Origin of the sequence: Streptomyces sp. NPDC048483 (assembly GCF_040651455.1) — a bacterium.
In the GTDB taxonomy this organism is placed as follows: domain Bacteria; phylum Actinomycetota; class Actinomycetes; order Streptomycetales; family Streptomycetaceae; genus Streptomyces.
This window is the reverse complement of the sequence record NZ_JBEZJZ010000031.1, coordinates 1-57,671: the sequence shown is the minus strand read 5'-3', so window position 1 is coordinate 57,671 and position 57,671 is coordinate 1. Positions and strand designations below refer to the sequence as shown.

General features: G+C 71.3%; 50 protein-coding genes (1 of these 50 running past the window's edge). 30 read left to right on the top strand and 20 right to left on the bottom strand.

Annotated features, from left to right (window positions below; all coding sequences use genetic code 11):
* Positions 1-3,309, top strand: the 3' portion of a protein-coding gene (locus AB0D04_RS18500) for an SAV_2336 N-terminal domain-related protein (protein WP_362704149.1). 1,230 nt of this gene lie to the left of the window's left edge; 3,309 of the gene's 4,539 nt are visible here — the last part of the coding sequence; the start codon falls outside the window, past its left edge; its stop codon occupies positions 3,307-3,309.
* Between the two features lie 4 nt (positions 3,310-3,313).
* Here AB0D04_RS18500 and AB0D04_RS18495 read toward each other — a convergent pair whose 3' ends face one another.
* Positions 3,314-4,162 (bottom strand): alpha/beta fold hydrolase, encoded by an 849-nt coding sequence (locus AB0D04_RS18495; RefSeq protein ID WP_362704147.1) that lies wholly within the window; start codon positions 4,160-4,162, stop codon positions 3,314-3,316.
* A 120-nt stretch (positions 4,163-4,282) separates the two neighbouring features.
* Here AB0D04_RS18495 and AB0D04_RS18490 point away from each other — a divergent pair, with 120 nt between their 5' ends.
* The gene (locus AB0D04_RS18490) at positions 4,283-5,452 is read left to right on the top strand and encodes a cysteine desulfurase family protein (protein WP_362704189.1); all 1,170 of its coding nucleotides are present in this window, start codon (positions 4,283-4,285) and stop codon (positions 5,450-5,452) included.
* A 134-nt stretch (positions 5,453-5,586) separates the two neighbouring features.
* Here the strand turns inward: AB0D04_RS18490 and AB0D04_RS18485 are convergent, their stop codons facing one another.
* Complete coding sequence (locus AB0D04_RS18485; protein ID WP_362704145.1) at positions 5,587-6,360, bottom strand: N-acetylmuramoyl-L-alanine amidase; 774 nt, start codon at positions 6,358-6,360, stop codon at positions 5,587-5,589.
* A 59-nt stretch (positions 6,361-6,419) separates the two neighbouring features.
* On the opposite strand from AB0D04_RS18485, the gene mnmA reads away from it, so the two are divergent.
* Positions 6,420-7,550 (top strand): tRNA 2-thiouridine(34) synthase MnmA, encoded by a 1,131-nt coding sequence (mnmA, locus tag AB0D04_RS18480; protein WP_362704143.1) that lies wholly within the window; start codon positions 6,420-6,422, stop codon positions 7,548-7,550.
* Positions 7,551-7,563: 13 nt separating this feature from the next.
* Here the strand turns inward: mnmA and AB0D04_RS18475 are convergent, their stop codons facing one another.
* The 7 genes from AB0D04_RS18475 to AB0D04_RS18445 form a co-directional block, all read right to left on the bottom strand.
* A complete protein-coding gene (locus AB0D04_RS18475) occupies positions 7,564-7,986 on the bottom strand; it encodes a hypothetical protein (RefSeq protein WP_362704141.1) in 423 nt (140 codons plus the stop codon).
* A gap of 73 nt (positions 7,987-8,059) precedes the next feature.
* The gene (locus tag AB0D04_RS18470) at positions 8,060-8,509 is read right to left on the bottom strand and encodes a hypothetical protein (RefSeq protein ID WP_362704138.1); all 450 of its coding nucleotides are present in this window, start codon (positions 8,507-8,509) and stop codon (positions 8,060-8,062) included.
* Between the two features lie 21 nt (positions 8,510-8,530).
* Positions 8,531-8,941, bottom strand: coding sequence for a hypothetical protein (locus AB0D04_RS18465; RefSeq protein ID WP_362704136.1), 411 nt, complete (start codon positions 8,939-8,941; stop codon positions 8,531-8,533).
* Between the two features lie 59 nt (positions 8,942-9,000).
* On the bottom strand, positions 9,001-9,537 hold the full coding sequence (locus AB0D04_RS18460) for a hypothetical protein (RefSeq protein WP_362704134.1): 537 nt from the start codon (positions 9,535-9,537) through the stop codon (positions 9,001-9,003).
* A gap of 77 nt (positions 9,538-9,614) precedes the next feature.
* Positions 9,615-10,097: a hypothetical protein gene (locus tag AB0D04_RS18455; RefSeq protein ID WP_362704132.1), complete on the bottom strand. Its 483-nt coding sequence runs from the start codon at positions 10,095-10,097 to the stop codon at positions 9,615-9,617.
* Positions 10,094-10,426: a hypothetical protein gene (locus AB0D04_RS18450; RefSeq protein ID WP_362704130.1), complete on the bottom strand. Its 333-nt coding sequence runs from the start codon at positions 10,424-10,426 to the stop codon at positions 10,094-10,096. Before AB0D04_RS18450 ends, AB0D04_RS18455 begins: the two co-directional genes overlap by 4 nt.
* A 118-nt stretch (positions 10,427-10,544) precedes the next feature.
* Positions 10,545-11,360 (bottom strand): hypothetical protein, encoded by an 816-nt coding sequence (locus AB0D04_RS18445; protein ID WP_362704128.1) that lies wholly within the window; start codon positions 11,358-11,360, stop codon positions 10,545-10,547.
* 527 nt (positions 11,361-11,887) lie between these two features.
* Here AB0D04_RS18445 and AB0D04_RS18440 point away from each other — a divergent pair.
* Complete coding sequence (locus AB0D04_RS18440) at positions 11,888-12,580, top strand: VC0807 family protein (protein ID WP_362704186.1); 693 nt, start codon at positions 11,888-11,890, stop codon at positions 12,578-12,580.
* A gap of 66 nt (positions 12,581-12,646) precedes the next feature.
* Here AB0D04_RS18440 and AB0D04_RS18435 read toward each other — a convergent pair whose 3' ends face one another.
* The 5 genes from AB0D04_RS18435 to AB0D04_RS18415 form a co-directional block, all read right to left on the bottom strand.
* The gene (locus AB0D04_RS18435) at positions 12,647-13,105 is read right to left on the bottom strand and encodes a lasso peptide biosynthesis B2 protein (RefSeq protein WP_362704127.1); all 459 of its coding nucleotides are present in this window, start codon (positions 13,103-13,105) and stop codon (positions 12,647-12,649) included.
* Positions 13,102-13,353, bottom strand: a complete 252-nt coding sequence (locus AB0D04_RS18430) for a lasso peptide biosynthesis PqqD family chaperone (protein WP_362704125.1) — start codon at positions 13,351-13,353, stop codon at positions 13,102-13,104. The genes AB0D04_RS18435 and AB0D04_RS18430 overlap by 4 nt, the downstream gene beginning before the upstream one ends.
* Entirely contained in the window at positions 13,337-15,172 is a 1,836-nt protein-coding gene (locus tag AB0D04_RS18425) for a lasso peptide isopeptide bond-forming cyclase (protein WP_362704124.1), read from the bottom strand. Before AB0D04_RS18425 ends, AB0D04_RS18430 begins: the two co-directional genes overlap by 17 nt.
* A gap of 33 nt (positions 15,173-15,205) precedes the next feature.
* Positions 15,206-15,340, bottom strand: coding sequence for a lasso RiPP family leader peptide-containing protein (locus tag AB0D04_RS18420; protein WP_362704122.1), 135 nt, complete (start codon positions 15,338-15,340; stop codon positions 15,206-15,208).
* Between the two features lie 420 nt (positions 15,341-15,760).
* On the bottom strand, positions 15,761-16,981 hold the full coding sequence (locus AB0D04_RS18415) for a Cmx/CmrA family chloramphenicol efflux MFS transporter (protein ID WP_362704184.1): 1,221 nt from the start codon (positions 16,979-16,981) through the stop codon (positions 15,761-15,763).
* 605 nt (positions 16,982-17,586) lie between these two features.
* Here AB0D04_RS18415 and gdhA point away from each other — a divergent pair.
* The 12 genes from gdhA (at position 17,587) to gatB (ending at position 32,193) form a co-directional block, all read left to right on the top strand.
* Positions 17,587-18,963 carry an NADP-specific glutamate dehydrogenase gene (gdhA, locus tag AB0D04_RS18410; RefSeq protein ID WP_362704119.1) on the top strand — a complete coding sequence of 459 codons (1,377 nt, stop codon included), beginning with the start codon at positions 17,587-17,589 and terminating at the stop codon, positions 18,961-18,963.
* 119 nt (positions 18,964-19,082) lie between these two features.
* Positions 19,083-19,625, top strand: a complete 543-nt coding sequence (locus tag AB0D04_RS18405) for a TIGR00730 family Rossman fold protein (protein WP_362704116.1) — start codon at positions 19,083-19,085, stop codon at positions 19,623-19,625.
* A gap of 48 nt (positions 19,626-19,673) precedes the next feature.
* Entirely contained in the window at positions 19,674-20,363 is a 690-nt protein-coding gene (locus AB0D04_RS18400) for an SDR family oxidoreductase (RefSeq protein WP_362704114.1), read from the top strand.
* Positions 20,364-20,452: 89 nt separating this feature from the next.
* A complete protein-coding gene (locus tag AB0D04_RS18395) occupies positions 20,453-20,893 on the top strand; it encodes a MarR family transcriptional regulator (RefSeq protein ID WP_362704112.1) in 441 nt (146 codons plus the stop codon).
* 120 nt (positions 20,894-21,013) lie between these two features.
* Positions 21,014-22,426, top strand: coding sequence for an MFS transporter (locus AB0D04_RS18390; RefSeq protein WP_362704110.1), 1,413 nt, complete (start codon positions 21,014-21,016; stop codon positions 22,424-22,426).
* Positions 22,427-22,615: 189 nt separating this feature from the next.
* Positions 22,616-23,629: a methionine synthase gene (locus AB0D04_RS18385; protein ID WP_362704108.1), complete on the top strand. Its 1,014-nt coding sequence runs from the start codon at positions 22,616-22,618 to the stop codon at positions 23,627-23,629.
* Between the two features lie 31 nt (positions 23,630-23,660).
* A complete protein-coding gene (gene ligA, locus AB0D04_RS18380) occupies positions 23,661-25,877 on the top strand; it encodes an NAD-dependent DNA ligase LigA (RefSeq protein ID WP_362704106.1) in 2,217 nt (738 codons plus the stop codon).
* A gap of 156 nt (positions 25,878-26,033) precedes the next feature.
* On the top strand, positions 26,034-28,142 hold the full coding sequence (locus AB0D04_RS18375; protein WP_362704104.1) for a bifunctional diguanylate cyclase/phosphodiesterase: 2,109 nt from the start codon (positions 26,034-26,036) through the stop codon (positions 28,140-28,142).
* A 476-nt stretch (positions 28,143-28,618) separates the two neighbouring features.
* Positions 28,619-28,915, top strand: a complete 297-nt coding sequence (gene gatC, locus AB0D04_RS18370) for an Asp-tRNA(Asn)/Glu-tRNA(Gln) amidotransferase subunit GatC (protein ID WP_006602950.1) — start codon at positions 28,619-28,621, stop codon at positions 28,913-28,915.
* A complete protein-coding gene (gatA, locus tag AB0D04_RS18365) occupies positions 28,912-30,414 on the top strand; it encodes an Asp-tRNA(Asn)/Glu-tRNA(Gln) amidotransferase subunit GatA (protein ID WP_362704102.1) in 1,503 nt (500 codons plus the stop codon). Before gatC ends, gatA begins: the two co-directional genes overlap by 4 nt.
* Positions 30,411-30,653, top strand: a complete 243-nt coding sequence (locus tag AB0D04_RS18360; protein WP_362704099.1) for a hypothetical protein — start codon at positions 30,411-30,413, stop codon at positions 30,651-30,653. The genes gatA and AB0D04_RS18360 overlap by 4 nt, the downstream gene beginning before the upstream one ends.
* Positions 30,654-30,684: 31 nt before the next feature.
* Complete coding sequence (gatB, locus tag AB0D04_RS18355) at positions 30,685-32,193, top strand: Asp-tRNA(Asn)/Glu-tRNA(Gln) amidotransferase subunit GatB (RefSeq protein ID WP_362704097.1); 1,509 nt, start codon at positions 30,685-30,687, stop codon at positions 32,191-32,193.
* 99 nt (positions 32,194-32,292) lie between these two features.
* On the opposite strand, the gene AB0D04_RS18350 is transcribed toward gatB, so the two are convergent.
* Positions 32,293-32,550: a hypothetical protein gene (locus AB0D04_RS18350; RefSeq protein ID WP_362704094.1), complete on the bottom strand. Its 258-nt coding sequence runs from the start codon at positions 32,548-32,550 to the stop codon at positions 32,293-32,295.
* Positions 32,551-32,856: 306 nt separating this feature from the next.
* Between AB0D04_RS18350 and AB0D04_RS18345 the strand changes: the two genes are divergently transcribed.
* Positions 32,857-33,780, top strand: coding sequence for an LLM class F420-dependent oxidoreductase (locus tag AB0D04_RS18345; protein ID WP_362704093.1), 924 nt, complete (start codon positions 32,857-32,859; stop codon positions 33,778-33,780).
* A gap of 9 nt (positions 33,781-33,789) precedes the next feature.
* Here the strand turns inward: AB0D04_RS18345 and AB0D04_RS18340 are convergent, their stop codons facing one another.
* A complete protein-coding gene (locus tag AB0D04_RS18340; protein ID WP_362704090.1) occupies positions 33,790-34,116 on the bottom strand; it encodes a DUF397 domain-containing protein in 327 nt (108 codons plus the stop codon).
* A complete protein-coding gene (locus tag AB0D04_RS18335; RefSeq protein WP_362704088.1) occupies positions 34,113-34,934 on the bottom strand; it encodes a helix-turn-helix transcriptional regulator in 822 nt (273 codons plus the stop codon). Before AB0D04_RS18335 ends, AB0D04_RS18340 begins: the two co-directional genes overlap by 4 nt.
* 112 nt (positions 34,935-35,046) lie before the next feature.
* On the opposite strand from AB0D04_RS18335, the gene AB0D04_RS18330 reads away from it, so the two are divergent.
* From AB0D04_RS18330 to AB0D04_RS18300, 7 genes are all read left to right on the top strand, one after another.
* A complete protein-coding gene (locus AB0D04_RS18330; protein WP_362704085.1) occupies positions 35,047-35,451 on the top strand; it encodes an ATP-binding protein in 405 nt (134 codons plus the stop codon).
* A 241-nt stretch (positions 35,452-35,692) separates the two neighbouring features.
* Positions 35,693-38,005 carry an MMPL family transporter gene (locus AB0D04_RS18325; protein WP_362704084.1) on the top strand — a complete coding sequence of 771 codons (2,313 nt, stop codon included), beginning with the start codon at positions 35,693-35,695 and terminating at the stop codon, positions 38,003-38,005.
* A gap of 95 nt (positions 38,006-38,100) precedes the next feature.
* Entirely contained in the window at positions 38,101-38,667 is a 567-nt protein-coding gene (locus AB0D04_RS18320) for a hypothetical protein (RefSeq protein ID WP_362704082.1), read from the top strand.
* Between the two features lie 204 nt (positions 38,668-38,871).
* The gene (locus AB0D04_RS18315) at positions 38,872-39,060 is read left to right on the top strand and encodes a hypothetical protein (RefSeq protein ID WP_362704080.1); all 189 of its coding nucleotides are present in this window, start codon (positions 38,872-38,874) and stop codon (positions 39,058-39,060) included.
* Positions 39,061-39,146: 86 nt separating this feature from the next.
* Positions 39,147-42,305: an AAA family ATPase gene (locus tag AB0D04_RS18310; protein WP_362704079.1), complete on the top strand. Its 3,159-nt coding sequence runs from the start codon at positions 39,147-39,149 to the stop codon at positions 42,303-42,305.
* A gap of 34 nt (positions 42,306-42,339) precedes the next feature.
* Entirely contained in the window at positions 42,340-42,807 is a 468-nt protein-coding gene (locus AB0D04_RS18305) for a GNAT family N-acetyltransferase (protein WP_362704076.1), read from the top strand.
* A 53-nt stretch (positions 42,808-42,860) separates the two neighbouring features.
* Positions 42,861-44,807, top strand: coding sequence for a hypothetical protein (locus AB0D04_RS18300; protein WP_362704074.1), 1,947 nt, complete (start codon positions 42,861-42,863; stop codon positions 44,805-44,807).
* Between the two features lie 27 nt (positions 44,808-44,834).
* On the opposite strand, the gene AB0D04_RS18295 is transcribed toward AB0D04_RS18300, so the two are convergent.
* The 3 genes from AB0D04_RS18295 to AB0D04_RS18285 all read right to left on the bottom strand — a co-directional run bounded on the left by AB0D04_RS18295 (position 44,835) and on the right by AB0D04_RS18285 (position 47,428).
* Positions 44,835-45,026 (bottom strand): DUF6191 domain-containing protein, encoded by a 192-nt coding sequence (locus AB0D04_RS18295; protein ID WP_362704072.1) that lies wholly within the window; start codon positions 45,024-45,026, stop codon positions 44,835-44,837.
* Positions 45,027-45,135: 109 nt separating this feature from the next.
* Positions 45,136-46,317: a PQQ-dependent sugar dehydrogenase gene (locus AB0D04_RS18290; protein WP_362704070.1), complete on the bottom strand. Its 1,182-nt coding sequence runs from the start codon at positions 46,315-46,317 to the stop codon at positions 45,136-45,138.
* A gap of 73 nt (positions 46,318-46,390) precedes the next feature.
* The gene (locus tag AB0D04_RS18285) at positions 46,391-47,428 is read right to left on the bottom strand and encodes an aldo/keto reductase (protein WP_362704067.1); all 1,038 of its coding nucleotides are present in this window, start codon (positions 47,426-47,428) and stop codon (positions 46,391-46,393) included.
* 89 nt (positions 47,429-47,517) lie between these two features.
* Between AB0D04_RS18285 and AB0D04_RS18280 the strand changes: the two genes are divergently transcribed.
* The 6 genes from AB0D04_RS18280 to serA all read left to right on the top strand — a co-directional run bounded on the left by AB0D04_RS18280 (position 47,518) and on the right by serA (position 57,363).
* Positions 47,518-48,480 carry a 2-hydroxyacid dehydrogenase gene (locus AB0D04_RS18280; RefSeq protein WP_362704064.1) on the top strand — a complete coding sequence of 321 codons (963 nt, stop codon included), beginning with the start codon at positions 47,518-47,520 and terminating at the stop codon, positions 48,478-48,480.
* 307 nt (positions 48,481-48,787) lie between these two features.
* Positions 48,788-51,733, top strand: a complete 2,946-nt coding sequence (locus AB0D04_RS18275; RefSeq protein ID WP_362704062.1) for an EAL domain-containing protein — start codon at positions 48,788-48,790, stop codon at positions 51,731-51,733.
* A gap of 208 nt (positions 51,734-51,941) precedes the next feature.
* Entirely contained in the window at positions 51,942-53,813 is a 1,872-nt protein-coding gene (locus tag AB0D04_RS18270) for an acetolactate synthase large subunit (RefSeq protein WP_362704059.1), read from the top strand.
* Between the two features lie 41 nt (positions 53,814-53,854).
* On the top strand, positions 53,855-54,379 hold the full coding sequence (ilvN, locus tag AB0D04_RS18265) for an acetolactate synthase small subunit (RefSeq protein WP_030064020.1): 525 nt from the start codon (positions 53,855-53,857) through the stop codon (positions 54,377-54,379).
* A gap of 111 nt (positions 54,380-54,490) precedes the next feature.
* Entirely contained in the window at positions 54,491-55,492 is a 1,002-nt protein-coding gene (gene ilvC / locus AB0D04_RS18260; protein WP_362704056.1) for a ketol-acid reductoisomerase, read from the top strand.
* A gap of 281 nt (positions 55,493-55,773) precedes the next feature.
* Positions 55,774-57,363 carry a phosphoglycerate dehydrogenase gene (gene serA / locus AB0D04_RS18255; RefSeq protein ID WP_362704053.1) on the top strand — a complete coding sequence of 530 codons (1,590 nt, stop codon included), beginning with the start codon at positions 55,774-55,776 and terminating at the stop codon, positions 57,361-57,363.
* Positions 57,364-57,671 lie beyond the last annotated feature (308 nt).

The window sequence follows — 57,671 nt, the reverse complement described above, 5'->3', positions numbered from 1 at the left end:
GCCCACTTCCGGGGAGCGTTCTCGCCCGAGGCCTACCGCCTCGCCGTCCGCCTCTCCGCGATCCGCCCCCTGACCACCCCTCTGATGCAGCTGGTCCGCGCCGCCACCATGCGCGACGCCGGGCCCACCCATGTCGCGGAGATCCTGCTCGGCGGCCTCCTGGAGCGCACCGACCAGGCCCGCGACGCGGCCGCCGTACAGACTCTGGACCGCGCCCTGGGCCCGCCGCCACCGGGCCAACCGGTCCAGCCCGTGTACGACTTCCGGCCCGGCGTGCGCGAGCTGCTGTTCAGCGGCCTCGGCGCCGAACAGGCCGTGGAGGTCGTCGAGGCGGTCGGCCGGTCCCTGGAGCCGTACATGGGGCGGCTGCCGGACTTCCCCGTCCTGATGGGGGACGAGGAGGGGGAGCTGCGGCTGCATGCGTCGGCGCGGGCCTTTGCCGTCCTGGCCAGTCCGGTGCTGGAGCGGATGGGGGGCGCGGTGCCGGAGTGGCCGCCGGCTGCGCCGGCCTCCCCCGTGCCGCGGCCACGCCGCCCGGCGGCCGGGCCGCCGCTGCGCTTCGGGGTGCTCGGGCCGGTGCGGGCCTGGCGGGGGGAGACCGAGATCTTTCTGGGCGGACCGGAGGTGCGGGTGCTGCTGGCGTGCCTGCTGCTCCGGCCGGGCCACTCGGCCACCGCGGGCGACCTGGTTGCCGACATCTGGGGCGATGTGCCGCCGCGGGACGCCCACGCGCTGCTGGACAGCTACGCCACCCGGCTGGGCCGGGCGCTCGACTGGGACCTCGTGGCCGGCGGGGGGGACGACGGATACGCGCTGCGCCGCCCCGACGGCCGTGCGCCCGTCCTCGGCCTCGATCTCGAACTGGCCGAGCGGCTGGTGGACCACGCCCGCAATGCCGAGGATCCGGCCGAGGCGCGCCAACTGCGCGATGCCGCATTCGCGTTGTGGGACGGCGAGCCGCTCGCCTGTCTCCCGGAGCCGCTCGCCCGGGCGCCCCGCGAGCGCCTGGCACGCTGGCGCGCCGACCTCCTGGCCGGGCGGTACCGCCCCCTGGCCGAGGACGGCTCCGCGGCCCTGCCGCCCGCCCCCGACCACTTCTTCGGCCGTACGGCGGAGATCGCCGAGCTGGCGGCGGCGCTGCGGCGTACGGACGCCGAGAAGTCCTGCTGGGCCGTCCACGGGCCGCCCAGGGCGGGCAAGACGGCGCTGGCGCTGCGGGTCGCGCACGAAGTGGCGGGCGACTTCCCCGACGGGCTGCTGTTCATCGACATGCGGGAGGCCGGTCCCGAGCGGTGGGCGCACTGCCGCGCGCTGCTGGCCCAGCGGCGGTCTCTGCTCGTCCTGGACGACGTCTCCGACGACGAGGAGGCGCTCGCCGCCCTGCTCCGGGAACCGGGTGCCTGGGCCGGCACCGTACTGCTCACCGGCCGCCGCCGCCCGCAACTCGACGGGCTCACCGGCGCTGTCGCGCTGACCAGGCTCCCGGCGGCCGAGGCCTGCGCGGCCCTGCCCGAGCACCTGCTGCTCCAGTGGCTGGACACGCAGCTCACCGTGGACGCCAAGCGCGCCTTCTGCCTCCTGGCCGTCCCGGAGGGCGCCGGGCTGTCGCTCCCGGCCGTCTCCGCGCTGCTGGCCACGACGCCGGAACGGGCCCGTACGCACCTGTACGAGCTGCAGGCGATCGGTGCGCTGGAGAAGACGGCCCGCGGCCACTACCGCTACGTCGGCGAACTCCGGTCCTTCGCCCGGGGGATCGCCGATCGCGAGCTGCCCCGGGAACGGCGCGACAACGCGCTCTCCCGGCTGCTGGACCTCTATCTGGCCATGGGCCGCCGCCTCCACGAGACCCGGTATCCGGGGGAGCGGTGGCGGAGCCGCCTCCCCCAGGTTTCCTCCCCCGCGCTCGCCAAGGTGAAGGACACCACCCAAGCCCTGGCCGCCTGGGCCGACGAGACGCCCCATCTCCTTGCGCTCGTCCGCCAGGTGGCGGTGACCACCCCGCGGCTCGTGAGGCCCGCCGCCGTTCTCCTGCTGCTCGCCCAGGTGACGGCGGACTCCGGGGCGCTCTCCGCCGCGTTCGAAACGGCCGCACTGACCCTGGCCGCGCGGGCAGCCAGGGAGGGCGACGGCCAGGCGGAGGGCCGGGCCCGCGCCGCCCTCGCCGAGGCGTATGCCGCCCTGGGCAAGTTCACCGAGGCCGAGGCCCAGGTGCGGCGGGCGGATCACCTGTCCGACGCTTCCGGCGATCCCGTGACGTACTTCCGCGCCCCGTACGTACAGGGAATCATCGCCCTCCACCAGGGGCGGCACGAGGAAGCGGGGCGGAAGCTCACCGCGGCCTGGGAGCGGTGCCGCGACCGCAAGGACGAGCTGGGCGAGGCCGCCGCGCTCGCGGCGCTGGCGCGGTTGTGGGCGGCGGTCGGCAACAGCGGCGACGCCGTCCTGTTCGCCGAGCGGAGCGTGGGCATCTACCGCCGGGCCGGCAACGGCTCCCCGCGCCTGGCGCACGGCCTGTTCGCCCTGGCCGAGGCGCTGTCGGCGGCCGGCCGGCACACCGAGGCGCTCCGCGCGCTCTTCCAGGCGCTGCCGCTCTTCGAGGAGGACGGCCAGCACCTCTGGGCGGGCCGCACGCGCTGCCGTACGGCCGAGGCGACGGCCGCCCTGATCCGGCCCAGCGAGGCGACGTCCGCCGCCGAGGACGCGGCGAAGCGGCTGCTGGTGCCGGGCGGCGAGCGGTGGCGGGCCGATGCGCTGGCCGTGCTGGGGCACGCCGAGACCGCCCTGGGCCGCAAGCAGGGCGCCCGGGGGCACTGGCGCGAGGCGCTCGCCGTCTACGAGGCGTTCGGCGCCCCGGAGGCGGCGGGGGTGCGGGCGCTGCTACGGGACAAGGCGGCGGCGCCGGCCACCGGTTCGCGCCGGTCGAGCGTGTCGCGTACGGCGGACACCGCGGCCACCGGCACGGTCCTGCGCGATCTGGCGGCGGCCGTCGGCGCCCTCCGTGACCGGCTCCGGCTCGACGCCGTCGCCCCGGACCGCGGCACCGCCCCGCCCGGAGCCCTGGCATCCCTGGAGACCCGGGAGTCCTTCCGGACCCTGACCGCCCTCGAGGCCGAACTAGCCGCCCTGCTGGCCGACTTCGCGCGGACGGGCCGCCCCCCGCGCGCCGACCTGAAACGCCTGCGCACCTCCCTGGAGACGGCGACCTCGCCCGAGGCGGTGACGTCGGCTCAGGCCCCGCCGTTGACGACGCCCGCCACGCTCGAGGCGGCCGACGCGGTCCACGGCCTCGCCCGCCGGCTCGCCCCGTGATCCCCTAACCGCCCGCGCGCAGAAAGTCCCCCAGCGCCGCGGCGAGTTCCGCGGGCGCATCCTCCTGCACGAGATGCCCCGCGCCCTCGATGACGTGGAGCCGCGCGCCCGGAACGCGGGAGGCCAGCTCATGCCCCCGCGCGACCGGAATCCAGTCGTCCTGCGCGCCCCAGCACACCAGCACCGGCACCTCGATCTCCCCGTACCGCCCCTCCACCTCGTCCGTGAACCGCTGATCGTTCTGCGCGATCTGGCGGTAGAAGGCAGGCCGGCCCTCCTGCGTGCACCAGGGCTCGACCAGCCGCTCCAGCACGGCCGGGTGGAGCCCCTGATGGCTCGCCGACGAGACGTACTCCGTGACCATCGCCCGGTGGAGGGCCGGCGGCAGCTGCCCGAACACCTCCGGGTGGGCACCCAGCAGCCGGTACGTGGGCGAGCCCCACGGCCCCAGCGCCACCGGGTCGACCAGCGCCAGCCGCTCGTACCGCGCCCCGTGCAGCAGATGCGCCCGCAGTGCGACGCACCCCCCGAAGTCATGGGCCACAACGGCCGGCCGGGCTCCTTCCCCGTCGAGCCCCCAGTGCGCGAGCAGCTCCCCGAACACCCGGCCCTGCGCGGCGAGCGACACATCCTGCCCGGCCCGCTTCTCCGAGGCGCCGTAGCCCGGCATGTCCCAGACGAACACCCGGTGCCGCGTGGCCAGGGCACGCGCAACTCCCCGCCACACAGAGGACGAGAACGGTGTCCCGTGCAGCAGAACCACTGCCGGCGCCCGCTCCTCCCCGAGGGCGGCCCATCGCACCTCGTCGCCCGAGGAGGTACGGAACGTACGGTCCAGAAGCCACTGTGTCATGAGTGTCAGGCTAGACACTACTTACAGATGCGTCCAGGATTTCCACGGAGCACGGCGCTCCCGCGCGCCGGACATGCGCCCCCGACCTTCCATGCGCCTCCTCGTAGAATCGTGCGCACCATGGTTTACCTCGACCACGCCGCCACCACTCCGATGCTCCCGGAGGCGGTGCAGGCGATGACCGCCCAGCTGACCGTCACCGGCAACGCGTCCTCCCTGCATGCCGCCGGCCGGCGGGCCCGGCGTACCGTCGAGGAGGCGCGCGAATCCCTCGCCGCTTCACTCGGCGCACGCCCGAGCGAAGTCGTCTTCACGGCGGGCGGCACGGAGGCCGACAACCTTGCGGTCAAGGGCCTGTACTGGTCCCGCCGGGCCGCCGACCCTGCCCGTACCCGCGTCCTGGCCAGCCCGGTCGAGCACCACGCCGTCCTGGACGCGGTGGAATGGCTTGCCGAGCACGAGGGCGCCACCGTCGAATGGCTGCCGGTCGACACCTACGGCCGGGTGCACGCCGACGCCCTGCGCGAGGCCCTCGCCCGCAACCCCGCCGATGTCGCGCTCGCCACCGTCATGTGGGCCAACAACGAGATCGGCACCGTCCAGCCCGTCCAGGAACTGGCCGCGGTGGCAGGCGAGTTCGAGGTCCCCCTGCACGCCGACGCGGTCCAGGCGTTCGGCCAGCTGGACGTCGACTTCGCCGCCTCCGGGCTCGCCGCGATGACCGTCTCCGGCCACAAGATCGGCGGCCCGTACGGCATCGGCGCGCTGCTCCTCGGCCGCCAGTACGCCCCCGTGCCGGTGCTGCACGGCGGCGGCCAGGAGCGCCACGTACGCTCCGGCACCCTCGACACCCCCGCCATCGCCGCCTTCGCCGCGGCCGGCCGGTATGCCGTCGCCCACCGCGAGGAATTCGCCCGCGACATCGGTGCCCTGCGGGACGACCTGATCAAGGCCGTACGCGCCGCCGCCCCCGACGCCGTCCTCGGTGGTGACCCCGACCCGGCGGGCCGCCTCCCCGCCAATGCCCACTTCTCCTTCCCGGGCTGTGAGGGCGACTCCCTCCTCCTGCTCCTGGACGCCCAGGGCATCGCCTGCTCCACGGGCTCCGCCTGCACCGCCGGCGTCGCCCAGCCCAGCCATGTCCTCCTGGCCACCGGCATGTCCCCGGACCTCGCCCGCGGCACCCTGCGCTTCTCGCTCGGCCACACCTCCACCGCGGAGGACGTGGCAGCGGTGGCCGAGGCCATCGGCCCGGTGGTGGAACGGGCCCGGATTGCGGGTCTGAGCTAGGGCCTGTCGGCCCAGGGGCAGGCCCGGGGCGGGCGGCCCGCGCGCCGGCGGGGACCAGGCGGCCCGGGAGGGCCGGGTGGCCGCTGAGGGCCGTCCGCCCGCACCGCCTACCGCGTGCCGGCCGACCGCACCGCCTACCGCGTGCCGGCCGACCGCCCGCCGCCCCGCCGGGCCTGCTCGTCCGCCACAAGCCTCGCCAGCGCAGCGCGCACCAGCCCGATGTACCGGTCCCAGTCCCAGTGCGGCCCCGGATCGGTGTGATCCGTACCCGGCACCTCCACATGCCCGACGATGTGCTCCCGGTCGGCCGGGAACCCGTAGCGATGGCATATCCGGGCCGTCAGCCGCGCCGATGAGGCGTACATGGCATCCGTGAACGACTCCGGCCGGTCCACGAACCCTTCGTGCTCGATCCCGACGCTCCGCTCGTTGTAGCCCCGGTTTCCCGCGTGGAACGCCACATCCAGCTCGCGCACCAGCTGCGCGACCTGCCCGTCCTTCCGTATGACGTAGTGGGCCGCCGCCTCGTGTCCCGGATCCTGGAAGACCCGCAGCGCGGTCGCGAAACTTCCCTGGACGACATGAACGACCACCCGGTCGATCTCGTAATCCGCCGGCCGGTCCGCCCGCCGGTAGTTCTCCGGCGACGCCGCGACCCACTGCGCGCCCCGGTAATCGACGGCCCCCGGCTTGCGCGGCCGGTCGTTCCCCGGCAGCCGCCACCACCAGTGAGACAGCTCACCCGTGGCCCCCAGCGCCGCCACCCCGGCCGTCACCGCTCCCACACCCCCCACCCACAACACCCGCCGCCGCGAAACCCTGGCCGACCCGCCGCTGTCCTTGCCGTCGCCGCTGCTCCCGGCATCGCCGCTGCCCCCGATATCCCCGTTGTTCCCCACACCCCGCACAACGCTTTCCCTCCCGCCGACAGTTCCCCCCGACCCGCACCCCTTACCCTGGACTGGCTATGACTGATGACGCCCCCCGCCGCCTCCGCGTACTCGCCGCCATGTCCGGCGGCGTCGACTCCGCCGTCGCCGCCGCCCGCGCCGCCGAGGCCGGCCACGACGTGACCGGCGTGCATCTCGCGCTCTCCGAGAACCCGAAGTCGTTCCGTACGGGCGCCCGCGGCTGCTGCACCATCGAGGACTCCCACGACGCCCGCCGCGCCGCCGACGTCATCGGCATCCCCTTCTACGTCTGGGACCTCGCCGAGCGCTTCCGCGAGGACGTCGTCGACGACTTCATCGCCGAGTACGAGGCCGGGCGCACCCCCAACCCCTGCCTGCGCTGCAACGAGAAGATCAAGTTCGCCGCCCTCCTGGACAAGGCCCTGGCCCTCGGCTTCGACGCGGTGTGCACGGGCCACTACGCCACCGTCGTCCTCCGCGAGGACGGCACCCGCGAACTCCACCGCGCCTCCGACATGGCCAAGGACCAGTCCTACGTCCTCGGCGTCCTGGACGACCGCCAGCTGGCACACGCCATGTTCCCGCTCGGCGACACCCTCACCACCAAGGCCGAGATCCGCGAAGAGGCCGCCCGCCGCGGCCTGTTCGTCGCCAAGAAGCCGGACAGTCACGACATCTGCTTCATCGCCGACGGCGACACCCAGGGCTTCCTCGCCAAGCGCCTGGGCACCGCCGAGGGCGACATCGTCGACGAGTCCGGCACGGTCCTGGGCACCCACGAAGGCGCCTACGGCTTCACCATCGGCCAGCGCAAGGGCCTGCGCATCGGCCACCCCGCCCCCGACGGCAAGCCGCGCTACGTCCTCGACATCTCCCCGGTCGACAACACCGTCACCGTCGGCCCCGCCGCATCCCTCGACGTCACCGCCCTCACCGCCATCCGCCCCCGCTGGTGCGGCCGCCCGCCCACCGCCGGCCCCGCCACCTACACCGCCCAGCTCCGCGCCCACGGCGGCGAGACCGAGGTCACGGCGGACCTGGTGGACGGCACCGAGCTCCGCGTCACCTTCACGGAGCCGGTCCGGGGCGTGGCCCCCGGCCAGGCGATCGTCCTCTACGACGGGAGCAGGGTGGTCGGGTCGGCGACGATCGCCACTACGGAGCGGCGGGTGGGGGCGGAAGCATAGTCCGCGCGATCAGTCACTCCACGAGATGCAGAACATTGTGGTGCGGCCCCCCGGACACCTTCACTCCCTTGCGCCAACTCGTCCTGCCTTCCGGCGCATTGGTGTCCAACTGCACGGCGCGCACCGCCTCGCCGTCCTTGCTGAACACCCACAGTGAAGGCCCCGAGTACGACGTTGTGGCGGGCTCCCAATCGACCCGGTCGCCCACTACATAGGAGATTTCCCAGTCGCGGGTGAGGGAGTCATAGTCGTACTCGTCGAACACCTGCACCCGGTCCCACGCGAAATCGGTCATCGCCGCCAGGGGCACCGGATCACCGTCGATCGCCGCGTCCATTTTCTTCTGGAGCGCTCCGTCCGTGGTGCTCACCAGTGTCGGCTCCAACACAAACCAGGCGGCACCCAACGTCATGGCCGCGACCAGCACGGCAGTCACTTTTCTCTTCCGCGTGTGCAACATCGGCAGCTTCCCCTCCTGGCTTCCCCGTCCTGGCTCACCGCGGGGGCGGTCACTCCACGAAGTGCATGACATTGTGATTCGGCCCCCCGGAGACCTTCACCTTCGTTGACCAACTCGCTTGGCCCTCAGGCACGCTGGTGTCCATCTGTATGGCCCGCACTGCCTCGCCGTCCTTGCTGAACACCCATAGCGAAGGTCCCGAGAACGACGTCGTGGCGTGCTTCCATTCGACTCGGTCGTCCACCGCATCGGAGATTTCGCAATCACCGGTGAAGTAGTCATGGTCGTACTGCGCGAACAGCTGCAGCCGGTCCCACGCGAAATCGGTCATCTTGGCCAGGGGCACCGGTTTGCCCTCGATGGCAGCGTCGACTTTCTTCTGGAGGGTTTCGTCTGTGGTGCTCAGGAGTGCCGGCTCTCGGAACACGAGCCAGCCGGCGACCAGCGTGACGGCCGCGACCAGCACGGCGGTCACTTTTCTCTTCCGCGTGCCCAGCATCGGCAGCTTTCCCTCCCTGGGTCACTCCACGAAATGCAAGATGTTGCGGTTCGGCCCCCCGGACACCTTCACCTTCCTCGACCAACTCGGCTTGTCATCAGGCGCGCCGGTCTCCATCTGCACGGCCCGCACGGCCTCGCCGTCCTTGCTGAACACCCACAGCGAAGGCCCCGAGTACGACGACACGGCGGGATCCCACTCGACCCGGTCGCCCACCACATCGGAGATGTCGCCGTCGCTGGTGTCATGCGCGAACACCTGAAGCCGGTCCCATTCGAAGCCGGTCATCTTGTTCAGTGGCACCGGATCGCCCTCGATCGCCGCATGCACTTTCTTCTGGAGGGCTTTGTCTGTGGTGCTTACCAGTGCCGGTTCCCGGAGCATGTACCAGGCGGCGCCCAGCGTGACGGCCGCGACCAGCACGGCAGTCACTTTTCTCTTCCGCGTGCCCAACATTGGCAGCTTCCCTGCCCTGGCCCCTCTGCCCCGGATCACCTGGGGTCCCCACCTTGGTCAGGCGCGCCCGCAACCCCATTGCTGTGGCCGTTCTTGTCGACTCGCACCTTGTCACTGGGAACCAGGCTTCCCTCCCGGTCCATCACTACGGTCCTCCCCTGTTGCACTGCGGCCTGCACCTTTTCGGCCAGCTGGGCTGGAGTGGCCGTCGGGTTCTCCATGGCGATGCGGCGCCCCAGATCGTTGTTGTGAAGATCCATCGCTTCACGGTCCGCCGGGTTACCTGGCACTCGCTCGTGTGCATTTCCGTAACGCTCCGCCCAGTCCACGCCGTACTTCTGAGCCATCAGCGCATTCCAGTACGTGTGCCGAAAGGCGTCCATGTGGCCGTCTTGCTCGTCGTCGGGGTATCGCGCCTCGCACTCGGCCCATGCCTGGTCCCTGATGTCCATGAAGTCGGCCTTCTCGCCGGGGCTCAGTTCGGAGAGTATGTCCGCCTCGCCCTGAGTGACGTCCTCAAAGAAGTACGTGGTCATGCCGTCCGGGTCGTCAGTGACCTGATACTTGCGCAATATTTCCTGGGGGCTGAGCCTCCGCCCCCTGTGCACCCGCTCGTTGAAGGCGTTCTTGTGCGTACCGCCATCGTCCTTCAGGTCCCAGGCGATCCGCTCGTCGGCCTTTCCCCCATCCGGAGCGCATCGTGAATCTGCGCCTGCGCTGCTCTCAGCTCGTCCCCCAGAGGGCCGCTGATCAGAGCCGGATCGTCAAGCATGGACGGTGGCAGCTCCAGAGATCCGTCCGGAGCGACCGGCACCCCGTTCTCACGGGCAGGCTTCAGGCCGGTGCGCAGCAGTTCCTGTGCCGCCCGGATGTCGGCCACGGCCATGACCAGGGCCAGCCTGATGCCGTCGGCCTCCGCCTGGGCGTTTTCCAGCTGGGTGAGTTCCTCGACCCAGTTGCTGCGCGCGGCCTCGTACGCGGGACCCTGCCAGCCACTCTTCTCGGCCGTGTCCTTGACCTCGGTCCGGTAGCGCTCAACCAGGCCCTTCAGGGCGCGGACCTGCTCCTCCCACGCCTCCGATGCCTTCCGGACCAGGTCGGCATCGGCCTGTTCGAGCTGCCTCACCGTCATCCCCACGGGCTGTCCACCGCCTTCATGGCGCCGGTGTTGGCGGCCTCGGCGGTCCGGTAGTTCTCGGCGTTGTGCTGGAGAATCCCGCCGGTGCGCCCCATCCGCTCGGCGAGTGCGGCGGTTTGCTGCTCCCACAGCCGTGCGGTGTTCTTCAGTTGGTCCTCGCTGTGCCAGCCGTCCACGCCGGCCGCCGCGCGATGCGTCGCGGTGCACGTCGGCTTGGCCGCATCCAGCAGATCCTGCCGGATGTCGAGCGCCTTGCCGCCGGCCTTCTTGATGGCGTCGGGATCAGCGACATAGCCGCGCTGACCTCCACCAAAATCCCCCATCGCTGTTCCCCCTCCAGCTTCTGCTCACCGTACAGACGAGCGAACGACCGGTGCAGTGGAATTGTGTTTCCGAGCCAGTGGCCTGGCCGGATCGCGCCGGGGAACGGAGGGGGGCCGCTCAGGCGGCTGCTCGCACCTCTGCCGAAGCGGCCCGGCAGCCTCGGCAGCGCCCTGGACGGGCGGCGCGGAAGGCTCGATCGCAGCCGTCGCAGTTCTGGAGAGGGATGACGAGCGAGCGGTCGGGCTCCGGTGGCGCGCTCGTACGGACCGGTGGGCGCAGGGACGCCAGGCGGTGGGCCAGCAGGCGGGCCGGGCGGCGGTGGATGGGATCGGGGAGGCGGTCGGTCAGGGCGGCGGTGATCTCCTGTGGGGCCACGCCGCGGTCGAGCCATTCGGTGACGGCCGGGGCCAGTGCGGCGATCTCCCGCTCGGAGAGGAGCAGGCGGCGGTCGCGGTGGTGGAGACGGGCGAGGAGGTCGGCGGCCTCGGGGACGGGGTCCGTCTCCGGCTGCGAGGGTGTGGCGGGCTCCGCCTGTGTCTCGGGTTCCGGCTCCGCCGCGCGGAGGTCGCTGCCGGTGTCGGCCGTCTCCTCCGCCATCGCTCCCGGCAGGTCGTACGCGAAGGTCCGCGTGACGATGTGGCCGCGCGGCCCGCGCTCGAGGCGGCGTTCGAGCCAGCCCTCGTTCTCCAGCTCGCGCAATGCCGCCGAGATCACGATCTTGCCCTCGGCGAAGTGCGAGCACAGCGCCTGAATGGTGATCGGTGCCCCATCAGGGAGGGACAGGATGTACGCGGCGATGCCGACCGTGACCGCGCTACCGGCGCGCTGGGCAAGGCGGTTGGCGAGGATGGTGAAGTGGGAGGTCTGGCGGGCGCGGATGTGTGTGACGCCGCTGGAGACGCGCGTGGGCGCGTTAGACTGCGCTGAAGTCATCGGGAAGGGCTTTCTTCCTCGTGATCAGGCCCTCGGGTTGGGATGGCAGTCCCGCCGGGGGCCGTTTCCGTGTGCAGATGTGGTGGTGCGCTGTTGCGGCGAGCGTAACCGCATTCCGGACGATTTCCGTCCTAAGTCACCCGATGGGGTGAGGAGTTGGGGGCGGCGGTAGGTGGGTGGGTTCTCTCCCCGGGTTCTTTGGTTGTCGGCCGTCTCACCGGCGGGCGGTGGAGTGGCACCTGGTACCGCCCCACCGGTATCCGCTCGGGCGGCGTCCGGTGTGACCTGCGTGTATGTGATTCGCATCGCCCGGATCTGACAAATGTCATGGATAAGTCGGGACAGTCGCTTCTGTTGCCGAGGCGTGGTCGTGATCGATGCTGAATGCGTCGGAAGAAAGCCGAAGCAGCAGTAGTTCACAGCCCAACTCGGGGGAGTCCACAGTGAGTCAGAGCCAGAGTCGGATCGCGAGCCAGAACGGCAACGGGAACGGCAACGGGGACGGTAGCGGCAACCGCAACCCGATTCTGCAGAGCTTCACGCCGCTGATCGTGGACGCCGGGATTCCGGTGGCCTCGTACTACATCCTCAGCGACGGCTTCGGGCTGAGCACGGTGGCGGCGCTGGGCTGGAGCAGCGTGGTGCCGGCGGTGCGCACGGTGTGGGGACTGGTCAGGAGCCGGGGCGTCAACGGCCTGGCGCTGCTGATGCTGATCGTCAACGTCGTGGGGCTGGCGATGAGCGCGGTGGCCGGCGATCCGCGGCTGATGCTGGCCAAGGACAGTGCCGTGAGCAGCGTCGTCGGGATAGCGGTCCTGCTCTCCGTGCGCACGAAGCGGCCGTTGATGACCGCGGGCCTCAAGCCCTGGGTGACGAAGGGGAGCGCGGCCGGGAACGCCGCGTGGGACCGTCTGATGGCGGGCTCCGAGCGGTTCCGGCAGGCCGAGCGGAGGTTCTCGGCGATATGGGGGAGCGTGCTGCTGACCGAGTGCGTCCTCAAGGTCATCGGCGCGTACACGCTTCCCGTACACACGATGGTCTGGCTCGGCACGGTGCTGACGGTGGTGGCGATCCTGGTGGCGATGCTCGCCGCAGGGGGAAGCTCCGCCGACCCGATGGAGAAGATGGTCAAGGCCGAGGTCGAACGCACCAACAACACAAGTGGCGCTGAGGCTGGGGTGGTTGAGGCCGATGCGAAGTCGGCTGCGGCCTCACTCTGACGCCGTCGAGCGGCGTCGCCCGGCAGGTGTTCCTCGACGCGGTGGTGCCAACAGGGCCGTACGACCTCATCGGCCGGCTGCCGGGGCCCGTCCGTCGGCCGACTCGCCCCGCTGCACTGGGGGGATGGAAATCAGCGGTCTGAAGTGGCCCTTGGGGTGGGGTTCGCCGATGGGGTGGTCGTCGGCTTCTACCCAGGCGTGGGCGGCGAAGGGGTGGGTGCGTACGCCGGTGCACCAGGTGGGCCAGACGCCGCGGGTGCGGCAGAGGAGGGCGGTGGCGATGGAGCGTTGCAGGCAGCCCTGGCCGGCGCAGCGCAGGCTGACCGAGACGACCGCTTCGCGGGCCGCGAGGGCCTGGTCGGCCGTGGCCGGGGCGGCGCCGCGGCGGGCGAACTCGAGGACGGTGCGCAGCCGGGCGGGTTTGGCCCTGGCGAGCAGGCGGGCGATACCGACCGCCAGCAGGGGCACCAAACGGCGGTGCGGGGGCAGTCGGCGTCGTTCGGCCAGCGCGACGGACAGGCTCACGCGATCACCAGCTCCGCGGTGCGCAGTTGGTTGATCACGGCGGTGACGTCGCGCTCGGCCAGGGAGGGGTCTATCCGGTGCCGCTCCGCGAGGCCGGCCGCGATGTCGTCGGGGCCGTGGCCGTCGAGGAGTTGGCGCAGCACATGGGCTCCGGTGCCGTTGAGCTGCCAGTACCGTCCGGTGCGTTCGTTGAGCAGCACGGTGCCGTCGTCGGTGTCGGTGGAGACCACGTCAGGATGCAGACGCATGGGCGTCGAACCTCCAAGCAGGGGTGGGTCGGGTGGCGGCACGCAGCCAGGTTTCGCAGCCGATCAGGGGTTCCAGGGCGATGCCCATGGTGTTGTCCGCCTGGGGGGCCAGCAGGCGGGTGCGCAGTTCGTCGGGGTCGATCAGGCCGTGGGCGGCCAGTGCGGAGTCGGCGAACAGCTCCAGAATCGCGGGCAGGTTGCGGCGCAGGCCGGTGGCTGCCTCCTCGCTGAACTCACCCTTGGTGCCGCGGCCCAGCACCGTCTCGGGCACGATGCCGCGCATCGCGTCGGCCAGCAGTGGCTTGTAGCGCCAGGGGCCGGAGTGTTCGTGGACGCGGACCCCCAGTACGGCTTCGACGACGCGGTCGTCGAAGAACGGCGAGTCGAGCTGGACGCCGGCGTCGGCGAAGGGGCGGGCCAGCAAGCGGTACCAGGGGGCGCTCGTGCGCACCGCGAGCAGCGACTGGTGCTGCCCCAGGTCGCGGGAGAGCGGTCGCGTGGTGCCCGCGGTGTGCCGCAGCGCGTTCCGGGCCTCCTCGACCGCCGTGCCGGTGACCCAGGACGGGGCGCGCAACGGCCACAGGCCCCAGCCCAGGCTGGGGCGGCGCTTGCGCAGCGGCGGGTCGGTGAGGTGATCGGCCTGCGCCTGCCACCATGCCGCCTCGTCACCGGGGCGCACCAGCGCGGCCAGGGTGTGCAGCTGCGGCCAGCGCTTGAGGGCGGCGTATCCGCGGACGTGCCGGACCGCGGACACCGGACGGCGCCGCAGCAATTGGTGCAGATAGCCGGGGAAGGGGGTGAAGAGTTCGTCCCCGCCGTGGCCCGCCAGATGACGGTGCGATCCGCGGTCGGCGAGCAGCTGCGCGGTGTGCCGCGTGCGCGCGGCGGTGCGGACGAAGGGGTAGGGCTCCTCGGTGTCCACCGGCACGCCGGCGTCGGCGAACAGGGGCGGGAGCTCCGCGGGGGGCACCACCACATGCTCGGCCCGGTCGAGGGAGCCGATGGAGAGGGCGGCGAAGGCGGCGTCGTCGTTGCCCGCCTCGGCCTCGCCCCATCGGAACGTCAAGAGGTCCGGGACGTTACGGGCGGCGAGAAAGCACAAGGAGGTGGAGTCCATACCGCCGGACAGGTCCGTGCTCAGCCGGCCCCCGGCCGGTCCGCGGTCCTGCAGGGCGGCGGTGAGCGCTTCCCGTACGGCCTGTGCTCCGGCCGACAGCGGCTGTTCGGGGGCGGGCGGCTGCCACCACCGCACTTCTTGGGCGCGTTCGCGGTCCCACACGAGACAGTGGTCGGGGGCCAGCGGGGAGATGCCGTTCCACAGGGGCCGGTCGCTGAGCGGAGACGGGACGAGGCCTCCGCAGGCGACCCGTACGGCCAGGGCGCGTTCGTCGATTCCGGCGCCGGTCATTGCGGCCAGTACGTCGGCGCGGTCCGCGGCCACCGTCAGGCCGTTCCTCTGGGTGTGGAACACCCGGCGCAGTCCGGTCAGGCTGCCCTGGACGCGCAGCTGCCCGTCGACCGAGGCGATCACATGGCAGGAGCCCGGCAGCGCCGCCGCCAGGGCGTCCACATCGGACACCGTCCGCACCCGCGCGGTGAGTTCGGACAACCGCGTGGCGGTGACGGGGCAGACCCCGATCACCGCCACTCGTACCGGGCCCACGGCGGCCACCTGGATCTCTCCGGGCAACCACCGCCCCACCAGCCAAGGGCGCCCTGACGCATGCGAGTGCACCCGCGGAGCCGCCCAGGGCGCCACCGCGCGAGCCTCGGCTGCGGACGCCGTGTCCGGCAGGACCACGAACCCAGCACCGGTCATCTCTGCATGCTCCTGAGAGTCAGCTGTCGACGATCAGCCGCCGTAGTGGCCGAAGATGTCCTTGCCCCAGCCGATGAAGCCCAGGGTGTCCTCGCTGAACTCCCCGACCTCGACCAGCATCGGGGGCGCGTACGGCTCCACGTTCGACAGCTCGGTCTGCTCGCCCATAACAACCTCCATAGGTACAAACCGGCAGTCATCCGACTACCGGTCACAAGCTAACACCCGGGCGGGGGAATTGATCGAACTTTTTTACGATCTCTTCCGTAGTGTCCGATCCGGACGGCTGCATTCCGAGGCAATGTCGCTGGTGGGAGCGGCGATTGGTTCTGTGGAGATTCAACTGGCATAGGACATAGGAAAATTGGCGCTACCGGCTGGGCGGTTGTGGACGGGTCGGGGGCCCGGCGGCGCCGGTGCCTCGGGTGCGCGGGCTCGCGGGGAGTGGGTCGGCCGGTTGAGCCGGCCGGGACGGCCGCGCCGCCAGGAGGTGCGAGAGGGGATCGGCGGTAACTCCCGCAGAATTTCGGCCACTTGAGGAAGGCGGTGCAGCAATGCCCATGGCGGTGGGCCCATCGAGACGGTGGGTCAATCGGTGAGGTGATCGCAGGGCCGGGCGGCGGGTTCGGTGATGGCTCGGGCGCGGGCTGTGGGGCGTCGGCGTAGTGCCTGGGCCGCGCCGGCGAGGGTGAGTGCGGCCGCCACCAGCAGGGCGCTGACCCACAGGGGGGCGCGGTAGTCGAGACCGGCGGTGACGGGGAGGCCGCCGAGCCAAGGGCCCAGTGCGCCGCCCACGTTGAAGGCGGCGGTGGCGTACCCGCCGGCCAGGGTCGGTGCGTCGGTTGCCGTGTACAGGACCTGCGAGATCAGCGTGGAGCCGACGGCGAAGGAGAGGGCGCCCTGGAGGAGGGCGAGCATGGCCGTCGCCGTCGGGACCGTGGCCGTCAGGGCGAAGGCGATCCAGCCGATGAGCAGGGCCGACGCTCCGGCGACGAGGAAGGGGACGGGGCGCGTATCGGCGAAGCGGCCGCCGGCGGTGACGCCCAGGAACGAGCCCAGGCCGAAGAGCGCCAGCACCGCGGGTACCCAGGCAGGGGTGAGGCCGGTGACGGTGGTGGTCAGCGGCGCGAGATAGGTGTAGGCGCAGAAGGTGGCGCCGTTGACGAGGGCGCCGAGGAGCAGGGTGACGAGGAGGCGGAGGTTGCGCAGTGTGCGCAGTTCCGCGCGTGCGCTTGTGGGGGCGCAGGAGGGGCGGTGGGGGCCGCTGTCGGCCGGTACGGAGGCGAGGATGGCGATGATCGCCGGTACGGACACCAGGGCCACGGCCCAGAACGCCGAGCGCCAGCCCCACAGTTGGCCGAGCCAGGCACCGGCCGGGACACCCGCGACGCAGGCGAGGGTGACGCCGCCGAGCAGGACGGAGGTGGCGCGGCCCTTGGCATTCGGGGCCGCCAATCCGGTCGCGGTGGCCACCGCGACGGCCAGAAAGCCGGCATTGGCCAGCGCCGCGACGACCCGCGTGGCCAGCAGTACGGCGAAGCTGGTGGTGACCGCGCCGAGAACATGGACCAGCAGGAACGCGACAAGGAAGGTCAGCAGCGCGCGACGGCGTGACCAGCGCAGGCTCAGGATCGCCATCAGCGGGGCGCCGATGATCATCCCGACGGCGAACGCCGAGGTCAGCGCGCCCGCAGCGGGGATGGAAACGTGCAGGTCATGGGCGATGTCCGAGACGAGGCCGGACAACATGAACTCCGAGGTGCCCTGGGCGAAGGCCGCCAGGGCGAGCAGGTGGACGGTGAAGGGCACAGCGCGCGCGGCGCGGGCGAAGGGCACAGCAGACTCCAGGACTCCGAGACTCCGACCCCAAGGCCTCGCCATCACGGAGGTCAGGTGGCCGGTGGACGGAAAGACCTGGTGGCCGCGTGATGGGGGCTAGGGGGATGCGACGGGGGATCCGATCGGTGACGTGATCGGTGACGTGATCGGGGATCCGGTGGCGGGGGCGCGGCCGACAGCGCTCACGGCCTCATGGGAAAAGGGCACGGAGCTTCGGGCTTCGGTGCGACAGCGCAAGGAGACAGGCCACCGGACGATCGGTGGCTAGCGTCTGGATGCCTCGGGGCTGGACATGGGTGCACGGTAATGAGGGCGAGGGGCCCCGTCCACGGATTTATGCAACCGATCGCCGCCGTGCGGGGTTCCCCTTACCAGAGAGCTGGGGAGGGGTCCGGAGAGTTGCTGACGGTTGACGAACCTCGAGAGGAAGACCACACCGGGTGGTGTGGTAGATCGGCCAGAGTCGGCAAGTAGGGTCGGCTGAGCGACGGGGTGTCTGCGGTCGCTGCGACGTGGGCCTGTCACGGGCCGGACCGCCGGCAGCTTCTCGTTCGGCCACGAAGGGAACGCAAGTCATGTCGAGTGTTCAAACTGAGGTCAAGCCCGGCATCCATACGGCCGTACCAGCCTCACTGCACGCCGGGCTGGTGCGGCGGAATCCCGGGGAGCCGGAGTTCCACCAGGCCGCCCTGGAGGTGCTGGAGACGCTGGCTCCCGTGCTGGCGGCCCGTCCCGAGTTCGTCGAGGCCAGAGTGCTGGAGCGGCTCTGTGAGCCGGAGCGGCAGATCATGTTCCGGGTGCCCTGGCAGGACGATTCCGGGGTAATTCACGTCAACCGTGGCTTCCGGGTGGAATTCAACAGCGCGCTCGGCCCGTACAAGGGCGGCCTGCGATTCCATGCGTCCGTGAATCTGGGCATCGTGAAGTTCCTCGGCTTCGAGCAGATCTTCAAGAACTCCCTCACCGGCCTGAACATCGGCGGCGGCAAGGGCGGCAGCGACTTCGATCCGCACGGCAGGTCGGACGCCGAAGTGATGCGGTTCTGCCAGTCGTTCATGACGGAGCTGCACCGCCATCTCGGCGAGCACACGGACGTCCCGGCCGGTGACATCGGCGTCGGTGGCCGCGAGATCGGCTATCTCTTCGGCCAGTACCGGCGGATCACCAACCGCTGGGAGGCCGGCGTGCTGACCGGCAAGGGCCTGGAGTGGGGCGGCTCCAAGGGCCGCACGCAGGCCACCGGCTACGGCAATGTGCTGTTCACCGAGGAGATGCTCAAGCGGCGCGGCGAGGAGCTCGACGGGCAGCAGGTCGTGGTCTCCGGGTCCGGCAATGTCGCGATCTACACCATCGAGAAGGCGCAGGCGCTCGGTGCGAACGTGCTGACCTGCTCGGACTCGGGTGGCTACGTCGTCGACGAGAAGGGCATCGACCTGGAGCTGCTCAAGCAGATCAAGGAGGTCGAGCGCGGGCGCATCAGCGCGTACGCCGAGCGGCGCGGGGTGTCGGCCACGTACGTGCCCGGCGGACGGGTGTGGGACGTCGCCTGCGATGTGGCGCTGCCATCGGCCACCCAGAACGAGCTGGACGCGGACGCCGCCCGGATCCTGATCCGTAACGGCGTCAAGGCCGTCTCCGAGGGCGCGAACATGCCGACCACCCCGGAGGCGGTGACCCTCCTGAAGGAGGCCGGTGTGGCCTTCGGCCCGGGCAAGGCCGCCAACGCGGGCGGAGTGGCCACCAGCGCACTGGAGATGCGGCAGAACTCGGCGCGCGAGACCTGGGCATTCGAGCGGACGGAAGGGGAGCTCGCGGCCATCATGCGCGGGATCCACGACACCTGTTACGAGACGGCCGAACGGTTCGGGCTGCCCGGTGACTATGTCGCGGGCGCGAACATCGCCGGGTTCGAGCGGGTCGCGGACGCGATGCTGGATCAGGGCCTGATCTAGAGGGGGAGGGCCACCGGGCCCCCGGCCCGGTGGCCGGGAGCCGGTGATCGAAGCCGGTGGCCGGAGCCGGTGGCCGGCGCGCAGGCTCCGCCCCGCCGGCCGATCCGTATCGTGACCGTATGAACATCTGCGTCTTCTGCTCCGCTGCCGACCTCGACGACCGCTATGTCACCCCCGCCCGCCAGTTTGCCGAGCTGATCGGCAAGGGGGGCCATGCGCTGGTCTGGGGCGGTTCGGACACCGGGCTGATGAAGGTGATGGCCGACGGGGTACGCGAGGGCGGCGGCCGGCTGATCGGGGTCTCGGTGGAGTTCCTGGCGCACAAGGCGTACGAGGGCGCGGACGAGATGGTCGTCACCAAGGACCTCGCCGAGCGCAAGGCACAGCTGCTGGCGCGGGCCGACGCCGTTGTCATCATGGTCGGCGGTACGGGCACGCTGGACGAGGCCACCGAGATCCTTGAGCTGCGCAAGCACGGCCTGCACACCAAGCCGGTGGTGCTGCTGAACACCGCTGGTTTCTACGACGGGTTGAAGGAGCAGTTCCTGCGGATGGAGTCGGAGGGCTTCCTGCCGCTCCCGCTCACCGACCTGGTCTTCTTCGCGGAGGACGGCGTGGGTGCGCTGGCCTACCTGGAGGAGAAGGCGGGCGTCCAGGGCTGAGTCCGCCGACCGGCCCCGCCGCCCGCGCGCCTCGTTAGGATCGATGCCATGGGTACGCACTTGATCACGGGCGCAGGGTCGGGCATCGGAGCGGCGGTCGCACGGCGGCTCGCGGAGCGCGGGGAGGACCTGTGGCTGCTGGCGCGGGACGCCGTACGGGCCAAGGAGCTGGCTGGGCAGTTCCCCGGTGCCCGCACGCTCGTCGGTGACCTCGCCCACCCCGAGAAGCTCTCCTGGGCCTTCGGCCACCAGCCGGTGCCGGACCGTATCGACTCCCTCCAGCACATCGCGGGCGTCGTGGAGCTGGGCGCGGTCGGCGATCTGCCCGCCAAGGCCTGGCAGCGCCAGCTCGCCGTCAACCTGGTCGCGCCCGCCGAGATCACCCGGCTGCTGCTGCCGCTGGTGCGGGTCGCCCAGGGCCATGTCGTCTTCGTCAACTCCGGCGCGGGGCTCAACGCGCACGCCCAGTGGGGCGGGTACGCCGCGAGCAAGCACGGCCTCAAGGCGCTGGCCGACTCGCTGCGCGCGGAGGAGCACGGCAACGGTGTGCGGGTGACATCGGTCTATCCGGGCCGTACGGCGACGCCCATGCAGGACAGCGTCCACCGGCAGGAGGGCAAGGACTACGACGCGTCCCGGTGGATCGACCCGGAGTCGGTCGCGACGACCATCCTCACCGCCATCGATCTGCCGCGGGATGCGGAGATCAATGATGTGTCGGTGCGGCCGGGGCGCTAGGCCGGTACCGGCCGCCGGCCCTGGTACCGGCCGCCGGCCCCGGAGCCCGGCCCCGGCCGGTTTCCCCCGGGGCGACGTACGCTGCATGGGTGACCAGAGAAGCGAAGGCGACCGCGGCGGCGGGGTGCGGGTTCCGGGAGATCCGGGGGCTCGTCACGGAACTGGGCCGCCGGATGGACGCCCATCAGCGCAGCCGGATCGCCGAGCTCGATCTGACGCCGACGCAGGCGAAGGCGCTGGAGGAGCTCGGTGAGCCGAAGACCGCACGGGAGCTGGCCGGGGTGCTGTGCTGTGAGCCGCCGAATGTCACCTACGTCATCTCCAAGCTGGAGAAACAGGGCATGGTGGTGCGCCGGCCGCACCCGCTGGACGGGCGGGCCAAGCAGCTCGAACTGACCGAGGCGGGGCGGGAGTTGCGGCTGGATCTGCTGCGGCGGATGGGGACGGAATCGCCACTGGAGCATCTGTCGCACGAGGAGCGGGCCGCGTTGCGCGATGACCTGCTGAAGGCGCTGGGGCGGGGCGAGTAGCCGTTCACCGAGTGGGCCGAGGCCCTGGGGGAGTGCCCCCGGGGCCTCTTTTGTATGCGTTCAGTAAAGTTATAGCTGTAATTATTGCGTGCGCAGATAGCTACAGCTTTAACTAAATCCATGATCACTCAGACAGCGGAGCCACGGGGGACCGAGACCGGGGCGCGCCCCTCCAAGCCACCCCGTAACGAAACCCGTGGCGGACTCCAACTCCTCGTCCTGGCGCTCGGATTCGTCATGGCCAGCCTCGACACCGGCATCATGAATGTCGCCGGGAACGACCTGCGCGCCCGGCTCGGGCTGACCATGTCCGGCCTGACCTGGGTCGTCGACGGCTATGTGCTGGCCTTCGCGGCGCTGCTGCTGCTCGCCGGGTCGCTGGCGAAGCGGTACGGGGCCCGCCGGATCTATCTCATCGGGCTCGCCGCGTTCACCGCCGCGTCCCTGCTGGGCGCCGTCGCCCCCAACGGCACCGTCCTGGTGGCGGCCCGCTTCGCCCAGGGGGTGGGTGCGGCGCTCTTCATGCCCAGCTCGCTGTCCCTCCTGATGAACGTCTTCCCGGAGCCGGCCCGCCGGGCGAAGATCCTCGGCATCTGGTCGGCGATCGTCTCGACGTCCATCGGGCTCGCCCCGTCCCTCGGCGGCCTCCTGGTCGGCACCCTCGGCTGGCGCAGCATCTTCCTGGTCAACCTCCCCATCGGCATCGTCGCGCTGCTCCTGACCCCGCGGGTCATCGCGGCAGTCCCGGCGCGCGGCTCCACGCTGGGCGGCGGCGGACACGTCCTGGGGCTGCTGACGCTCGGCTCGCTCGCCTACGGGCTCATCGAGGGGCCCGACAAGGGCTGGACCTCGGCCTGGGTGCTCGGGGCGTTCGCGGTGGCGGTGCTGGCCGCGGCCGGATTCGCCGTACGGGAACGGGCCGCGCGGACCCCGATCCTGCCGGCCTCCCTCTTCGTGGACGGCCGTTTCGCCGCCGCCAACGTCATCGGCTTCCTCTTCAACTTCGCCTTCTACGGGGCACTGTTCGTCCTCGGCCTCTTCCTCCAGACCGCGCGCGGCGCAGGCCCGGTCACGGCCGGACTGCAGATGCTGCCGGCCGTCCTGATCATCCCGCTCGGCAACATGCTCTACGCACGCTTCGGGCCGCGCATCGGCAACCGGGCGGCCCTCACCGCTTCTCTGGCGGCCTCCGCCGCGGGGTATGCCGTCCTCGTCCTGATCCTGACGCCCGGCCTGCCGTACTGGGTGCTCGCGGTGGTCCTCGCCGCCACCAACATCGGCAGCGGGATCGGCTCCCCGGCGATGACCGGCGTCCTGATGGAGGCCGCGGGCCGCGAGCACGCCGACATCGGCAGTGCGACCCTGAACGCCAACCGGCAGATCGGCTCGCTGGTCGGCATCGCCGGGATGGGCGCGGTGCTCACCGGGGCGGGCGGTGGCCATCAGGGCGCGGTGCTCGCCTTCGCGCTGGCGGCGGGGGCGCTGGCGGCCGCGGCGGTCGTGGGGTGGCTGGGCGTGCGCGGGCGGGCGTGAGCGCCGAGCGGCGTACGCGGCCGGGCCTCAGGGCCGAGTGGCCTACGCGGCGGGGCCTCAGGGCCGAGTGGCATACGCGGCCGGGCCTCAGCGCCCGGCGCAGGGCGCGGCCGGGCCGGGCGCCAGGTGGCCGGCCCGGGGCACCCGGCGGCGGGGCGCCCCTCCTCGCCCGCCGCATACCCTCTCTGGGTGAGTACGAACAGCACGCACAAGTGGGCCGCGGGCGCGGCGACCGGGATCGGGTCGATGCCGGGCGGTGACGCGCGGGAGGCGGCCAGGACCGTCACCGGATCGCTGGAGACCTTCCCGTATCTGCCCGAGCTCCCGGCCCGCGGGCCCGGCGCCGACATGATCGGGCGGACCCTCGGCATGCTCGTCGAGGTCTACGGCCATGTGGAGCCCAGCGGCTGGCGGATCAGCGACCGGCCGGGGCGCGACACCCGCCGCGCCCGCGCCTGGCTCGGCGAAGACCTGGATGCCCTGGAGGAGTTCACCCAGGGGTACGAGGGTCCGCTGAAGGTCTCGGCGGTCGGCCCGTGGACGCTGGCCGCCTCCCTGGAGCTGCGCAACGGCGAGGCCGCCCTCAGTGACGCCGGGGCCTGCCGCGATCTCGCGGCGTCGCTGGCGGAGGGGCTGCGCGGGCATCTCGCCGATGTACGGCGGCGGGTGCCCGGCGCCGAGGTGGTGCTGCAGCTGGACGAGCCGTCGCTGACGGCGGTGCTCCAGGGGCGGGTGAAGTCCGCCAGCGGCTACCGCACCCACCGGGCCGTGGACCGGGCGGTGGTCGAGGGCGCACTGCGTGATCTTGTCGGGGCCGCGGGGGGCGGGCCCGTCGTCGTCCACGCGTGTGCGCCCGATGTGCCGTTCGCCCTGCTGCGACGGGCCGGCGTCGCGGGCATCTCGTTCGATTTCTCGCTGCTCACCGAGCGTGAGGAGGAGGCGATCGGGGAGGCCGTCGAGGGCGGTACGGCGCTGTTCGCGGGCGTGGTGCCGGGCGTGGACGGCCGATTGTCAGACCCTGCCGGTAGCGTCATGGGTGTCAGAACGCTGTGGCGCAGGCTGGGGCTGACACCAGGGATTCTCGCCGGGTCCGTGGTCGTCACCCCGTCGTGCGGGCTCGCGAGCGCTTCGCCCGCTTATGCCCGCTCGGCCCTCGCCCACTGCGTCCGGGCGGCGAGATCACTCGCAGACAACCCTGAGTGACGGCACTCAAGGACAACGGGAGGACAAGACGGTGGCTGGCGAACAGCACGCAGCGGTATCCGATGTGCCCGCAGCGGCGCGGGAGAAGCACGCGCAGCTCGCTGAGCAGATCGAGGACCATCGCTTCCGGTACTACGTGAAGGACGCCCCGGTCGTCAGCGACGCGGAGTTCGACAAGCTGCTGCGCTCCCTGGAGGCCCTGGAGGACGAGTATCCGCAGCTGCGCACCCCGGATTCGCCGACGCAGAAGGTGGCCGGCCCGTACGCCACGGAATTCACCGAGGTCGAGCACCGCGAGCGGATGCTCTCCCTCGACAACGCCTTCGACAACGACGAGTTGGCGGCCTGGGCCGAGCGGATCGCCGGCGAGCTGGGCGGCGATCCCAAGAGCGCCGGGTACCACTTCCTGTGCGAGCTGAAGGTCGACGGCCTCGCCGTCAACCTCACTTACGAGCACGGCCGGCTGACCCGCGCCGCGACCCGCGGCGACGGCCGTACGGGCGAGGACATCACCCCCAACGTCCGCACGATCGCCGAGATCCCGCACCGCCTGAAGGGCGACCGGGTCCCCGAGCTGGTCGAGGTGCGCGGGGAGGTCTACTTCCCGATGGAGAAGTTCCTCGAGCTCAACGCACGCCTGGTCGCCGACGGCAAGCCGCCGTTCGCCAACCCCCGTAACGCCGCGGCCGGTTCGCTGCGCCAGAAGGACCCCAAGGTCACGGCGAGCCGCCCGCTGCACATGGTCGTCCACGGCACCGGTGCCCGTCAGGGCTTCGCCATCGACCGCCAGTCGCAGGCCTACGACCTGCTGCGGGAGTGGGGCCTGCCGACCGCCGCACACAACACGGTCGTCGACTCCCTGGAGGCGGTGCGCGACTTCATCGCCCACTACGGCGACCCCGTCACCCGCCGCACCGCCGTGGAGCACGAGATCGACGGCGTGGTCGTCAAGCTGGACGAGATCCCTCTCCAGGGGCGGCTGGGCTCCACGTCCCGGGCACCGCGCTGGGCGATCGCCTGGAAGTACCCGCCGGAGGAGGTCAACACCAAACTGGTCGACATCCGCGTCGGCGTCGGCCGTACGGGACGGGTCACGCCGTACGCCGTGGTCGAGCCGATCACCGTCGCCGGTTCCGAGGTGGAGTTCGCCACCCTGCACAACCAGGACGTCGTCAAGGCCAAGGGGGTCCTCATCGGGGACACCGTCGTGCTGCGCAAGGCGGGCGATGTCATCCCCGAGATCCTCGGCCCGGTCGTCGACCTGCGGGACGGCACGGAGCGGGAGTTCGTGATGCCCGCCGAGTGCCCCGAGTGCGGTACGGCCCTGCAGCCCGCCAAGGAAGGCGATATCGACCTGCGGTGCCCCAACGCCCGCGCCTGCCCCGCCCAGATCCGCGAGCGGCTGTTCTATCTGGCCGGCCGCAAATGCCTGGACATCGAGAACTTCGGCTATGTGGCGGCCACCGCGCTCAGCCGGCCCCTGGAGCCCACCGAGCCGCCGCTACAGGACGAGGGCGGTCTCTTCGGCCTCTCCATCGAACAGCTGCTGCCCATCAAGTCCCACGTCCTCGACCCCGATTCCGGTCTGCCCAAGCGCGACCCGAAGACCGGCGAGGAAAAGATCGTTACCTTCTTCGCCAACCAGAAGGGCGAGCCGAAGAAGAACGCCCTGGCCATGCTGGAGAACATCCAGGCGGCCAAGCAGCGCCCGCTGGCCCGGATCCTGACGGGGCTGTCGATCCGGCATGTCGGCCCGGTGGCGGCCGAGGCCCTGGCGCGGGAGTTCCGTTCCATCGACCGGATCCGGGACGCGAGCGAGGAGGAGCTGGCCGCCGTCGACGGCGTCGGCGCGACGATCGCCGCCTCGCTCAAGCAGTGGTTCGCCGAGGAATGGCACCAGCAGATCATCGAGAGCTGGCGGGCCGCCGGCGTCCGGATGGAGGAGGAGCAAACGGGCGAAGAGGGTCCACGTCCGCTGGAAGGCGTCACCGTCGTGGTAACGGGCACACTTCAGTCACACACCAGAGATGGCGCGAAAGAGGCCCTCCAAACCCTCGGAGCGAAGGTGACCGGTTCCGTTTCGAAGAAGACCGGTTTCGTAGTGGTGGGTGACAACCCGGGTTCGAAGTACGACAAAGCCATGCAGCTGAAGGTGCCTGTACTGGACGATGACGGCTTCGCGGTGCTGCTGGAACAGGGTCCCGAGGCGGCACGAGCGGTAGCAGTCACTCCGCCTGAGGAGGAGTGAGAAATCACCCCACTGGCGCATACCAGATTCGCCAAGGATGCCAGGTCGCATTCGGGCAACCGCAGCCGATCGCTGCCCGTAGTGGCCCTGGGCGGCCTACTGTTGAGGTGTGCGCCTGCCGTGGCGCGGGCACAGCCGGCTGTGAGAGGGATCGGAATGAAACCGACCGACAGCGCCGCTCCGGCGTCGCGGCTCCAGCGGTTCGTCGTGCCCGCGCTGCCCGCGGCCATCCTCGTCGTGGCGGGCCTCGCGCTCGCCACGGGCGTCATCCGCACCCTCGGCGACGGTGATGCGCTGTTCCCCGGGGGGCCCCTCGGCTGGTCGCTGGCGATCCTCACCGGCGTCATCGTCGGCCACCTGGTCGCCCTCGGCCGGGACCGCTGGTGGGGCGGTACGGGTTCCGGCGCCGCCCTCGCCCTCGCCGTACTGCTCCTGTACGGCTGGGTGCCCGCCACCCTCATCAGCCTCGCGGTCGTCGTCCTGGTGGGCGCCGCCCGCAGACACCGCTGGCGACAGGCCGTGCTGCACGGTGCCGTGGACATCCTCGGCATCGGCGCCGCCGCGCTCGGCCTGGCCGTGTTCGGCATCGACGCCACCGTCCGCCATCCCTGGGAACCGCAGGCCTGGGACCTGAGCGTCCTCCCCGAGGTCCTCACCGCGGCCGGCGGCTACCTCCTCGTCAGCCGCGCCCTTCTCTGGTTCACCCTGGCGCCGCGCACCGGCGGCCTGCCCACCATCGCCCGAACGGCCGTGGTGCGGCAGGTCCTCGTCGGCATCGCCCTGCTCGGCATCTCCCCGCTGATAGCCGTCTGCGCCGTCCACGCGCCGCTGCTGCTGCCGCTGTTCGCGGTACCGCTCATCGCACTGGACTCCACCCTGTGGATCGCCCGCGCCCGTGCCGAGGAGCAGCTGCGCGACCCGCTCACCGGACTGCCCAACCGCCAGTGGCTCCTGGAGCGCACCTGGACCGCGCTGGACGACGCCGAGCGGGTCGGCGCCCGCTCCGCCCTCGTCCTCATCGACCTCGACCGCTTCCGTTCCGTCAACGACACCCTCGGCCACCTCGCCGGCGACCGCCTGCTCCTGCAGATCGCCGACCGGCTGCGGCACGCCCTGCCACGCGGTGCCGAGGCGGCCCGGCTCGGCGGCGACGAGTTCGCCGTCCTGCTGCCCACCACCGACTCCCTCACCAGCTCCCAGCGTGTGGCGCGCCACCTCGTCGCGGCCCTGGGATCCCCGCTGGACCTCGACGGTCTGACCCTCGTACTGGAAGCCAGTGCGGGGGTCGCCGTCTTCCCCGACCACGCCCTGGACGCCGAAGGGCTGTTGCGGCGCGCCGATGTGGCGATGTACCAGGCCAAGCGGGACCGCAGCGGCGTGGAGCTCTACGAGGCCAAGCGGGACGGCAACACCCCCGACCGGCTCGGCCTGTTGGGCGACCTGCGCCGCGCCCTGGACGCCGGCGACGTCGAGCTGCACTACCAGCCCAAGGTCGGCTTCGACGGGCATGTCGCCGGGCTGGAGGCACTGGTCCGCTGGGTACACCCGGACCGTGGCAGAGTCCCACCGGACGAATTCATCGCCATCGCCGAGTCCTCCGGGCTCATGCCACGGCTGACGGAGTACGTCCTGGAGACCGCCCTCGCCCAGGTGGCGCGCTGGCGCGCAATGGGCCTCGAGGTGCCGGTCGCGGTCAATGTCTCACCGCGCGATGTGCACTCGCCCGGCTTCGCCGGCGCGGTCGCCGCCCGCCTGGCCCGGCACCGCGTCCCACCGGGCGCCCTCCAGCTGGAGATAACCGAACACGTCCTCCTGGAGGACCCGCAGCGCGCCGCCGACACCCTCGCCGGCCTCACCGCCCACGGCGTGAAGATGTCCCTCGACGACTTCGGCACCGGTTACTCCTCCCTCGTCCATCTGCGGCGCCTCCCGGTCAGCGAGCTCAAGATCGACCGCTCCTTCGTGGCCCGGCTGGCCGTCGACAACGAGGATGCCGAGATCGTCCGCTGCACCCTCGACCTCGCCCACTCCCTCGGCCTCCTGGTCGTCGCCGAGGGCGTCGAGGACGACGAGACCTGGGAGCGGCTGCGGGACCTGGGCTGTGACGCCGTACAGGGCTGGCTGGTGGCGGCCGCGATGCCGCCGGACGAGACCACGGCCTGGCTGAGGGCCCGCGGCGAGCACGGCTGGCACCGCGAATCGGAGACGGCCGCCCTGGCGGCGGAGAAGGCAGCCAAGAGCCCTTCGGGACAGGTCCTGAACTGACCCGGCCACCGGCCGTCCCGTGTCCCCGCTCCGAAGACACCTCGCAGGACCAGCCCTCGCAGGCCCCGACACCGCAGGACCAGCCACCGCAGGACCAGCCCTCGCAGGCCCCGACACCGCAGGACCAGCCACCGCAGGATCCGCCACCACAGGACCCGTCCGGCGAGTCCGACGATTCCGACGGGCCCGCCGACGCGGCCGAGTCCGTCGGCTCCTCCGAGCCGGGCGCCACCGGCCCGGAGGCCGAGGACCCGCCGCACGGCTAGCGGGCCCGTCCGGCCCCCGTACCGGCCCCGCCCCGCGCATTCCGCACCGTTCCGCGGAATGCGTTTCGGACAGCTCTCCCCTACGCCATAGGATTGGGCCGGAAAAGTTCACAGGAGCATCGGAGCATTCACCAGAACACTCCACTCGAAACGCCTCACCTGGAACATTTCGCCCAGAACACTCCGCCCAGAACACCAGAGGATCGCTGCATGCCTGGCATCACGCGCGAGGAGGTCGCTCACCTCGCCCGGCTGGCACGTCTGGAGCTGAAGGCAGAAGAGCTCGACCACTTCGCCGGACAGCTCGACGACATCATCGGCGCGGTCGCCCGCGTCTCCGAGGTCGCCGACCAAGACGTACCGCCGACCTCCCACCCGCTGCCCCTGACCAACGTCATGCGGCCGGACGAGGTCCGTCCGTCGCTGACCCCCGAGCAGGCGCTCTCCGGCGCCCCGGCCCAGGAGCAGCAGCGTTTCAAGGTGCCGCAGATCCTGGGGGAGGAGTGACCGACATGGCAGACCTGATCAAGCTCACCGCCGCCGAGATCGCGGCGAAGATCGCCGCCGGCGAGCTCACCGCCGTCGAGGTGACCGAGGCCCACCTGGCGCGCATCGAGGCCGTCGACGAGAAGGTGCACGCCTTCCTGCACATCGACCGCGAGGGCGCGCTCGCCCAGGCCCGTGCCGTGGACGAGAAGAAGGCCCGCGGCGAGAAGCTCGGCCCGCTGGCCGGCGTCCCGCTCGCGCTCAAGGACATCTTCACGACGGAGGGCATTCCCACCACCGTCGGCTCCAAGATCCTCGAGGGCTGGCTGCCGCCGTACGACGCGACCGTGACCAAGAGGCTCAAGGCCGCCGACGTCGTCATCCTCGGCAAGACCAACATGGACGAGTTCGCCATGGGGTCCTCCACCGAGAACAGCGCCTACGGGCCGACCGGCAACCCCTGGGACCTGACCAAGATCCCCGGCGGCTCCGGCGGCGGTTCCTCCGCCGCGCTCGCCTCCTTCCAGGCCCCGCTCGCCATCGGCACGGACACCGGCGGCTCCATCCGCCAGCCCGCCGCCGTCACCGGCACGGTCGGCGTCAAGCCCACCTACGGCGGTGTGTCGCGGTACGGCATGGTGGCGTTCTCGTCCTCCCTCGACCAGGGCGGCCCCTGTGCCCGTACGGTCCTGGACACCGCGCTGCTCCACGAGGCGATCGCGGGCCACGACCCCCTCGACTCCACCTCCATCGACGCGCCCGTTCCGCCGGTGGTCGAGGCCGCGCGCAACGGCAGCGTCGCGGGCATGCGGGTCGGCGTCGTCAAGCAGTTCCGCGGCGAGGGCTACCAGTCCGGTGTGCTGCAGCGCTTCGACGAGTCGGTCGCGCTGATGAAGGAGCTGGGCGCCGAGATCGTCGAGCTGGACTGCCCGTCCTTCGACCTGGCGCTGGCCGCGTACTACCTGATCGCGCCGTCCGAGTGCTCCTCCAACCTCGCCCGCTTCGACGCCATGCGCTACGGCCTGCGGGTCGGCGACGACGGCACGAAGTCCGCCGAGGACGTCACCGCCCTCACCCGTGAGGCCGGCTTCGGCCCCGAGGTCAAGCGCCGCATCATGCTCGGTACGTACGCCCTCAGCTCCGGCTACTACGACGCGTACTACGGCAGCGCCCAGAAGGTCCGGACGCTGATCACCCGCGACTTCGAGAAGGCCTTCGAGCAGGTCGACGTGATCGTCTCCCCGACGACGCCGACCACCGCCTTCCCGATCGGCGAGCGCGTCGACGACCCGATGGCGATGTACCTCGCCGATGTGTGCACGCTCCCCGCCAACCTTGCGGGCAACGCGGCCATGTCGCTGCCCTGCGGCCTGGCGCCGGAGGACGGCCTGCCGGTCGGTCTCCAGATCGTCGCCCCCGCCATGAAGGACGACCGGCTCTACAAGGTCGGTGCCGCGGTCGAGGCCGCGTTCGCCGCCAAGTGGGGTCATCCGCTGCTCGAGGAGGCACCTGCACTGTGAGTGGAAAGCTTGCCAAGGCCAAGGGCTTCAAGAAGTCCAAGCCCGGTACGTACCTGTCCATCGGCACCACGCTGTTCGGCGCGGTGAGCGTCGTCAAGCAGGCGAAGAAGGCCCGGACGGAGCAGGACACGCTCCAGCTGGTCGACGCCGTCGTCTCCGCCGCCGCCATCGTCACCGGCGTCGCCCTGCTCATCCGCGAACTGCGCCGTCTGGGCGACGACGACGTCCTCGCGGACTGACCGGCGCCGGACCTGAGAGGTTAGTTTCACCGTGACTGTCACCGACCTGGTGTCGTACGAGGACGCGCTGGCCACCTACGACCCCGTCATGGGGCTCGAGGTGCATGTCGAACTCGGCACCAAGACCAAGATGTTCTGCGGGTGTTCCACGTCCCTGGGCGCCGACGCCAACTCGCAGACCTGCCCCACGTGCCTGGGCCTGCCCGGCTCGCTGCCGGTCGTCAACGCGATCGGCGTCGAGTCCGCCGTCAAGATCGGCCTGGCCCTGAACTGCTCCATCGCCGAGTGGTGCCGCTTCGCCCGGAAGAACTACTTCTATCCGGACATGCCGAAGAACTTCCAGACCTCCCAGTACGACGAGCCGATCGCCTTCGACGGCTACCTCGACGTACAGCTGGAGGACGGGGAGATCTTCCGGGTGCAGATCGAGCGCGCCCACATGGAGGAGGACACCGGCAAGTCGACGCACGTCGGCGGTGCCACCGGCCGCATCCACGGCGCCCGGCACTCCCTGCTGGACTACAACCGCGCCGGCATCCCGCTCATCGAGATCGTCACCAAGCCCATCGAGGGTGCGGGCGAGCGGGCCCCCGAGGTCGCCAAGGCGTACGTCGCCGAGCTGCGCGAGCTCATCAAGGCGCTCGGCGTCTCCGAGGCCCGTATGGAGCAGGGCCAGATGCGCTGCGACGTGAACCTCTCGCTGCGCCCCAAGGGCAGGGAGAAGTTCGGCACCCGCTCGGAGACCAAGAACGTCAACTCGCTGCGGTCCGTGGAGCGCGCCGCCCGCTTCGAGATCCAGCGCCACGCCGCGGTGCTGTCCTCGGGCGGCACGATCGTCCAGGAGACCCGTCACTTCCACGAGGAGGACGGCTCCACGACGGCCGGCCGCATCAAGGAAGAGGCCGAGGACTACCGCTACTTCCCCGAGCCGGACCTGGTGCCGGTGGCGCCGAGCCGCGAGTGGGTCGAGGAGCTGCGCGGGACCCTGCCCGAGCTTCCCCGTGTCCGCCGTAACCGGCTGCGCGAGGAGTGGGGCATCTCCGAGCACGACATGCAGTCCATCCTCAACGCCGGTGCGGTCGACCTGATCACCGCCACCGTCGAGGCCGGTGCGGACTCCGCCGCGGCCCGCAAGTGGTGGATGGGCGAACTGGCCCGCCGCGCCAACGAGGAGGGCGTGGAGCCGGCCGCCCTGGCCATCACCCCCGCCCAGGTCGCCCGGGTCACCGCCCTGGTGGCCGACGGCTCCCTCAACGACAAGCTGGCCCGCCAGACCATCGAGGGCGTGCTCGCGGGCGAGGGCGACCCGGACACCGTCGTCGAGAAGCGCGGCCTGAAGGTCGTCTCGGACGAGGGGGCCCTGGGCACCGCCGTCGACGAGGCCATCGCCGCCAACGCCGCCATCGCCGACAAGATCCGCGGTGGCAAGGTCGCCGCGGCCGGTGCCCTGGTGGGCGCGGTCATGAAGGCGACGCGCGGGCAGGCGGACGCGGCCCGGGTGCGGGAACTGATTCTGGAGAAGCTGGGCGTGGAGGGCTGAACGGCCTTTCCGCCCGCACACTGAACGGCCGCCCTTTCCGAGGGATTTTCTCGGGGAGGGCGGCCGTTTGTGTCTATCGGGCGGCGCGCGGCCTGGACCTTAACCCAGCAGTCTGAGGCAGCCGAGGGCAACCAGGAAGGCAATGGCCGCCGAGCACGCCAGCAACGCTCTGTCCTTGCGCCATCCCACGATCGCCAGGACGGTGCAACCCACCGCGACCGGAGCGAGCATCATGACGGGGCCCAGTCCGGGGCGGCCTTTGATGATGCCGGTGACAAGCGCAAGGAGAATCAAGAGCGTCATCATGCTGAGCATGAGGACGCTGCTGCTCATGGCGCGCTTGCGGTAGAGACTCATGTGTTCCGTCTGTACCTCTCTTTGAGGAGGGTCGGGCGCTTCACGCCGAGAGGCCGAACGCTGCGCCTTGCAGAGCCCCCCGGGTTCATGTCATGCGCATGTTGCCTCCCTCATCCTGCGCTTTTGATCGCCTGACGGTCCAGCGGGAGCGCCGATTGCCCGGATACGCTGCGGAAAGGTGGTTCGAGTATCGATTTCCGGCCGGGGAATACCGGAGTCCCGTCCGCTGCTGAGGCGAGGGGCGACAAGATCGCTTCGTCTGAAGCTGAGCAGTGAACGGTACACAACGGACATCGGGTAGGGATCATGCAGCAGGACGCGCGCAGCACTCTCGCCGCGCAGATCGCACGGATCGGCCGGGTCGGAGTCTGGCACGGCGGGCTCGGCCGGGTCTCGGCCGTCACGGCACGCCAATCCGCGGCCGAGATCGAGCAACTGGGTTACGGCGCCCTGTGGTTCGGAGAAGCCCAGGCGACCAAAGAGGCATTCAGCCACGCCGGTCTGCTTCTGGCGGCCACCGAGCGGATCACCATCGCCACCGGTATCGCCAACATCTGGGTACGGGACGCCACGGCCATGAACGCCGCCGCGCACACCCTGGCCGAGGCGTACGACGGCCGCTTCCTGCTCGGCCTCGGGGCCAGCCATGCCCCGCAGGTGAACGGACGCGGCCATACGTACGCAAAGCCGCTCGCCGCGATGCGGGGGTATCTCGACGCGATGGACGCGGCCCCGTACGACGCTCCCGTGGGCGAGCGGCCGTTCGCCCGGGTCCTGGCGGCGCTCGGCCCCAAGATGCTGGAACTGGCCGCCGAGCGGGCCGCGGGCGTGCACCCGTACTTCGTGACCCCGGCGCACACGGCCAAGGCCCGCGAGGTCCTCGGCGAGGGGCCGCTGCTCGCCCCCGAACAGGCCGTACTGCTGGAGCCCGACCCGACGACCGCCCGTGCGCTGGCCCGGGAGCACCACCTCGGCTTCTATCTCGCCCTGCCGAACTACGTGAACAGCCTGCGCCGACTCGGCTTCGAGGACGACGACTTCACCGGCGGCGGCAGCGACCGGCTGGTCGATGCGATCGTGGCCTGGGGCGACGCGGACGCGATCCGGCGGCGTGTACAGGAACACCACGACGCGGGCGCCGACCATGTGGCCATCCAGCCGGTGGCCGCGGACCGCGGCCTGGGCCTGGACCAACTCCGGGAGCTGGCACCGGCGTTGACCGAACTCTGAGGGTCGCCCTCAGCCCACCACGTCCGCGACGAAGGCGGCCCAGGCGGCAGCCCTGACGCTGAGCGCCGGGCCGCCGGGGGTCTTGGAGTCGCGGACGTGGATGGCCTGGGGGGAGGCGGCGACCTCGATGCAGTCGCCGCCTTCGCTGCCGCTGTAGCTGGACTTGCGCCAGTCGTAGGCAACCTCCAGGCAGGCGCCGCCCTGGTCGCTGCTGTAGCTGGACTTGCGCCAGTCGTAGGCGACCTCGATGCAGTCGCCGCCTTCGTCGCTGCTGTAGCTGGACTTGAACCAAGCGAGGGCGTCGGCGACGGTGTGCAGGGCTGCTGCGTTGGTCATGACTCTCCTAGCAGATCGTCCAGCAGACCCATGCTTTCGTCGGGGGTGAGGGCCTGCGACCGCAGCATCCCATACTTCTGTTGGTACACACTGACCTCATCTGGGTCATCGACCAGGAAGCTGACGCGCTGTGTCTCGATGTAGGCGACGTGATCGTGTTCCGGTGTTTCCAGCACAATCATCGGCCCAGCGAGACCAGCATGGGTGCGTTCCGTCGGCATGATCTGCAGCCCGAGAAAGGGTAGTTCGGCGCACCTCCGCAAGTATCGGATCTGCTCGCGCATTACCTCGGGGCCGCCAACGGGGCGATGCAGCATCACCTCCTCCAGGACGAAGTTCATCATCGGAGGCGTGGGCTCGCGTTCGAAGACCTTCTGGCGGTTGAGACGAGCTGAGAGCCGCTCCTCCGCCAACTCTTCACTGATCGGCGGGTATAGGCAGGAGAAGAGCGCTCGGGCGTATTCCCCGGTCTGGAGCAGCCCAGGGATCACCGAGTTCTGATACGAGAGCAGCGTCAGCGCCTCGTCCTCGTGCTCCAGCAGATCTTGTACGAACGCAGGCAGCTTCTCCCGCTCCGGGACGTTCGACACCGCGACCGCCAACGCGCCCTTGGTGTCGAGGAGTTCATCGAGCGTCTCGGCCAGATCGATCTTCAGCGCTCTGCGCCCCTGCTCGATCGAGCCGATGGTGTCCTCGTGCAGCCCCACCGCCTCGGCCAGCGCCGGTTGTGTCAACCGGGCTGCCTTCCGGAAGTGACTCAGCTGGGCTCCGATCACGTGCCAGGACGTGATCCGCTTCCGTTTGCTCACCGGGTGCATGCGCGTTGCCTTCCCCCCGTTGTGACTGACTGATGCGGCACGGAGTCGTACAACGAATCTGTACGACTTCACGCTGTGGCTCAGTCTAGTGACGCACTGTGACAGTGGCGTCATGCAAAAGGAGATTCAGGCCGTCCGGATCCGCACCGCGTACTACCGCCGCGACCGCCGATCCGTGCGGCTGGCCAGGGAGTTCGCCCGTAATGCACTCGTTGGCTGGGGCGTCCGGCGCCGGGTGGAAGACGTCGTGCTCTGTGTGAGCGAACTGGCCACCAACGCCCTGCTGCACGGCGTCCCGCCCGGGCGCGGCTACCGGCTGTGGCTGGCGCTCGGGGCGGAGGACGGGGTGCTGCGCGTCGAGGTGCACGACAGCGGTGACGGGGAGCCGCGGATGCCGGAGTGGGACGGTGTGACCGAGGGGGAGTCCGGTCGGGGGTTGTGGCTGGTGTCCATGCTCGCGGACAAGTGGGGAGTCGAGGAGCGCGGGCCGGGGAAGATCGTGTGGTGTGAGTGGTAGCCCGGTAGATGGCGATAAGTTCGGTAGGGGATGAATTAAAGGCAGTTCGCACACGAGGCCGCTTTGTGGGGAAGTCCACAAAGCGGCCTATGGATCTTTTCGGGCTGCCACCCTGCTCCCCGAGGTGGGCCCGGCAGACCGTTGGGTACCCCTTTTCCGTACATCCGCTCATCCGCGCTCGGCACCACCCGTCACCCCGGGAGTTATCGACGCTCGACCCGGGAAGCAGACGACGAGGTCCGTGACCGCTCTGGCTCGGTGGTGTTTCAGGCGCCGCATGGTGGTGATCGTTCTCTGGCTCGCCGCGTTTGCGGGGGTCGCCGTGGCCGCGGGGGTGGCGGGATCGGCGTACTCGTCCGACTACGAGGTCCCCGGGACCGAGTCCGGGCAGGCCGGCGCCCTGATGGCGAAGGCGTTCCCCGGGCAGTCCGGGGACAGCGACAGCATCGTGTGGCACACGGACGCGGGGTCGGTGCGGGCCAAGGCCGTCAAGAAACGGATGACGCACGCCTTGCGGGAGGTCGCGCGGCTGCCCGGGGTCTCCGAGGTGCAGGGGCCCTACCGGCAGGCGGACAACCCCCACCGCGCATCCCACCGCGCATCCCACAGCGACTCCCGCAACGGCTCTCGTCAGCAGCGGCAGATCAGCGAGGACGGCCACACCGCCTACGCCACCGTCGTCTTCGACCGGCCGGCCGACGAGCTGCACGCGGGCCAGGTCAAGAAGGTCGTGGACACCGCGCGGGCCGCCGCCGGCGACGGCCTCCAGGTGGAGCTCGGCGGCGCCGGGATCGCGCTGACCGAGGCGCCGCGCGCCCAGCTGCCGGAAGTCATCGGGCTGTGCGCGGCGGGCGTGGTGCTCTTTCTGGCCTTCGGGTCGCTCGCCGCGACCTTCCTGCCGATCATCACCGCGCTGGCCGCCGTCGGCACCGCCTCGGCCGGGATCACCCTGCTCGGCCACGTCATGACCGTCGCCGACTTCGCCCCGATGCTGGGCATGCTGATCGGCCTCGGAGTCGGCATCGACTATGCGCTGTTCATCGTCACGCGGCACCGGAAGGGCCTGCGGGCAGGGCTGTCCGTCCAGGAGGCCGCGGAACGGGCCGTGTCGGTGTCCGGGCGGGCGGTCGTCTTCGCGGGCGCCACGGTGTGCATCGCGCTGCTCGGCATGCTGGTCCTGCGGCTGGGTTTCCTCAACGGTGTTGCCCTCGCCGCCTCGCTCACCGTCGTCCTGACCGTCGCCGCCTCCGTCACCCTGCTGCCCGCGCTGCTCGGGCTGATCGGGATGCGGGCCCTCGGCCGCCGCGAGCGCCGGCGGCTGGCGGAGCGCGGGCCGCGGCCCGAACATCCCGCCGGCATCGCCGCCCGCTGGGCCTCCTTCGTCGAGCGGCACCCCAAACTGCTGGGCGTGATCGCGGCCGCCGTCATGACCGTCCTGGCGCTCCCCACGCTCGGCCTCCACCTCGGCACCTCCGACCAGGGCAACAATCCGGCCACCTCGACGACCCGTAAGGCGTACGACCTGCTGGCGGGCGACGGCGGCCAGGGCGACGCCACCCACGGCGCCGGCACCCGGAGCGGCTTCGGCCCCGGCTTCAACGGTCCGCTGACGCTGGTCGGCAGCCTGGACGGCCCCAAGGACCGGCTGGCCTTCGGCGCGCTGCCGCACCGGCTGCGCGAAGTGCCCGGCGTCGCGCAGGTCGACGGACCCGAGTTCGACGGCGCCCGCAGCACCGGCGTGATCACGGTCGTACCGGACAGCTCCCCGCAGTCCCGGCAGACGTCGGGCCTGGTGCAGCGGCTGCGCCAGGACGTCCTCCCGGAGGCCGCGGACGGCACGACGATGCGGGTGTACGTCGGCGGGATCACCGCGAGCTACGACGACTTCGCGTCCCTCATCGTCGGGAAACTGCCGCTCTTCGTCGGCGTCGTCATCGCGCTGGGATCGGTCCTGCTCCTGCTGGCCTTCCGGAGCATCGGCATCCCGGTGAAAGCCGCGCTGATGAACCTCGCGGCGGTCGCCTCGTCCTTCGGGATCGTCGTCGCGATCTTCCAGTGGGGCTGGGGGAGCGAGCTGCTCGGGCTGGGCAGCGCCGGGCCGGTCGAACCGTTCCTGCCGGTCATCATGGTGTCGGTGCTCTTCGGCCTCTCCATGGACTACCAGGTGTTCCTGGTGAGCCGGATGTACGAGGAGTGGCAGCTGACGCACGACAACCGGCGGGCGGTACGGGTCGGCCTCGCCGAGACCAGCCGGGTGATCAACTCCGCGGCGGTCATCATGATCGCGGTGTTCTCGGCCTTCGTCCTCAGTGGCGACCGGATCATCGCGATGTTCGGGATCGGACTGGCCGCGGCCGTCGCCCTGGACGCCTTTGTGCTCCGTACGCTGCTCGTCCCCGCCCTGATGCACATGCTCGGCGGCGCCAACTGGTGGCTCCCCTCCTGGCTGGACCGCAGGCTGCCCCGGATCAGCATCGAACCGCCACCGGAAGACAACGATCCGGTCACTCCGTCCACCCCGCAGGACGGGGAGAACCCGCTGGTGAGGGCGTAGGACACGGGACCTGCCGGGGGCGCGTCGCGGTGCGCCGCCCGCCCCCTGCCCCGGCTCTCATCGGACTCTCAGACGCGGCACCTACGGTCGCGCCCATGGGAACGACGACGGAATCGACGACCAAGGACCAGCGCACCGACGACGAGACCGCCCCGGAGGAGGGCGCGGCCCCGGAGACCGCCGACGGCACGGGCACGGAACCGGCGGATGCCGCCGTCCCGGCCGAGGGGGAGGCCGACGGCACCAACGACGCGGAGGAGGCCGGCCGGCCCGCCACCGAGGTCGGCGCCGGTGCCGGCGCAGTGGTGGCCGCCGGGCTCGGCCTCGCGTCCCTCACCGGCACCTGGCTCGGCACCCTGATGTCCGAGCGGCAGAAGCTGGTGGGGCAGATCAGCCTCCAGGCAGGCAAGGCCACCGACCCGATCGCCGCCGGTTTCTCCGGCCCCTGGCACATGACCGCCCTGGTCAACGGCATCTTCGGGCTGCTCGCGGTGATCGCCGCCACGGTGGTGCTGGCCCGGACGCGCGCCACCTGGGTACGGGCCGTCGCCTGGGGCGGACTGGCGCTCGGCGTGCTCGGCATCCTCATCGCGGCGGGCATGTACCTCGACCTGTTCGCGAGCCTGCCCAGCATCCCTAAGGGCCCCGCGCCGGGTGCCTGAGTCCCGTACGGATGACGGCGCCGGTCTCTGAGTCCCCCGCGGGCGGCCCGCACGGTTTCTAAGGACCGTACGGGCCGCCCCGCGGGTTTCTAAGTCCCGTACGGGCACAGAGATCGGGAACTCTCCCGATGCGGCGGACCCCCCTTGGCGACGAGTCTTGAGGACGTCAGCAAGCCGTCCGACATCGTCGTCAGGAGAGATTCCATGTACCCCTCCGAGCTGGAAGTACGGGTCCGTTACGAGGAGCTGCGCCGCGTGGCCGACCGGGAGCGTCTGGTGCGCGAGGCGACCGAGGGCCGGCGCGCCGCGGTCCGTTCCGCGGAGAACGAACCCGGAGGGCGGGTGAGCCGTAAGCGGGGCCGGTGGGCGCGGATCCGCCGCGCCGCCGCCTGATCCTCCCCAAGGTCGTGAGGACCGGGGGGACCTCCACGGCCGGCCACCTGGCGATACTCGGTGCCGGATTGTCGGACCCCTGTGCGATGCTCAGCAGCGTGGAGAACAGGTCGGTCAGTTCCGTGTTCGTCGGCCGCGCGGCCGAACTCACCGCCTTGCGCGACGCATTCGCCCGTGTCGTGGCGTCCGGCGAGCCGCAGGCGATACTCATCGGCGGCGAGGCCGGGGTCGGCAAGACCCGGCTGATCGAGGAGTTCACCGGATCCGCCCGCGGCCAGGGCGCGCTGGTCGCGCTCGGCGGCTGCATCGAGATCGGCTCCGAGGGCCTGCCGTACGCACCGTTCTCCGCGATCCTGCACACCCTCAACGCCCATCTGCCGGACGAACTCGCCGCCGCCGTCACCGGCCAGGAGGGGGAACTCGCCCGCATCCTCCCCGAACTGGGCGAGACCGCGGGCGAGACCCACGCCGAGGAGATCGGCCGCGCCCGTCTCTTCGAGCTGACCGCCCGCCTCCTGGAGCGGCTGGCCGCGCACCGCACCCTCGTCATCGTGATCGAGGACCTCCACTGGGCCGACCGCTCCACCCGCGAACTCCTCGCCTACCTCCTGCGCGCCCTGCACGACGCCAACGTCCTCCTGGTGGCCACCTACCGCTCCGACGACATCCACCGCCGCCATCCGCTGCGCCCCTTCCTCGCCGAGATCGACCGGATGCGTACGGCCGGGGGTCCCCCCAGGTCCTTGAGGCTCTGGGGGAGGGTCGAGCTGGCCCGCTTCAACCGCGCCGAGGTCCGCAGCCAGCTCGCCGGGATCACCGGCAGTGAGCCCGAAGAGGTCACCGTCGACCGGGTCTTCAAGCGCTCCGAGGGCAATGCCTTCTTCGTCGAGGAGCTCGCCCGCAGCATCGCCGATGGCTGTCTGCACGGCCTCAGCGACCCGCTGCGCGATCTGCTGCTGGTGCGCGTCGAGGCGCTGCCCGAGAACGCCCAGCGCGTGGTGCGGATCGCCTCCGAGGGCGGCTCCACGGTCGAACACGAGCTCCTCGCCGCCGTCAGCGAGATGTCCGAGGACGCCCTCATCGAGGCGCTGCGCGCCGCCGTCGGCAGCAACACCCTGGTGCCCACCCAGGACGGCACGGGCTACCGCTTCCGGCACGCCCTGGTCCGCGAGGCCGTCGTCGACGACCTGCTGCCCGGCGAGCGCACCCGCCTCAACCGCCGCTACGCCCAGGCCCTGGAGGCCGACCGCTCCCTGGTCCCCGCCGATGCCTGCGCCGCCCGCCTAGCCAGCTACTGGTACAAGGCCCGCGACGCCGCCAAGGCGCTGCCCGCCGTCCTCGCGGCCTCCGTCCAGGCCCGCCGCCGCCATGCCTACGCCGAGCAGCTGCGGCTGCTGGACCGCGCCCTGGAGCTGTGGGACGACGCACCCGTGGAGGTCCGCCAAGGGGTGCGCCCGGTCGACTACGCCGAGGCGTATCCGGCCTGCGGCTGCGACGACGACGCGCTGCGCTTCCTCGACCTGCTCGCCGAGATCGCGGTCGCCGCCCGGCTCTCCGGCGACGGCGAGCGGGCCTTCACCATCACCAAGCGCGCCCTGCGCTACCTGCATGAGGCGAACGACCCTCCCCCAAGCTCTCAACACGGTTCGAGCAGGGGGGACCCCCTTCGCGAGGCATGGTTCCGGGTACAGCGCTCCAAGCTCGTCCAGCGCACCGGCCGCGGCGACGGCTGGGAGGACCTCGGCAAGGCACAGGAGCTGATGCGCGGGCTGCCGCCGTCATCGGTGCACGCCGCCGTGATGGTCGCCGTCGCCGGCTGGCAGGTGCTGCACGAACCGGGTCCGGGCACCTTCGCCACGGCCGAACGAGCCGTGGAACTGGCCCAGTTGGTCGGCGACGAAGAGGCCGAACTCAACTCCCGGCTGACGCTGGCCGGGCTGCGGATCGACGCGGGCGAGGTCGAGTGCGGCCTCGCCGACTTCCGTACCGCCCTCGAACTGTCCATGGACCGCGGCTATTTCGCCGTGATCGGCCGCGGCCATATCAACCTCCCCTCGGCCCTGGAGGGTGTCGGCCGCTCCCGTGAGGCCGTCGAGGTCGCCACCCGGGGCGTCGAGCTGACCCTCCGCTACGGCCTGAAGGACACCGCCGCATGGGTGGCGGGCAACCTCGCCGAATCGCTGCACTCACTGGGCCGCTGGGAGGAGGCAGGCCGTGCCGCCGCCGACGCCCGCCGCCTGGCGCAGAGCCACCGTCCCCTGGCGGTGGCCGTCAGCCACCTCACCCACCTCGCCCTCGACAAGGGCGACCTCACCGCCGCCGAGCGCGACCTGGCCCTCGCCCGGGAGCGCTACGGCACCCACGACCCCCAGCCGCAGCACACCATCCCCTTCGCGCGCCACACCCTGCGCATCGCCGCGGCCCAGGGCCGGTTCCTCGACGCCCGCGGCATCCTCCAGCAGGCCCTGGACGCCGGCTTTCCGCCCGGCACCGCGCGCTATGCCTGGCCGCTGCTGTGGTCGGCCACCGTCGCCGAGTCGGACACCCGGGGGCTGCCCGCCGCCGAGCCCGGCAGGGCAGGGATCCTCGCCCGCATCCGGGAGGCCGCCAAGAAGCTGCCCTGCGTCTCCCCGGTCTGGGCGGCGTACGCCCTGGCGGTGGAGGCCGAACTCCGCCGCGCCGAGGGGCGTGAGGCGCCCGACGCCTGGGCCGCGGTGGTCGATGCCTTCGAGACCCTGGAGCGCCCGAACGAGCTGGCCTGGGCCTGCTACCGCTGGGCCGAATCGCTGCTCCACGGCACCGAGCGCGCCACCGCCGGCCTGGACGGCCGCACCCCGCGCGAGGCCGCCGTACTCCTCCTCGCCCAGTCCCACCACGCGGCCACCACCATGGGCGCCCGCCCCCTGGCCGACGAGGTCGAACTCCTCGCCCAGCGCGCCCGCATACCCCTCGCCGGCCGGACGGCCGCCGCCGCACCGCGCCAGGCCCCCGCACCGCTCCCGGACGCCGCCGCGCCCGCCGCCCCCGCCGAATCCCTGGGCCTGACGCCCCGCGAACGCGACGTCCTCCGCCTGGTCGCCGACGGCCGCAGCAACCGCCAGATCGCCGATGCCCTGTTCATCTCGCCCAAGACCGCCAGCGTCCATGTCTCCAACATCCTCGCCAAACTGGGCGTCTCCGGCCGCGGCGAGGCGGGTGCGGTGGCCCACCGGCTGCGGCTGTTCGGGGAGGCGATGCCCCGCTGAGGCGGCCCGTACGGACACCACGGAAGGACTCACGGTGATCGTCCGACCGGCGCGCGACGAGGATGTCCCCGGCTTCCTGGGCCTGGCGGCCCGGGTGGAGCACTGGTTCGGCCCGCTGGTGGCCGACCCGGGCTTCCGCGCCGCCGTGGACCGGCACATCCGCCGCTCGACGGCCCTGGTCGCCGTAGGGCCGGGCCCGGATCTGCTCGGCGGGCTGCTGTTCAGCGCCAAGGAGGACGCGAGCTATCACCTCCGCTGGCTCGTCGTCGCGGAGCGGGCGCGCGGGACGGGCGTCGGCCGCGCGCTGGTGGCGGACGCGCGACGCAGGTTCGTACGGGGCCCGGGGACCCTGGAGGTGGTCACCTTCGGGGCCGATCATCCCGGCGCCGTCGCCAGTGGTGCCCGCGCCTTCTACGAAGCTCTCGGCTTCACCCCCGCCGAGGTCACCGAACCGGGCCCGGAGGGCGGTTCGCGTCAGGTGTTCCGCAGGCCCGTCGGCTGAGCCGACCGGCCCACCCCGTCCACCCCGTACGCGAACATCCGTACGATGTTCCCATGGCAGAGATCATCGACTACGGACGCTTCGCGGAACGGCTCCAACAGGAGTGCCTCCGCTGGGAGTTGCTCGACGAGGTGCAGCGCGAGTGGGGGTACGAGGATCCGGGCGGGGAGCCGACCGCCTCCCGGTGGGGTGGAGAGAACCGGGAGTACGGCATCGACGAGAGCCTGCCGATTCCGGCGGCGCTCGCCGAGTGGTGGGACTCGCCGGTCAACTCCTTCTCGTTCCGGCCGCGGCTGTACTGGACGCACACCCAGTGGCCGCCGACCATCTGGGCCGACGAGTACGGCATCGACGACGACTTCGACGATGCCGATGACGGCGACGATGCCGATGCCGATGCCGACAACGTGAGCCCGGAGCTCGCCGACGGGCTGCCCAAGGACAACCCGTTCCTCCCGCCCGACGCCGCCGACCGTCGGATCTGCATCTTCATGTCCGAGTACCAGTACTGCAACCAGTGGGGCTACCTCGCCGCCGAGGCCTCCCACCCCGACCCCAGGGTGCTGGTCAGCACCGGCCGCGGCTGGGAACTGCAGAGCCGGTCGCTGTCGGAGTTCTTCCTCCAACTGGCCCTGGAACGGCTCCCGGCGCACTACGGCTGGAGCCTGCGGGTGCACCGCTCGGACGTCGAGGCCGACCCGGCGATCACCGAGCGGCTGACGGCCTCGTACCGGGAGCTGGGGCTGCTGCCGTGGCAGGAGATGGGCACCGACGCGCTGGCCTACGGCGGACCGGACGCGCTCATCCACCACGGCCGCGGCCGGGGCGCCGGCTACGCCATCGTGATCCACGGCCGGACCCGCGACGCGCTCCTCCAGGTCGTCGAGACCCTCGGCATCACCTACACCGACAAGGACATCGAGCCGCCGGCCGAGGTCCCCCAGCCCCTGGAGGACCTCGGCCCGTTGGCGCCGGCCGACGGCGACACCGACGCCCGCGAGCGCTGGCGGGTGGACTCCACCGGCGTCGCACCCGCGGCCGTCACCGTCCCCAACATCGCCGCGCTCCGCGCCCTGCCCGGCCGCAGCGCGACCGCCATCGACCAGGACGCCACGATGGCCGCCGCGGGCGACGCCGAAGGGCGCGTACACGTCTGGGAGTCCACCACCGAGGCGACCGCCGCCGAGCCCGCCGCGGCCCTGACCGAGCCGCTGCACCGCGCCCCGGTGTCGGCCGTCGCCTGCCTACGGCTCGACGACGACCTGAAGGCGGTGGTCAGCGGTGACGCCCACGGCGTGCTCCGCTACTGGCGGACGGACTGCCACCCGCGGCCCCTCCCGTTCGACCGCCGGCGCACACCGGTCACCGCGCTCGCCGCCGCCCGGCTCGCCACCGGGCCCGCACTGGCCTGCGCCTGGGCGGACGGGCTGGTCCGCGTCTGGGACCTGGCCTCCGACGCGGTGGCACGGCTGCGGCTCGGCACCGGGATCGAGGGCCTCGCCCTGGAGGCCGACGGCACGCTGTACGTCACCGGCCCGTCCGGCCCGGTGGCCCTGCGCCTCGCCACGGACAGGCTGTGGCCGCACCGCGAGCTCCAGCTGCGGCTGGACGCCGTCGACTGGGGCTCGTACTGGTCCGCGCGCGGGCCCGCCCACGCCGTGCCCGGTCTGATCGGCAAGATCGCATCCGACCACAAGAAGACCGCCATGGACGCGGTCCACGACCTCTACCGGCTGCTGGTCTCCAAGAGCGCGGGGCTGACCGCGGCGGCGCCCGCGGTGCCGTTCCTGGTGGAGTTGATGACCGACCCCGACAACCAGGCCCGCAGCACCCTGCTGCTGCTCATCGCGGACATCGCCGACTGCGACAGCGAGGAGAACCGCGCCGCGGTCCGCGCGGCGCTGCCCACCCTGCGCCATCTGCACGACGACCCGCAGTCGTCGATCCGGTGGGCGGCGGCGGAGATGGAGAAGAACTGCGCCCCGCGGCCGGGGGAGTAGGCCTTTCCGGCCCGGCCCGCGCCGTCCTCAGCCCGCGCTGTCCGCCGGCGCGGGCCGCGGACGCGGCGCCCTGACGACGACGGTCCCGGACGAGAGGTCTATCGGACCCTCACCGGGATCGCCGTCACCCACGTCATCGACGACGAGCGACATCTTCTGGCGCTCCTCGTCGGTGTTCTTGCGGCCGGGTGCGAACAGTTCTTCCACGACGTTGAACAACGTGTCCCCTTTCGGCGTGACCCTCCCCCCGCAAGCGGGAGGTGCCTCCACCCCGCCCCGAGTGTAGGCAGGCCGCGCCCAAATGGGGATCAGTTCGGCCGGAGCGGGATCAGGTCACCTTGAGGCGGAGAATCCGGTCATCGCCCTTACGGGGCCGGCTCCGCCCGTCGGTGTTGCTGGTGACCAGCAACAACTCGCCGTTCCCGGCCGCGACGACGGTCCGCAGCCGCCCGTACTTGCCGTCGAGGAACGCCTGCGGGGCCGCCACCGGCTTCGTACCGTTCAGCGCGATCCGCCACAGCCGCTCGCCGCGCAACGAGGCCATCCAGACGGAGCCCTTGGCGTACGCGATGCCGCTGGGCGAGGCGTCCTTGGTCTTCCACTCCTCGACCGGATCCACGAAGGCGGGGCCCTTCTGGTCCCCCTTGGCCTTGCCCTCCACCTCGGGCCAGCCGTAGTTCCTGCCCGGCTCGATGAGGTTGAGCTCGTCCCAGGTGTCCTGCCCGAACTCCGAGGCCCACAGCCGCTTGTCGTCGTCCCAGGCCAGGCCCTGCACATTGCGGTGGCCGTAGTCGTAGACCACCGAGTCCGCCTGCGGGTTGCCGTGCGCCGGCTCGCCGTCCGGCGTCATCCGCAGGATCTTGCCGCCCAGCGACTCCTTGTCCTGCGCGAGCCCGGTGTCGCCGGTCTCGCCCGTCCCGGCGTAGAGCATCTTGTCCGGGCCGAACGCGATCCGGCCGCCGTTGTGGAGCTCGCCCTTGGGGATGCCCCGCAGGATCGTGTCGGGGGCACCGAGCTGGTCGCCCGGCGGGCGCTTCTCGTCGTAGATCAGGCGCGCGATGCGGTTGTCGGACGCGGTGGTGAAGTACGCGTACACCTCGTGGTCCGCCCCGAACGCCGAGGACACCGCGAGCCCCAGCAGCCCGCCCTCGCCCCCCGGATCCACGCCCGGCACCGAGCCCAGCTCCGTGGTCTTCCCGTCCTCCGCCGACACCCGGACGATCTTCCCGGTGTCCCGTGAGGCGACCAGCAGATCCCCGCCCGGCAGCACGGCAACGCCCCAGGGCGACTTCAGCCCGGTGGCCAGGGTGCCGACCACTTCGACCGACCCCTTGGCGGGCGGCGCGGTGGCGGACGGGGTGGCGCTCGGCTTGGCCGATGCGCCGGGGTGCTTGCCCTTGGGGGCGGCGGACTTCCCCCCGTCGGCGGTCGGCGCGCCACCGGTCGAGCAGCCCGCCGCCAGGAGCAGCGAAGCGGCGGCCAACACAGTGATCTGGGAACGGCGTTGCACGGCGGGGGTCCTCTCGTTCGCGGGCGGGACAAGGAGACCACACCGCGGGGCGCGGTGCGGGGGACGCGCGCCCTCAGTACCAGGACCCCCGCGCGGGCGGCAGAGCCGCGATCTCCGCCAGGTCCTCCCGGCTCAGCACCAGCTCCGCCGCCTTGGCGTTCTGCGCCGCCCAGCGCTCCTTCTTCGTGCCCGGTACGGGGACCACATGGCGGCCCTGTGCCAGCACCCAGGCCAGGGCCACCTGGCCGGGCGTCGCGCCGTGGCGGGCGCCGACCCGCCGCAGCCCCGCCACCACCGGCTGGTTGGCCGCCATCATCTCGGCGGTGAACCGGGGGTGGCGGGCCCGTACGTCCTCCGGCTCGAAGCCCTGGCCCGGGGTGAGGGTGCCGGTCAGATAGCCGTTGCCCAGCGGCATCGCCGCCAGGAAGCCGACACCGCGGGACTCGCACCACGGCAGCAGCTCCTCCAGGGCCTCCGGTGACCACACCGAGAGCTCGGCCTGGACGCCGCTGACCGGGAACACCTGCTGGATGCGCTCCAGTTGGCGCAGTGTGCCGTCGTGCATCCGTGACGGAAGGCGGCGCCCGGCGCCCGGCCGGGGGGCGTTACGGGACGCGCGCGGCGGCCGTACCGCCCGTGCGCCCACCGCGCACAGCCCCAGGGACCGCACCTTTCCCGCGGCCACCAGCTCCGCCATCGCGCCCCAGGTCTCCTCGATGGGCACCTCGGGGTCGGCGCGGTGCAGCTGGTAGAGGTCGATACGGTCGGTCTGCAGCCGGCGCAGCGAGGCGTCGCAGGCGCGTTTGACATAGCCGGGGCGCCCGTTGGCGACGATGTGCTGTTCGCCGACCAGCAGCCCGCACTTGGTCGAGACAAAGGCGTCCCGGCGCCGCTCCTTGAGCGCCCGGCCGACGAGGAGTTCGTTGGTGAAGGGGCCGTACATGTCGGCGGTGTCCAGCAGGCTGCACCCCCGGTCGAGCGCGGTGTGCACGGCCCGCAGCGAGCCCTCCCCGCTGCGCTGCGATGCGGTGTACCCCCAGCTCATCGGCATACAGCCCAGTCCGACAGCGCCCACTTCGAGAGCCGCCGCACCGATCGTCCTGCGCTCCACCTGGTCGTGCCTCCGTCCCCTCGCCCCCGGTCAAGGGCCTGCACCAAACTAACTTCTGAACCAAACATCTCTTCGCATAGCCTCGGGCCATGGCATCAGCGCACCACTCCACCGGCACCGGGGACGTCTGGCTCCCCATCCCGCCCCAAGAGATCGAGGGCCTTCCCGACGGGTTCCGCTACGTCCACTGGGATGCCGGCCCCGACTACCCGGCCGACCCCGCCGAGTGCGTCTTCTACGCCGTCCCCTACATGAAGAACGCGGAGATCTGCCTGCGCCCGCTGCCGCTGATGGGCCGGGTCGAGGCCGTCCAGACGCTGACCGCCGGGATCGAGCACATGCTGCCGGGACTGCCCTCGATGCCGTCCGGCGCCCGGCTGTGCAACGCCCGCGGGCTGCACAACGCCAGCACGGCCGAGCTCGCGCTCACCCTGACGCTGGCGGCGCTGCGCGGAATCCCCGGATTCGTCCGCGGCCAGGACGCGGAGGAATGGCGCGCGGGCTTCCAGCCGGCGCTCGCCGACAAGTCCGTCCTCATTGTGGGCTATGGTTCGATCGGCAGTGCCATCGAAGACCGGCTCACGCCTTTTGAGTGCGCGCGGGTGGCGCGCATCGCGCGCACCGGCCGTGACACTGTGCGCGGTCCCGTGCATCCACTGTCCCAGCTGTCCGCCCTCGTGCCCGACGCGGACGTCGTCATCCTGGCCACTCCGCTCACCGGCGAGACCCGTGGCCTGGTCGGACGCGATTTCCTGGCCCGGATGAAGGACGGCGCACTCCTGGTGAACGTCGCCCGCGGCGCGATCGTCGACACCGGCGCCCTGCTCCCCGAAGTGACGTCCGGCCGGCTGCTCGCCGCACTCGATGTGACCGACCCGGAACCCCTGCCCGCCGGACATCCGCTGTGGCACGCTCCCGGCGTACTCATCACTCCACACGTCGGTGGCCCCAGCTCTGCCTTCCTGCCCCGTGCGAAGCGGCTTCTGCGGGACCAGCTGACGCTTTTCGCGGCCGGGGAGCCTCTTCGGAATGTGGTCGCCACCGCGGCCTGAGGCGGTTGCACGTAGCTCTACGGGGCCGTACGACTTCAAGGGGTGTTCAGTGCGCGGCAGTTGGTCACGCTGCGTAGAGACCCTATGTCCCTGAGTGACGGAACTGGTGTATCGTCCGGATTGGGGACGGCGCCGGGGTCTGTGCGGCGCTGTGCGAAGGATCCGGAACTCGAGGGGGGCGACGGGCGATGTACGGCCAATGGGTGAATCGCGAGACGCGCGATCCACGAGCGCCCGAGGGAATAGTGCTGGACCCCCAGGTGCGCCGATCGCGACCTCGTCGCGCACGGGCGAGCGGGAGAGCGCGGTGAGCGCCCCGGGGGCGGTGCTCTCCCGGCCGCCGGCGCCCGTCGGCGACCCGCCGAGCATGGTGCCGCAAATCGCCCTGGCCGTGGTCTGCGGCGGCTATGCCGTCGGCGCCGCCTTCGGCTGGGGGTCGTCCGAAGTCGCGCTGTTCATGGGGGACTTCGGCCTCAGCGTCGCGGCCCTGGTGGCGGCCGTCTCCTGCGGACTGTACGCCCACCGGCACCGCGGCAGCCGCTTCCGGCCGGCCTGGATACTGTTCGCCGCCTCGTCCGGGATGGCCGGCTTCGGCAACGGCGTATGGGGCTGGTACGAAGTCGTCCTGCGGGCCCCGGTGCCCAGCCCCTCCCTCGCCGACTTCTGCTTCCTGCTGTTCGCGCCGCCGGCCATCGTCGGCCTGCTGGTGCTCGCCAAGAGGCCGGTCACCAGGGCCGGCTGGGTCTGCCTCGGGCTGGACGCCTGGCTGATCGCCGGCTCCCTGCTCACCCTCTCCTGGAGCCTCGCGCTCGCCCACACCGCCCACTTCCAGGGCCGCAGCGTGGCGCAGAGCGCGCTCTCGCTGGCCTATCCGCTGCTGGACATCGTGCTGGTGAGCATGGTGCTCGCGCTGCACTTCCGCCGCTCCTCCGTGCACCGCTCCGCGATCAACACCGCGGTCGCGGCACTGGCGTTGACGGTGCTGTGCGACGCCCTGTTCAGCTCGCCGCTGCTGCGCGAGCACTACCGCTCCGGCCAGATCCTGGACGCGGGCTGGTTCGCCGGCTCGATGCTGCTCGCGTACGCGCCCTGGGTCGCCCGCCGTTCGGCCGGGGCCGGTGACGACCCCCGCCGCGCCGGCGACGACTTCCAGCGCGCCGCGCGCCGCGCGCAGCCGCCGGGCAGCCGCCCCATCGCCGGCTCGCTCGCCGCGCTGACCCCGTATCTGGCCGCCGCCGTCTGCACGTTGGGCATCCTCACCAACGTCCTGGACGGGCGGCGGATCGACCGCGTGGTGCTCTTCACCGGCTGCACGGTCGTTCTGGCGCTGGTCGTCCGCCAGGGCATCATGCTGCTCGACAACATCACCCTCACCCAGGAGCTGGCCCAGAAGGAGAACCACTTCCGCTCCCTGGTGCAGGGCTCCAGCGATGTCATCATGATCGCCGCCCCGACCGGAGTGCTGCGCTATGTGAGCCCGGCGGCGGCGGGTGTCTACGGCCGCGACGCGGAGGAGCTGGTCGGCTCCGAGCTGGCGTCGCTGATCCATCCCGAGGACCTGGGGCGGGTGGTGCACGAGGTGCGCAGGTTCCTCGCCGCCTCCCCCGAGAAGGAACCGACCACCCGTATCGAATGCCGCTTCCGGGCCGGTGCGCAGCGCTCCGGCGGCGACGGCTGGCTCAATGTCGAGTCCACCGTCAACCGCCACCACGGCGGCCTGATCTTCAACTCCCGCGATGTCACCGAACGGGTCCGCCTCCAGGCCCAGCTCCAGCACAACGCCTCGCACGACGCGCTCACCGACCTGCCCAACCGCGCGCTGTTCACCGAGCGGGTCAGCAAGGCCGTGTCCGGCCGCCGCGCCAGCGACCACGACACCGCCGTGCTCTATATCGACCTGGACGGCTTCAAACAGGTCAACGACACCATCGGCCACCAGGCGGGCGACGAGCTCCTGGTGCAGGCCGCCCGCCGGCTCGGCGAATCGGTGCGCTCGGGGGACATAGCGGCGCGGCTCGGCGGCGATGAGTTCGCCGCACTGATCACGGGCGACGGCACCCGCGACCACGCGGCCCGCGAATTCCGCGTCCACGAGATCGCCGACCGGCTGCGCATCAAGCTCTCCGAGCCGTACCGCATCGACGGCCGGGACGTCCGTGTCGCGGCCAGCATCGGCGTCGCCTTCGCCGACCCCGGGGTCACCCCGTCCGCACTGCTGCGCAACGCCGACATGGCGATGTACCGCGCCAAGCAGGCCGGCAAGGGCCGGGTGGAGATGTACGCCCCGCAGATGCAGGCCGAGGTGGTGCAGCGCGCCGAGCTCGTCACCAAGCTGCGCAGCGCCCTGCACGACGGCGAGTTCGCGCTGCTGCACCAGCCGGTGGTGGAGCTCACCAGCGGCAAGGTCACCGCGGTCGCCGCGCACGCCCGCTGGCGCTCCGCCGAGGGCATCCTGTTCACCCCTGCCGAGTTCCTGCGGGTCGGCGACCGCGGGCGGCGCACGGAGGACGGCGAGCGCGCCGCGGAGCTGAGCCGCTGGCAGCTGGAGGCGGCGGTCGAGCAGGCCGCGGCGCGGCACCGCGCGGGCCACACCGGCCCGGTCGCCGTCCGGCTCTCCGCCCGCCGGCTGCTGGGCGGCGAACGCAACGGCCTGCCCCCCAAGACCGTCGAGGCGCTGCTCAGCCGGCACGGCCTGCCCCCGGGTTCGCTCGTCGTGGAACTGGCCGAAAGCGACCCCCGCGTCTCCATGGACGAGCTGGAGCGCCGTCTGGTGGAGCTGCGCCGGCTGGGCGTACGGATCGCGCTGGACGGCTTCGGCAGCGGTTACGCCGCCATGAGCGCGCTGCGCCGACTGCCCATCGATGTGGTGCGGCTGGACCGCGGCCTGGTCGACGGCGTGGTGGAGTCCCCCCGGCTGCACAAGATCACCGCCGGGCTGCTGCGGATCGCCGCGGACCTCGGGATGCAGTCCGTCGCGGACGGCGTCGATCTGCCCGAGCAGGTCCTGGCGCTGCGCTCGATGGGCTGCACCCACGGCATGGGCCTGGCCTTCGCCGGTCCGCTGGACGAACCGCGGCTGCGGCGCGCCCTGAGCCGCGGCGCGTACCCGGTGCCCGACCCGGTGGGTGAGGGCCGTGCGGTGGTGCTCAGCGGCACCGGCGTGCCCGTCCGGAGGGGTGGCACGGGGGGCCCGGATTCGCTCGTCCATCCGCCATTGCGCTCAAATAGTGAGACCTCCGTCCCACCCACTTGACACTCGGTGCACGGCGGGGGGAGGGTCAGTGCCATGCGCACCCGAATTCTCGTACTTGGAAAGCGCGTCGGCTGAAGCCAGGGCCCGATGATGCCCAGCGAACCGCTCCGACGCGCTCCCCTCGCTTGCCACTAGGCACGGGGGGTTTTTTGTTGCACAGCGACCTCACAAATCCCGTCAAAACCCTCAGCTTCGAGAAGAGACGCAGATGACCGAGCAGGCCTCCGGGGCCCACCATCCGCAGCCGCGGGCCCGTAACGCCGGCGGACCGCAGCAGTCCGCCACCGTCGAGCACGTCACGGGTGCGCAGTCCCTCATCCGTTCGCTCGAGGAGGTCGGGGCCGACACCGTGTTCGGCATTCCCGGCGGTGCGATCCTCCCTGCGTACGACCCGATGATGGACTCCTCGAAGGTCCGGCACGTCCTGGTGCGCCACGAGCAGGGCGCCGGACACGCCGCCACGGGGTACGCCCAGGCCACCGGCAAGGTCGGCGTGTGCATGGCGACCTCGGGGCCGGGTGCCACCAACCTCGTCACCCCGATCGCCGACGCCCACATGGACTCCGTCCCGCTGGTCGCGATCACCGGTCAGGTCGCGTCCAAGGCGATCGGTACGGACGCCTTCCAGGAGGCGGACATCTGCGGCATCACGATGCCGATCACCAAGCACAACTTCCTGGTCACCGACCCGGCCGAGATCCCCCGCACGATCGCCGAGGCGTTCCACATCGCCTCCACCGGCCGCCCCGGACCGGTCCTGGTCGACATCGCCAAGGACGCCCTCCAGGCGCGGACCACCTTCAGCTGGCCGCCGCACACCGAGCTGCCCGGCTACCGTCCGGTGACCAAGCCGCACGCCAAGCAGATCCGCGAGGCCGCCCGGCTGATCACCGAGTCCAAGCGCCCGGTGCTCTACGTCGGCGGCGGCGTGCTCAAGGCCGGCGCCACCGCCGAGCTCAAGGTGCTCGCCGAGCTGACCGGCGCGCCCGTCACCACCACCCTGATGGCGCTCGGTGCCTTCCCCGACAGCCACCCCCAGCACGTCGGCATGCCCGGCATGCACGGAGCGGTCACCGCCGTCACCGCACTGCAGAAGTCGGACCTGCTGATCACCCTCGGCGCCCGCTTCGACGACCGCGTCACCGGCAAGCTCGACTCCTTCGCCCCGTACGCCAAGGTCGTGCACGCGGACATCGACCCGGCGGAGATCGGCAAGAACCGCGTCGCGGACGTGCCGATCGTCGGCGACGCCCGCGAGGTCATCGCCGATCTGATCGTCGCCGTCCAGGCCGAGCACGAAGCCGGCCACAAGGGCGACTACAGCGCCTGGTGGAAGGACCTCAACCGCTGGCGTGACACCTACCCGCTGGGCTACGACCAGCCGGAGGACGGCAGCCTCTCCCCGCAGCAGGTCATCGAGCGGATCGGCAAGCTCGCCCCCGCCGACACCATCTACGCCGCGGGCGTCGGCCAGCACCAGATGTGGGCCGCCCACTTCATCGACTACGAGCAGCCCGCCACCTGGCTGAACTCCGGCGGCGCCGGGACGATGGGCTACGCGGTGCCCGCCGCGATGGGCGCCAAGGCCGGTCAGCCGGGCCGTACGGTCTGGGCGATCGACGGCGACGGCTGCTTCCAGATGACCAACCAGGAGCTGGTCACCTGCGCGCTGAACAACATCCCGATCAAGGTCGCGATCATCAACAACGGCGCGCTGGGCATGGTCCGCCAGTGGCAGACCCTGTTCTACAACCAGCGCTACTCCAACACCGTGCTGCACAGCGGCCCCGAATCCGACGGCCTCGCGGCCGAGGGCAAGGGCAGCGGCGGCACCCGCGTCCCGGACTTCGTCAAGCTGTCCGAGGCGATGGGCTGTGTCGCGATGCGCTGTGAGGACCCGGCCGAACTGGACGCGGTCATCGCGAAGGCCAATGCCATCAACGACCGCCCGGTCGTGGTGGACTTCATCGTCCACGAGGATGCCCAGGTGTGGCCGATGGTCGCCGCCGGCACTTCCAACGACGAGGTCATGGCCGCCCGGGGCGTGCGTCCCGACTTCGGCGACAACGAAGACGACTGAGCCCAGGACGTCACGGACGCACGGAAGAAGAGAGAAGACGAATGTCCAAGCACACGCTCTCCGTCCTGGTGGAGAACACCCCCGGCATCCTGGCCCGGATCGCCGCCCTGTTCTCCCGCCGCGGCTTCAACATCGACTCCCTCGCGGTCGGTGTCACCGAGCACCCCGACATCTCCCGCATCACCATCGTGGTCAGCGTCGAGTCGCTGCCGCTGGAGCAGGTCACCAAGCAGCTCAACAAGCTCGTCAACGTTCTGAAGATCGTCGAGCTGGAGCCGGGCACCGCCGTCCAGCGCGAGCTGGTCCTGGTCAAGGTCCGCGCGGACAACGAGACCCGCTCCCAGATCGTCGAGATCGTCCAGCTCTTCCGCGCCAAGACGGTGGACGTCTCCCCGGAGGCCGTCACGATCGAGGCCACCGGATCCAGTGACAAGCTGGAGGCGATGCTCAAGATGCTCGAGCCGTTCGGCATCAAGGAACTGGTGCAGTCCGGCACCATCGCCATAGGCCGCGGCGCCCGGTCCATCACGGACCGCTCGCTGCGCGCCCTGGACCGTACGGCCTGATCCCACGGTCCGACGCCGTCCGCCCCGGACCGTATGGCGAGACCCCCGAACCTTCCCCACCCCGCCCGACATACTGTGTGGGCACCCGCTAGATCCAAGGAGATACCCGAAGTGGCCGAGCTGTTCTACGACGACGATGCCGACCTGTCCATCATCCAGAACCGCAAGGTCGCGGTCATCGGCTACGGAAGCCAGGGTCACGCCCACGCGCTGTCGCTGCGTGACTCCGGCGTCGACGTGCGGGTCGGTCTGCACGAGGGCTCCAAGTCCAAGGCCAAGGCCGAGGAGCAGGGCCTGCGCGTGGTGACGCCCGCCGAGGCCGCCGCCGAGGCCGACGTCATCATGATCCTGGTGCCGGACCCGATCCAGGCCAAGGTCTACGAGGAGTCCATCAAGGACCACCTCAAGGACGGCGACGCGCTGTTCTTCGGCCACGGCCTGAACATCCGTTACGGCTTCATCAAGCCCCCGGCCGGCGTCGATGTCGCCCTGGTGGCCCCCAAGGGCCCCGGCCACCTCGTGCGCCGCCAGTACGAGGAAGGCCGCGGCGTGCCGTGCATCGCGGGCGTCGAGCAGGACGCCTCGGGCAAGGCCTTCGAGCTGGCCCTCTCGTACGCCAAGGGCATCGGCGGCACCCGCGCCGGCGTCATCAAGACCACCTTCACCGAGGAGACCGAGACCGACCTGTTCGGTGAGCAGGCCGTCCTGTGCGGTGGCGCCTCGGCGCTGGTGAAGGCCGGCTTCGAGACCCTGGTCGAGGCGGGCTACCAGCCCGAGATCGCGTACTTCGAGTGCCTCCACGAGCTGAAGCTGATCGTGGACCTGATGTACGAGGGCGGCCTGGAGAAGATGCGCTGGTCGGTCTCCGAGACCGCCGAGTGGGGCGACTACGTCACCGGCCCCCGCATCATCACCGACGCCACCAAGGCCGAGATGAAGAAGGTTCTCGCCGAGATCCAGGACGGCACCTTCGCCAACACCTGGATCGCGGAGTACGAAGCCGGTCTGCCGAAGTACAACGAGTACAAGAAGGCGGACGAGGACCACCTGCTGGAGACCACCGGCAAGAAGCTGCGCAAGCTGATGAGCTGGGTCGACGACAACGAGGCGTAAACCCGTGGGACAGGGGGTCGTGGCGCAGGCCGCGGCCCCCTCGTCCGTACCCGGTGCGGCCCGTGCCCAAAGTCGGCGGGGCCGCATTGTCCACCGCGTAGAACCCCGCACGGGTGATCCTTACGCTTCGGCGCGGGACGATTGCCCCAGCGCCACTACACTCAAACCCACAAGCGCGTCAGGCTCACAACGTCGTGCGTCTTCCACGCGGCTTTCCCCCTTCACCGCCTTCGGCCGTCGGGACGGCCGTCCGCGAAGGACTAGTGAGGACTGAAGACCACGTGAGCTCGAAACCCGTCGTACTCATCGCCGAAGAGCTGTCGCCCGCCACCGTCGACGCCCTCGGGCCGGACTTCGACATCCGGCACTGCAACGGCGCGGACCGCGCCGAGCTGCTGCCGGCCATCGCCGATGTCGACGCCATCCTCGTGCGCAGCGCGACGAAGGTCGATGCCGAGGCGATCGCCGCCGCCAAGAAGCTGAAGGTCGTCGCCCGTGCGGGCGTGGGCCTGGACAATGTCGACGTCTCCGCCGCCACCAAGGCCGGCGTGATGGTCGTCAACGCCCCGACCTCCAACATCGTCACCGCCGCCGAGCTGGCCTGCGGTCTGCTGGTCGCCACCGCGCGCAACATCCCGCAGGCCAACACCGCCCTGAAGAACGGCGAGTGGAAGCGCAGCAAGTACACCGGTGTCGAGCTCAGCGAGAAGACGCTCGGCGTGGTCGGCCTCGGCCGGATCGGCGTCCTGGTCGCCCAGCGGATGTCGGCCTTCGGCATGAAGGTCGTCGCCTACGACCCCTACGTGCAGCCGGCCCGCGCCGCGCAGATGGGCGTCAAGCTCCTCACCCTCGACGAGCTGCTGGAGGTCGCGGACTTCATCACCGTCCACCTCCCCAAGACTCCCGAGACGGTCGGTCTGATCGGCGACGAGGCGCTGCACAAGGTCAAGCCGTCGGTCCGGATCGTGAACGCCGCGCGCGGCGGGATCGTCGACGAGGCCGCGCTGGCCACCGCGCTGAAGGAGGGCCGGGTCGCCGGCGCCGGTCTGGACGTCTACGCGACCGAGCCCTGCACCGACTCGCCGCTCTTCGAGTTCGACCAGGTCGTCGCCACCCCGCACCTCGGCGCGTCGACGGGTGAGGCGCAGGAGAAGGCCGGTATCTCGGTCGCCAAGTCGGTGCGCCTGGCGCTCGCCGGTGAGCTGGTGCCGGACGCGGTCAACGTCCAGGGCGGCGTGATCGCCGAGGACGTCAAGCCGGGACTGCCGCTGGCCGAGCGGCTGGGCCGGATCTTCACCGCGCTGGCCGGCGAGGTCGCGCTGCGGCTGGACGTCGAGGTGTACGGCGAGATCACCCAGCACGACGTCAAGGTGCTCGAACTCTCCGCGCTCAAGGGCGTGTTCGAGGACGTTGTGGACGAGACGGTGTCGTACGTCAACGCCCCGCTGTTCGCGCAGGAGCGCGGCGTCGAGGTGCGGCTGACCACCAGCAGCGAGTCGCCCGAGCACCGCAATGTGGTGACCGTGCGCGGCACGCTCGCGGGCGGCGACGAAGTGTCGATCTCCGGCACGCTCTCCGGCCACAAGAACATCCAGAAGGTCGTCGCGGTCGGGGAGCACTCCATCGACCTGGCGCTCGCCGACCACATGGCGTTCCTGCGCTACAGCGACCGCCCCGGTGTCGTCGGCACCGTCGGCAAGATCCTGGGCGAGGCGGGCATCAACATCGGCAATATGCAGGTCGCGCGGGAGAACGTGGGCGGCGAGGCGCTGGTCGCGCTGACCGTCGACGACACGATTCCGGCCGCCGTGCTCGCCGAGATCGCGCAGGAGATCGGCGCCACCTCCGTGCGCGCCGTCAACCTCGGCTGATCCACCGGATCCACCGGATCCATCGGATCCGCTGATTTTCGCAGGTCACGAGGTAGGTAATGGGCCAGGGCCCCGTTTCGGCGGGGCTCTGGCCCATTCGCGTGAAAGGGCGGGGCCATGGGAGGGACGTACCGCCCGTGAGGCGGGGGCGCCGCCCTCGTTCACCCGAACGGCGTAGCAACCGGGCATCCGGCCCTGAAGGGGCGCGCGGCGTCAGCACCGTCCTGGCGCCGCCGGGCCCGGCGGCCGGCGGTCCTCCCGAGTCGCTGCGGGGGTTTTCGCGGCGCGCAATGGGAACTGTGCGTGCC

Excerpts from the sequence above, each read along its gene's own strand:
- AB0D04_RS18330 (WP_362704085.1), top strand. The coding sequence starts at position 35,047 with ATGCAAAAGGAGATTCAGGCCGTCCGGATCCGCACCGCGTACTACCGC.
- AB0D04_RS18420 (WP_362704122.1), bottom strand. The coding sequence starts at position 15,340 with ATGGGCGAGCAGACCGAGCTGTCGAACGTGGAGCCGTACGCGCCCCCG.
- AB0D04_RS18340 (WP_362704090.1), bottom strand. The coding sequence starts at position 34,116 with ATGACCAACGCAGCAGCCCTGCACACCGTCGCCGACGCCCTCGCTTGG.
- AB0D04_RS18300 (WP_362704074.1), top strand. The coding sequence starts at position 42,861 with ATGGCAGAGATCATCGACTACGGACGCTTCGCGGAACGGCTCCAACAG.
- AB0D04_RS18280 (WP_362704064.1), top strand. The coding sequence starts at position 47,518 with ATGGCATCAGCGCACCACTCCACCGGCACCGGGGACGTCTGGCTCCCC.
- AB0D04_RS18470 (WP_362704138.1), bottom strand. The coding sequence starts at position 8,509 with ATGCTGGGCACGCGGAAGAGAAAAGTGACCGCCGTGCTGGTCGCGGCC.
- AB0D04_RS18350 (WP_362704094.1), bottom strand. The coding sequence starts at position 32,550 with ATGAGTCTCTACCGCAAGCGCGCCATGAGCAGCAGCGTCCTCATGCTC.
- AB0D04_RS18450 (WP_362704130.1), bottom strand. The coding sequence starts at position 10,426 with ATGGGGGATTTTGGTGGAGGTCAGCGCGGCTATGTCGCTGATCCCGAC.
- AB0D04_RS18400 (WP_362704114.1), top strand. The coding sequence starts at position 19,674 with ATGGGTACGCACTTGATCACGGGCGCAGGGTCGGGCATCGGAGCGGCG.
- AB0D04_RS18320 (WP_362704082.1), top strand. The coding sequence starts at position 38,101 with ATGGGAACGACGACGGAATCGACGACCAAGGACCAGCGCACCGACGAC.
- AB0D04_RS18335 (WP_362704088.1), bottom strand. The coding sequence starts at position 34,934 with ATGCACCCGGTGAGCAAACGGAAGCGGATCACGTCCTGGCACGTGATC.
- AB0D04_RS18270 (WP_362704059.1), top strand. The coding sequence starts at position 51,942 with ATGACCGAGCAGGCCTCCGGGGCCCACCATCCGCAGCCGCGGGCCCGT.
- AB0D04_RS18345 (WP_362704093.1), top strand. The coding sequence starts at position 32,857 with ATGCAGCAGGACGCGCGCAGCACTCTCGCCGCGCAGATCGCACGGATC.
- AB0D04_RS18375 (WP_362704104.1), top strand. The coding sequence starts at position 26,034 with ATGAAACCGACCGACAGCGCCGCTCCGGCGTCGCGGCTCCAGCGGTTC.
- AB0D04_RS18430 (WP_362704125.1), bottom strand. The coding sequence starts at position 13,353 with ATGCGTCTGCATCCTGACGTGGTCTCCACCGACACCGACGACGGCACC.
- gatC (WP_006602950.1), top strand. The coding sequence starts at position 28,619 with ATGCCTGGCATCACGCGCGAGGAGGTCGCTCACCTCGCCCGGCTGGCA.
- ilvN (WP_030064020.1), top strand. The coding sequence starts at position 53,855 with ATGTCCAAGCACACGCTCTCCGTCCTGGTGGAGAACACCCCCGGCATC.
- AB0D04_RS18405 (WP_362704116.1), top strand. The coding sequence starts at position 19,083 with ATGAACATCTGCGTCTTCTGCTCCGCTGCCGACCTCGACGACCGCTAT.
- AB0D04_RS18490 (WP_362704189.1), top strand. The coding sequence starts at position 4,283 with ATGGTTTACCTCGACCACGCCGCCACCACTCCGATGCTCCCGGAGGCG.
- AB0D04_RS18390 (WP_362704110.1), top strand. The coding sequence starts at position 21,014 with ATGATCACTCAGACAGCGGAGCCACGGGGGACCGAGACCGGGGCGCGC.
- AB0D04_RS18310 (WP_362704079.1), top strand. The coding sequence starts at position 39,147 with ATGCTCAGCAGCGTGGAGAACAGGTCGGTCAGTTCCGTGTTCGTCGGC.
- AB0D04_RS18455 (WP_362704132.1), bottom strand. The coding sequence starts at position 10,097 with ATGACGGTGAGGCAGCTCGAACAGGCCGATGCCGACCTGGTCCGGAAG.
- AB0D04_RS18425 (WP_362704124.1), bottom strand. The coding sequence starts at position 15,172 with ATGACCGGTGCTGGGTTCGTGGTCCTGCCGGACACGGCGTCCGCAGCC.
- AB0D04_RS18315 (WP_362704080.1), top strand. The coding sequence starts at position 38,872 with ATGTACCCCTCCGAGCTGGAAGTACGGGTCCGTTACGAGGAGCTGCGC.
- mnmA (WP_362704143.1), top strand. The coding sequence starts at position 6,420 with ATGACTGATGACGCCCCCCGCCGCCTCCGCGTACTCGCCGCCATGTCC.
- AB0D04_RS18445 (WP_362704128.1), bottom strand. The coding sequence starts at position 11,360 with ATGACTTCAGCGCAGTCTAACGCGCCCACGCGCGTCTCCAGCGGCGTC.
- gdhA (WP_362704119.1), top strand. The coding sequence starts at position 17,587 with ATGTCGAGTGTTCAAACTGAGGTCAAGCCCGGCATCCATACGGCCGTA.
- AB0D04_RS18495 (WP_362704147.1), bottom strand. The coding sequence starts at position 4,162 with ATGACACAGTGGCTTCTGGACCGTACGTTCCGTACCTCCTCGGGCGAC.